This window comes from Stieleria bergensis, assembly GCA_007745635.1.
Classification (GTDB): domain Bacteria; phylum Planctomycetota; class Planctomycetia; order Pirellulales; family Pirellulaceae; genus Stieleria; species Stieleria bergensis.
Genome location: CP036272.1, coordinates 2,840,795 through 2,898,465, shown reverse-complemented (window position 1 = coordinate 2,898,465; position 57,671 = coordinate 2,840,795). Strand labels below are relative to the sequence as shown.

The following is a 57,671-nucleotide window of genomic DNA, read 5'->3' as shown; positions in this document are numbered from 1 at the left end:
CATGAAGCGATTGGCAGAGCCGCAGCGTCTCACTTGGCAGACAAAGGACTCGAACACTTCGCGTTTGCCGGCTTCAGCGATCACCATTGGTCCAGCCAACGCTTGCAAGGATTTGTGGCCGGACTGCGGGAGCGAGGCATTGGTGGGCCGAACTGCGACGACGCCGGGGTTCTGGTGCATCAGTCGGAGTGGACGATCGCTCGGCACCATGGCTGGCAGGTCCAGCAGGATCAGATCGTGGATTGGATCAAGGAGCTGCCACACCCTATTGGCGTCTTTGCTTGCAATGATTTTCGGGGACAGCACGTACTAGAAGCCTGCCAGAGTTGCAATGTCTCCGTCCCGGATCAAATCGCCGTGCTGGGTGTCGACAATGATCATGTCCTCTGCGACTTCTGTGACCCACCGCTTTCCAGCGTGATCCCGGCCGCAGAACGCATTGGCTACCATGCTGCCACGATGCTGGATCAGTTGATGCGCGGCGAGCAAGTGAAAAACCTCCATCCCAAGATTGCTCCCGTCGGAATCGCCGAACGCTTGTCAACAGATGTCATGGCAATCGAAGACGAAGACGTCGCCGAGGCCATCAAGCTGATTCGCTTTGGCGCCTGCGAAGGCTTAACCGTCAGCGATATCCTTAAGCAGGTGCCGATCGCGCGCAGCAGCTTAGAACGCCGCTTTCGACACTACTTGGATCGATCACCGCAAGCAGAAATCCGCCGCGTGCAAATCAAACGCGCCTGCCAGTTGCTTCGGGAAACCGACCTTAGCTTGAACAAGATTTCGCGACTGACCGGGTTCAAGCATCCCGAATACTTTAGCGTGGTGTTCAAACGCGAAGTCAAGCTGACGCCGGGAAAGTATCGCGACTCGATTCGCGCCAAAGCCAATCAATCTTTCGGTTCTTAACTCATCCGTTCCAAGAAAGTGAATCATGAACGTTCTTGTGCTGACCGGCGCTGGGATCTCCGCTGAATCTGGTATTCCGACCTTTCGCGGCAGCGATGGCTTGTGGGAAGGCCATCGCATTGAAGACGTGGCCTCACCGCAAGGCTTTGCTCGCAATCCAAAGCTCGTGCATGACTTCTACAACCTTCGCCGGCGACGACTGCAAGACGACACGATCCGGCCCAACGCAGCCCACCTGGCACTTGCCGAATTCGAACGCCAGCATCCAGGACAGTTCTTGCTGGTCACTCAGAACATCGACAACTTGCACCAACGCGCAGGCAGCCAGAACGTTCTGCCGATGCACGGCGAGCTATTGAAAGCACGCTGTGCATTGACCGGTGAAGTCATCCCTTGGCACGACGACTTGAACACGTCGACTGTCTTTCCTGACAATCCAGACCTCGTCGGTACCCTGCGGCCGCACGTGGTTTGGTTCGGTGAGATGCCGCTGGGCCTAGAGCAGATCGACGAGTTTGCCAGAAACTGTGATGTGTTCTTGGCAATCGGCACCTCAGGAAATGTCTACCCCGCAGCAGGTATTGTCCAGACGACGCCACCGCACTGCCAAAGAATCGAAATCAATCTCGATGCGACGCCGCAAAGCGGAAACTTTGCCCAAACCATCCGAGACAAAGCGAGCATCGCCGTGCCGCAAGTCCTAGCCCAACTGCGTGAACAAGCCAGTTAGCGTGTTGCTAAGAATCATGCGGTGCACAGGACGGGCAGGATAGACGAGTCGGTGAGTTTGCGAGTCGTCGAGTTTCCGAACAGACTGCATTGAAGACGCGGGATCGGCCTGCCGAAATTCGCTGCCTAACCTTCACAAGTAGCGTGAATGATGGTGAAGAAGGAAAACGGATTCGGCTTGTATTTCGCATCGATGCGCAGCGGTAACTTGCTCATCAATTCATCGAATTCAACATCCGTTCGCCATCCCAAGTGACGGGTGACATGACCGGCGGAATCGACCACGCGCGAGATCAGCGGGTTTCCGCTGCGAAAGTGATTGATGATGTAGACCTGACCGCCGGGGCGACACACACGAACAATCTCGCTCATCATCTTGTCAGCATTGGAAACGACGCTGACGGTGTGAAATGACGTCACGATGTCAAACGAGTTGTCTTCAAAAGTCAGCGACTCTGCATTCATCGGTTGGACGTTGATATGATCCCAACCCTGGCGATCGATCTTATCCTGTGCCTCGGACAACATGGATTCCGACAAATCGATGCCGGTCAGCTTGATGAAGTCTGGGTAGTGGTTCAAGGACAGCCCGGTACCGACTCCAACCTCAAGGACTTCTTCCGCAGGCTTCCAGGGAATGTCGTTCCGCACAACGCTGCGAATGTTTTTGCCAGCGACCGCAGGCCAAAGTGCTTTGTAAGCGGGCACCAAATTGTGGTAAAGCTTAGCAGCATGCGGAAAACGCGGTGAATCCCTGCCTTCGGATCCAGCAGCAACATCCGATGTGGATCCGATTTTTTCCTGCGTCGTTTTTGTCATATGACGAATGCTCTCAGTACAACCAACAAGTGCGACCCAACTGCGCGCCAATCTCGGCCGCCGTCGCTCTCAAACCCTGGCCAGACCTCTCCTGCTGTGCGATCGATCAGATCACTCGCAACGCAGCAACGTGACCTATTTCTAGCAACAGACGACCACAACCAAGTGGCCCGTGATGCCTAGGCAATTTGAACGGGCCATTTCATGGTGACCCGGAAGAGGTTGGCTTCTATTGACGATGTTTAGCCACGTATCTTAAACCACTCCAATTGAGACGGCAGGGTTTACGCGTCATGAGAGCGCTGTGAATACGCTATTAATTACGTTTCTGTGACAAAAAGAGCGAAAAGACGGGTGGCGCCATATCACCATTTGCCCCCCAAACATGCGGAAGACCAACCAGCAGAGGAACTTCGTCCGCCAAAAACAGCGCTGATCGAGATTCGAGGCACAGAACCTCTCCGCATGCTCACCGGCGGGCGGCCATTCGCTGGGCACCCAGACCTTCGAAACCGAAGGCTCTAAAAACAGCGTCCGCGCTGCAACGCAAGCGTCTTTCTAGAGAACGGTAGCCAGACACGGAATGTGCTTGGCAAGAAAGACCTCCGTTCCCACCACGGAACTGGGCCGAGCGGATGCCGCAATGGGTCAACCGTTTTTCTGCTTGCTGGTCGCAGCAACGTCCTGCTGCTTGCCCGCCGACGATGAACTGGCTCGTTGATCGGTGCTGCTGACTTGCAGCATCGGAACGACCCCGTCAGTGCCAACTCGAACGCGTTCAGTTAATCCATGAACTGAAGCAATGGTCAGCAAGGATTCGCCCGCTGTGTTTGTTGATTTCAACATAGTGCGTCTTCGTATTGGTTTGAAGCTAGATGTGATCTTGGTCGCACCCAAAAAGCGTTTGCCGCAAAAACTCTGCGAGACTTCCGCTGGATGTTTATCATAAACTTGGCACCAAAATCTTCATCGATTCCCTTCGAAAGTCTCTTCATTGCGGGATCTTCCTAATCCCTTGAAGCCTGAAACAACTAAACCATTATTCACCAGCAAGCTGACCAAGATCCACTCACCCAGACGTAGCAGCAAAACGATACCAATAAAAAGACATTCATTGCCCTCCGTAAAGCTGGTCTTAGCGATCAACAATCTGCCCCTATGGACATTGATTTTCTGATCACAGAGCTAAACGTTGGTGGTGCCGAAAAAGCCATCACGCACTTAGCAATTGGAATGCACGATGCAGGACACTTAGTTCGCGTGCTTTCGATTGATGCGCCACCGATCGGTGAGCAACGTGCCTTGGTGGATCAACTCCAGCAAGCCGGTGTCGACGTTCAATTCGGTGGCTTTCGTCGCCCCAGTCAATTTCTAGCCGCCCGGCGCTGGCTGCGCAAACGTATCAGTGAGCGGAACGTTGATGTTTTGCAAAGCTTTCTGTTCCACGCGCATGTGCTAGCGGCTGCCAGCATCGGCCGAGACCAAGTCAAACACTTTGTCGGCGGTCTGCGAGTCGCGACGCCAAGTCCCTTGCGGCGGCGCGTCCTGCGCTGGGCCATGCGACCGATGGATCATGTTGTCGCGGTCAGCCAAGCGATCGCCCAGCAAGCACAAGCCAAGCTGCACCTTGCCGACCAACGCTGCACCGTGATTCCCAATGGCGTTGACCTGGCTCGTTTTGAACAGGCGATCCCGTTTGATTGGCAGACGCTGGGTTGGCCAGCGGATTCCCAAGTCGCCCTTTTCGTCGGCAGGTTGCACCCGCAGAAAGGCCTGGAGCTTCTGCAAGCCCAGGCAGCGAGCTTGCTGGCTGCCGGAGACAAGCGTCGCCTGCTGCTGGTCGGTGACGGCCCGCTACGAGAATCACTGCAGCATTGGATCCAGCAAATCAACTCGGATGATCGGCTTCGCGCCCGCCAGTCAACAACAGGTGTCGAGGCCGTGAAACGACTGCCCTGGCAAGCTGATATCGCTCCGCTCATGAAGGCGGCGACAATGCTGATCCTTCCCAGCCGCTACGAAGGCATGCCCAACGTGGTGCTGGAAGCCATGGCGGCCGGCCTGCCCATCGTCTGTAGCAAGATCGAAGGCGCCGCAGAACTATTCACAGACGCCGAATCAGCCCCATCAACACAGCGCAGCAGCGATTCTCAGGTTTTTCCCATTGGCGACGGCCCCCAAATGCGACACCTGGCCGAGACTTTGTTCGCAGACCCGATCGCAGCCAAGGAACTTGGCCAGCGGAACCGCCAGCACGCCAGCCAATCGTTTTCCTACTCACTGATGATCCAGCGTTACCAACAACTGTATCAGCAGCTCTGTGGACGCTAGCGATTCGCGACATCGGGTCCAGCGTCGGTCGGGGTCCTGCGTCGGTCCCCAAGCCTCTCCGGCCGCGGCTACAGGGCTGGTCGAAGACCGCCGGCGGCGATAGGTTTACAGGAGCGGAGAATGTCTTGAGAGACGTTCAGCAATCTATCTTGGACTTCGTGATTAAATACTATGGCAATCAATCGGAATGCGACCCGCCCTGTGGCCATCGGCAGCATCATCATTGGTGACGGTCACCCCATCGCTGTGCAGAGCATGACGGCCACCAAGACGCAAAACATTGACGCCACCGTCGCCCAGGCCGAAGCGTACCGCGAAGCCGGCGCGGGGGTCGTGCGAATCGCTGTTGACAGCGAGAAAGATGCCGCGGCACTCGGCGAGATCCGCGCTCAAACAACCGCCAACCTCGCAGTCGACCTGCAGGAGAACTTTCGCCTGGCGCAACATGTTGCTCCCCACGTCAACAAAATTCGCTACAACCCCGGGCACTTGTACCACCACCAGCGAGACAAACCCTGGCAAGAAAAAGTTCGCTTCATTATCGACCAGGCTGCCGAACATGATTGCGCCATCCGCATCGGTGTGAACTGTGGTAGCGTCGATCCAGCCAAAAAAGAGAAGTACGATCCCAGCGATTCGATCACCCCGATGCTGGAAAGCGCCTTGGAGCACTGTGAATTTGTCGACTCACTGGGCTTTCATCGCTACGTCGTGTCTCTCAAAGACAGCGACCCCCAAAAAGTCATTGACGTCAACCAACGTTTCGCCGCCCATCGCAGCGATGTCCCGCTGCACCTGGGAGTCACCGAAGCCGGTATGCCACCGGACGGCATTATCAAAACTCGAATCGCATTCGAACAGCTGATCGGCAAAGGAATCGGAGACACCGTCCGCGTTTCTCTCACGCTGCCCAACGATCGCAAACCAGAAGAAGTCCAAGCCGGCCAGGAGATCATTGACGACATTTATGCGGGTCGCTTTCGGTCCGTCGTCAAGCTCAACGAAAAGTCGCTGAACATCATCAGCTGCCCCAGTTGCTCTCGAGTTGAGAACGAAGCCTTCATCGACCTGGCTCAACAAGTCAAAGCGATGACGGAGTTTGCCAAGGACTACGACATCACCATTGCCGTCATGGGATGCCGAGTCAACGGGCCAGGCGAAACCGATGACGCCGACTTAGGACTTTGGTGCGGCCCGGCAAAAGTGAATCTCAAGCGCGGCCCAGAACCGCTGGGAGCATTCGGATACGACGAAATCTTGCCTCGGCTCCGCCAAGAACTGGACACCATCATCGCCGAGAAGACGCCGTAACAGCCCCGTCGTGCAAGCCCGTAGAGTGCCCCAATGACCTCACCCTCCGCCGGGTACCGCGCTTGCACGCACCAATGACATCGTGGCAACCTACCCGGCTGTAACGCCGTGTCCTTGAAGGCCCCCGCGCTCACCAGCAATCTTCCAACTTGCCCCGAATGGTGCCTTGAGGTAGCCAGGGCATAGGCCACGGTGCAAGCAAATGAGGCTCTGGCTCAATTCGGGACCACCATCTAGCCAGCGAGCCCCGGCGCCAGTCCTCAGCGTGATCCACAAGCCTGGCTCTTAGCGCGTTACGTTCGACGTAGCGGCAACGAATAGGAAGTGATCATCGTCCTGGACGGCAAAGCTCTTGAAGCGGCCTTGATAGACGTGCCCTTCACCCGAGGTGTGGGAATAAGAGTGTAGCCGCATGGTGTGGGCCAAAGTGACCCAGTGCATAAAATCGCTCATCGCCCCGTCCTGATGAGAGCGAAGAACCAAATGCCAGTGATTGGGCACCCGTTGATAAGCAAGGATTTGGCATGGATACCGTTGAATCACTTCAGAGAGAATGCGTTCAAAAGCCGCGTTGTCCTCCCACTTGGAAAGATCATCGAACACGCATGACCACGATTCAACGCATGGTAAACCCCGCCAGCCTCGTCAGCTCGTTTTGGTCTGCCCATGACTTCATTCTACCAAAATCGATGGCACAACGGCTCTTTCCCATCATGCGACGTCAAAACCGTGTCCTGCCACCGTTTCTCAGCCAACAGCAACTCCATGCCATCAAGGACAAGATCCCCGCCGAAACATATCAAACGCTCAAAGGACTCAATTGGGGCAACTACATCGCATCCCAGCTAAGAAAAGCCAACTTCGACGATCACCTCCAACACATCGTCACCAAACTCCTGACGAACCCGGCAAGCTATTTCGAGGTTACAACCCAGACAAACACGGACCACTGGATGGCCGCTTTGGTGCATCAGTCAGAAATGAAATAGCCAAGTTGATTCAGAAAGCTCAAAACCGCCAAAAATGCTTGAGATCTGTCCCTCTCACCTCACATGATCGAGCGGTGGTCCAAGAGCCGAGCCAAGCTTTCCTACGGGACGAAATCATGGAGAAGTTCGGTGAGTTAGGGGTGGCGGTTTGGGATTGTCTTCGTTCGGGGATTTCGCCTTCTGTTTTGGTGGGTCGGGAAGAGTTAGGGAGTCCTGCGTTGCACCGGGTTAAGAAGGTGAGAAAGGAGGTAGGGGAAGTGATTGGAGCTATGGTGAAGTCAACAGCAGATCATTCTTTGCCAACCACTCAAAAAACTCGCTCATCTCTTGGTAGTCACGAGAAGACGGGTTTGTTGTAAGGACGAAGTTGTATTTTGATTCTTTCCTTCGCTTCAAACCGTTTTTCATTACCATTTTCGCAAAGCCGCTAAGTTCGTCGAAAGCACCAGACTCTTGAGCAATGTGCGACCTTCCGAAATCAACGCAAACTTGATTCAGAGTGTTGATCCTGACTGTTTCTCCAGGCACTCCACGGAGATCCAAATCGTCAAACTCTGCTTCCGAAATATCCAACGACCATTCGACGTCTGACCAGATTCCTTCATTGTCGTCAATAAACTGCTGGTTAAATTTATCGGTTCGTGGAGCCATCGGATCGGCTTTGTCAAATTGCAGCACCTCGCCAATCTTCCCCCGAAAGACGCAAGACCTAAATGCGCATCCTGGCAGCCACAAATGCTGCGTAGTCTTGAGATTTTCAACATGTAGATTTTCAAAAACCACTGGCCCCACTGTTACCGTGTCCACCGTGCAGTTCATAGCCGTTACGCTTCTCACCACCAGTCGGTCTGCGACATGGCGAACCTTCATTCCGATCCCTCCCCCAGTGAAAATGCAATCTTTGAATTCAATTGCGTTCCATTCAGCGGGCATTTCGTCGAGTACGTTGCCTTTGAACGTCTGTCCTAGTATTTCCATTTCTGTCTCCACCCTCTATCGCCGATACGTTGGCACGAGGACTTCTGAGCCATATTTTCTGAGCTTTGTCAAAAACTGCAACTCTGTAGTCAAGTCAAATTCCAATCCCTGAAAGAGTCCCCGTCCTTCAAAATCCACTCTCATTCCATTGGGGCCAGCCAGATCGCCAACGTGTTCGTAAAGCGAACTCAATGTCGGGCTCCGCTGAATCCTTCTTGCGACCATTTGCTTCTCAAGAACCGATCCGTAAAACATGTTCTTTAGCCAGTCCCCTTTGTCCTCAATAGCTCGTAGCTGGTTATCAGATAGCAAATCGTCAAGCAAGTCTGGATTCCTCTGTAGTATTCGGTTCTGTCGATTCGAAATTCGTTGCAAGATGGACAACGCTCTAATCCGAGTCGCATCGGTTTCGTTTGTGATGCCCCTCGATTGCAATCGCTGCAAATACGCCTTTCCACGTCTTTGATAAGCTGCTGTCGCCCTATGTGTCGCATCAAAACCAAGGCTTGCCCCACTTGGGGCATCAACATTGTAGCCTGCTGCATTATGAACCAGGGTCCCGAACTCGCCGACGTAGTAGACGTGTTCGGCGTGGACTTCTAGATTGTAAACTTCTTGCGGGCCGGGGCGTGCTCGCAGCGAGATGACTTGCTTGTGGTCACCTAAGTATGTCCTTACACGTTCGCCGCTCTTCAACGTGCCCGCTTGCACGAACGCTTGACGGTCCTCTGACCAGAATGGGTGATTGCTTGTCGTGCCAATGGTTTCACGTTCAACTGCATCGCCAATCGTCAAATCAATGACGTCCGCGTTCGTGTGCTGAAACGTTGCCGTGACCACTCGCCCTTGACCCACCTTGATCAACGGAGCCACCTGCATGTCTACCAGCAACGCCGACCCGGTGATCGCCAGTTCCGGCAAGTCCATTTCCACCGCCATGCCAATCAGTTCCCGATCTACCGCTTCGAGCATGACCTGCTGAAAAACAAGTTCGCGAAACACCAGACGAAGTGGCGAGAGCGGAACGCCAGGGACGTCTCCGGGATTTAGCGATGCATCTTCGGAAATAAGCTCGACTTGCTGTGGTGAGTCGTTGCTTGCAGTCTGGTCAGCAAAAGGTGCATGGATCGGAACCAACTGGCTGCGCACCCAGCCTTCGCTGCGCAGCAGTTCGATGTTCAGCTCACTGCCGTCCTCGTTGAGCATCACAAGCGAAAGCTGCAGCCACTGGCTCCAGTCGGGCTCGCGGTAATCAGTTTGCTGAGCCTGATGGAGCTCTGGATTTTCCGCCAATACACGCTCGCCAACCTGAATGTCTTTGATCGCTTTGGTGGCACTGCGTGGTTGTTGAGACGAATCGACCGGAGTCACGGCGGAAGGCGATAAGTCTGGCTGTGAATCACTGCGCATCGATTCGATCAGCAGCCATCCAGCACAAATGATCATCACAAGAGCAGCGCACAGCCGAAGCAAACGCCGCGGCGCAGGGGCTTCACTTGGCGCGTTCTCTGTATCGGGGTCAGAGGATTGATCGGTGCGCCGTATCACGCGAAGTTCTTGCATGGTGGTGGTCAACTTTGAGAGAGCTGATCGGGAGTCCATCGGGGCCAGTATCGTACAGCCCCGCAAACCGGTATGCAACAAGACGGCCAATAGAGCGGGCGAGCAGAGTCGACGACTGTGAGACAACGCGAGGGTGTTGTTTCGTTCATCGGCCAGGTCTTGAAGCCTTGCCTTAGTCCCGCCTGGCTTCGGGGAGCGCGTTTGCAGTTGCGTTGCGAAGAAGATCGAAACACAGAGGCGCCGAGAACACGGAGCTTTTCTTCGAATCTCAGCTCTGTGATCCGGGGCCGATCAGGGCTTCAACTCGGTTACTGCCACACTGGAACGCTCTCAGTCGCGCAGCGGCGGCAGTAAATGGGACGCAGTAAGACATCTCGCCCGCGAGGTCGTTCAATGACTTATCCCTTCGTGCTCATCGTGTCCTTCGTGGTTCCATTGCCGAGGCTTTGGCGAGTTTGGACAGAGTCGTCTGGAATTTAAACGACGATAGAGTGCCGCGTTTGCCTTGGTTCGCCCGGCAACGAGTGTAGAACACCTACGGCGTTCGGCAGGTTGAACGTCACGCTCACCCAGGGTGCGCTGCGCGACCCTGGGCTGTGAGTATGGAACACCTACGGCGTTCGGCACAGAAGTAGCGTGCCGGGCTTGCACGCACCAACGTTTTGAACGCACGTAGGGTGCCGGGCTTGTCTTGGTTCGCCCGGCGACGAGTGTAGAACACCTACGGCGTTCGGCAGATGGATCGCAACGCTCACCCAGGGTGCGCTGCGCGACCCTGGGCTGTGAGTATGGAACACCTACGGCGTTCGGCACAGACGTAGGGTGCCGGGCTTGCACGCACCCTACAAAGGAGGCGGTCTGGCGGGATCAGATTCCTTCCAAATTCGCTTTAAAGCCCGTTCGCTTATTGAGCTCGGTTGAGAACCCATTGAGGATTTCACCGACGTCATCAATCGGCAGTTGCGAGGCCTGGGATCGATTCTGAGCATTTTCGAACAAGTCCAACAACGTGGAGTCGCTGGGGTTCATGCTCTCACGCTCAATCGCGTAATAAGTGTTCTGACCCGAATCCGATCCAACGATTCCTTTCTGGTCAGCGGCCGAAAAGACGGCCTCCATGAAATCGTTGTCGACTTGAATCGAAGCGAACTTAGGAGGCGCCCCCGGACCTGTGGGCTGATCTTCGTCCCCGTTCTCGTTCTTGGCACCTAAGCCAGGCACATCGCTGATCCCATACTGTGGCTGACGGGTGAACTGATTCATCCCGACCTGGCCCTTCCAATTGAATCGCGCCCCCTTGCGAACGTCATCTTCTGGCGCCAGGTCTACAAGCGTTTTCCCATCGCCGAGTTGGTCAGCCAAATCTTGAGCTGCTTTCTCAGCAAGCTTCCGAGCTTCGGCAGTCCGAATCGCCAGGATCACATCTTCGCGGCACTCTTCGAGCTCAGGCACGTGGTCTTCCACTTGGCTAGTCTTCCAAGACAAAAACACCTTTCCATCAGCCGGCATGGACATCATGTTACGTGTCTCCACGGGGCGGAATAGGTTTGCCCCCTGGTTGCCATCACTTCCGAACAAGGCTTCGTTGTATCGCATGAAACCACGTGCGCTGACCAGCAACGTTTCCATCAGCTCGGTCGCGTCTTGAATGGTCACCACATCACGCTGGCCCACTTCAACGAACTGAAGGCCTAGCTTCGTCGCCATCTCTTGAATCTTTGGCTCAGCTGGTGGGTCACCTTCACTCTGGTCAATGTTGACCCAGACACCGTAATCACTGGCGTAGTCCTTGAGCACCTTTTCCACTGCGTCAAGCGCAGCCTGTTGTTCCGCTACGGCGTCAACCTCAACCATCGATCGAGCGACCTCATCGCGGACTTCTTCAAAGGTCTTGAACTCAGGCGTCTCTTCCGGCTTGTCAGCTTCATCGCCGAGTTCAGCACTGGGAGTCGCAGCCTCTTCCCCTTCGGGCTTAGCAGATTCAGCGGGCTTTTCTTCAGCTGGCTTTTCTTCAGCTGGCTTTTCTTCAGCTGGCTTTTCTTCAGCTGGCTTTTCTTCAGCTGGCTTTTCTTCAGCTGGCTTCGCTGATCCAGTGCCTTCCTCTTGAAAAGCGACCAAGCGAACGGCGGCCTCCATTGGACTCAGTAGGCTGGATTGCTCGCCACCATCCTCAACAGGCTTCTCTGGAGTGTCATCAACCGATGCTGGTTCTGGCTTAGCTGGCTCTGGCTTAGCTGGTTCTGGCTTAGCTGGCTCTGGCTTAGCTGGCTCTGGCTTAGCTGGCTCTGGCTTAGCTGGCTCTGGCTTAGCTGGCTCTGGCTTAGCTGGCTCTGGCTTAGCTGGCTCTGGCTTAGCTGGCTCTGGCTTAGCTGGTTCTGGCTTAGCTGGTTCTGGCTTAGCTGGCTCTGGCTTAGCTGGCTCTGGCTTAGCTGGCTCTGGCTTAGCTGGCTCTGGCTTAGCTGGCTCTGGCTTAGCTGGTTCTGGCTTAGCTGGTTCTGGCTTAGCCGGTTCTGGCTTAGCCGGTTCTGGCTTAGCCGGTTCTGGCTTAGCCGGTTCTGGCTTAGCCGGCTCTGGCTTCATTTCTGGCTTGTCAGCTTCACCTTCTGCAGCTTCCTCGGGCTTGGCTGCTTCGCCGTTCGCTGCTTCATCATCCAGAGTCGATTCTGGAGTCAGGGTCATTGGCGGCAAACCAGCGCCGCCACCGAATCCGGGGTCATTGAGAACCAGCGGATTACTTTTGGCGACCATTTCGTCGTACCGAGCGCGAATCTCTTCTTCGGTGAGCTTAGCAACTCGCTTGTCAACGTAAGTGTCCAGATCAGCGACGACATAACTGATTTCGGCGGAGGTGCGGCGACGGAATCCCGGTTGCGGTGAAAACGTGCTGGGATAGCGTTCCTTGCCTTCTTCATAAACCTTTTCAATGTCAGCCTCTGAAGGCTCAGTGGTCACCTTGCTTAAGAAATCTTCCACTTCGAACGGCACTGCGTTGATCGTTGCAGATTGACTGAGTTGTTTGAAGTTACTCCATTGATCAACAGGAGAGGCCAGTGGCATTGGGAAACCACGGCCCGAGCTGACCACGCCGGAATACGCGACCTGCTGGTACATGTTGGACAGCAGTTCAGCCCGCAGAACCTTGTACAGTTGCAACCGCCCCATGGCGTTGTTGGTTTGCTGCCGCAACATACTTTCCAGCTGAGATTGAGTCAGCTTGGAGTCGCAAAACATTTGCAACCAGTCGTCCACTCGAGCTTCATCGAGTTCAAAGCCAAGCTTTTCGGCTTCAGAGGCGTAACGCATCGTATTGATCGAGTTGCCAATACTTGGTTGGCTGCTGATCCCTAGCTGCCCCATGGAAGCACCAGGAATATTCGGTGTGCCGCCACGGGTGACGGTTTCTTGATAGAGGGCGCTAAGAAATTGAACCGCGCGGTGGTGATTTTGCGTGAAGAGTTCAACTTGACTGGCGTGCAGCTGGGTTTGATCAAATTCAGCAATCACGGGATCGCTGTTTGCAGGGCCATTGCCCAGCCAGCCGCCCAGTGAGGGAATGACGACAAACGCGAACATCGCCAGCAAAATCAAACCGGTCATCATGACCTTTTGGTTACGACGAAACAGTTCCAGTGGGTTCATTTCAGGGGACTTTGTACGAGAGGAATCGTTGAAATGGCAGTAAGGTAAGATGCAAAGCCTATCGTCGTGGGAATTGCAGGGTCAAGCGGGAATCAATCGAATTTCCCCCTCGACACCCCCTCCAAATAGGTGGCAAAGTATTGCCATTCCGACAAATTGGGTGAATTGCCGGATTGACGAGATCACATCGTGATCGCTAACACATAGGCATCTGGTGATTGTGAAAAATTGGCCACCGGTTACTCTTGTGGCCAATGTCGGATTTTCTAAACCAGTTTTCCACAGCGTTCCAACTTAGCAATCATTGATGGCCAAGAGCAGCGGTAAGAGCCTTGTAATTGTCGAATCCCCGGCAAAAGCTCGAACAATTTCGAAATTCCTAGGCGGTGGGTTCCAAGTGGAGGCCAGCATTGGTCACATCCGCGACTTGCCCGAACGCAAGAGCGAATTACCAGAAAAGCTTCGCACGGAATCATGGGCCTATCTGGGCGTGAACGTCGACGAAGGCTTCAAACCAGTTTACTTGGTTCCCAAGGATAAAAATAAACAGGTAAAAAAACTTCGCGACGCTCTCAAGCACGCTGACATGCTCTATCTGGCGACCGATGAAGACCGCGAGGGAGAAGCCATCAGCTGGCACTTGCTGGAAACATTGAAGCCAAAAGTTCCCGTCAAGCGACTGGTCTTTCACGAAATCACCAATGAAGCGATCACCGATGCGCTTGAACAGACCCGTGAGATCGATGAAGGCTTGGTCAAAGCCCAAGAGACACGGCGGATCCTCGATCGCCTGTACGGATACGATGTTTCGAATCTGCTCTGGCGGCGTGTTGGACATGGTACCTCCGCCGGTCGCGTTCAGAGTGTTGCCGTTCGTTTGATCGTTGAACGTGAACGCGAGCGGATGGCATTCGTGCGTGCCACTTACTGGGACATCGACGGACTCTTTCTGACCGGTGGCAACGAAAACCTGCCCGCGACGCTGACCAGCGTGGACGGCAAACGCGTCCCCAGTGGCAAAGACTTTGACTCTGCGACCGGAAAACCAACCAAGGAAGGCCTGTTGCTGCTTTCCGAAAAAGAGACACTGGATCTTGCCGATCGCCTGAAAGCCACTCAGTTTGCGGTCTCCAAGGTCGAAGTCAAACCGTTCAGTGAGCGGCCAAGAGCTCCGTTCACAACCAGCACGATGCAGCAGGAAGCCAACCGCAAACTAGGCTTCGGCGCCAAGCGAACCATGACCGCCGCGCAGCGACTGTACGAAAACGGTTACATCACTTACATGCGTACCGACAGTACGACGCTCAGCAAAGAAGCCATCGCTGCGGCACGTCACTTGGTCCGCTCGGAATACGGCGAAAAGTACTTGCATCCCGATGTGCGAGTCTACAAAGGCAAAGTCAAAAACGCTCAAGAAGCTCACGAAGCCATTCGACCGGCCGGCACCAGTTTTCGTTCACCCGAATCGTTGCGCGGTGAATTGGAATCTGATCAGTTTCGCCTGTACGACCTGATCTGGAAACGTACAGTGGCCTGCCAGATGGCGGACGCCAAAAAACAACGCATCAGCGTTTCCATCGAAGGCGGTGGCGCTGTCTTCACCGCCACCGGGACCAGCATTCTGTTTGAAGGTTTCCTGCGTGCCTACGTCGAAGGCAGCGATAACCCCGAAGCTGAACTGGCCAATAAAGAGCGACTGCTGCCCAACGTCAAAGAAAATGAAGCGTTGTCAGCCAAAGAGATGGACGCCAAGAACCACACCACTCAGCCGCCCGCTCGCTATACCGAAGCTTCGCTCACACGAACGCTAGAAGAAAAAGGCATCGGACGCCCCAGTACCTTCGCATCGATCATTGGAACGATCACTGACGAACGCCGCGGATATGTCTTTAAAAAAGGCAGCGCCATGATTCCCAGCTGGCGTGCGTTTAACGTCACGCGGGTCATGGAAGAACACTTTGACAAACTGGTGGATTACGAGTTCACCGCGGAAATGGAAGACTTCCTGGACTGCATTAGCCGAAATGAAGTCGGCGCCCAGGAGTACCTGCAGCACTTCTACTTTGGCAACAAAGACGGGGTCGCCGCCGCCGATGAAACCATTGCCAAACACAGCGTGGGGCTGAAAAAACGCGTCGAGGAAAAGCTTGACGAAATCGATGCCCGCGAGATGGCTACCTTTCCGCTGGGTTCACCCGAACAGGGCGAGTTCCGTGAACTGATCTCCGTCCGCGTCGGCAAGTATGGCCCCTACCTGGAACAAGGCGAGCGACGAGCCAGTATCCCCGATGGCATGCCACCGGATGAGCTGAACCTGGAGAAAGCTGTCGAACTACTGGAAGCCGGCCAGGTTGCCGAAGAACCCATTGGCGTTCATCCGGAAACCGAAAAGCCCATCTACCTGAAAGTCGGTCGCTTCGGGCCCTACATCCAATTGGGTGAAACCGACGATCCAGAGAAACGCAATCAGTCACTGCTTCGCAACATGAATGCGGACGACTTGACCGTGGAAATGGCCTGCAAGTTGTTGGAATTGCCCCGCACACTGGGCAACTTCCCCGACAACGATCAGCCCATCCAAGCCTTTGACGGGCGCTATGGCCCCTACGTCAAATGCGAAAAGGAAACGCGTTCCTTGCCAGCCGATGTCTCGCCGCTAGACGTCTCCTTGGAACAAGCCATCACGTTGCTGCGTGAACCCAAACGCCGTGGCCGCGCAGCCCCCAAAGAGCCGATCAAGCTGTTCGAAAAGAAGTCACCGGTGACCGAAGGTGAAGTCAAAATCCTGGACGGACGCTATGGTCCCTATGTGACCGATGGCGAAACCAATGCCAGCCTTCCCAAGGGGACAGACCCCAAGGAAATGAGTTTCGAGTCCGCAATCGACTTGCTGGCCGAACGATTTGCCAAAGGCGGTGGTCGCAAAAAGAAGAAAAAGAAAAAGTCGGCCAAGAAGAAAGCCACCAAAAAGAAGTCGGCAAAGAAAAAGAAGGCCACCAAGAAGAAAGCCACTAAAAAGAAAGCGACCAAGAAGAAGGCCACCAAGAAGAAAGCGACCAAGAAAAAGACCGCCGAATAGCCCCACCTGCCGTCTTCGCGTTTGCCACGGTTTTGTGAACACTGAATAAGCCGAGCCTAACGGCCTGCGGCTCATCCGGGACAGACCAGCGACGGTGTCAAGACGCCACCGATCGCCAAAGCCGCAGGGAATTCGGGTATCATTTTTCCTGCTTACTCATTCGCGGACTTTCTCTCAGGTTCTCACACACGATGCGACTCCTTTGCTTTAGCGACTTGCACTGCAACCAAGACGCTGCGCGTTCTCTGGTCAAGCAGGCCGATGGTGTTGACGTCGTGATCGGCGCCGGCGACTTTGCCAACCAACACCGAGGCCTCGAATTAACGCTCGACATTCTGTCTGAGATCACCACGCCAACGGTTTTGGTTCCTGGTAACGGAGAAACCGTGGACGCGCTTCGCGCGGCAACCAAGCACTGGCAGTCAGCAACGGTGCTACATGGCGACGGTTGCCAGATCGATGGAATTGATTTCTGGGGAGTGGGCGGAGGCATTCCAGTGACGCCGTTTGGCGCATGGTCTTACGACTTCACCGATCAAGAGGCGACATCGATGCTTGCCGATTGCCCGGCGAACGGGGTCCTGGTCGTCCATTCGCCGCCACTGGATACCGTGGATAAAGATTCCAGCAACCGCGTTCGTGGCAGCCAAGCGATTCGCGACTGCGTCCTCGCGAAGCAGCCCAAACTTGTCGTCTGCGGACACATCCATAGCGACTGGGAGAAACAAATGGATTTAGAATCCAGTCGTATTCTCAACGCCGGCCCCAAAGGCGTGATCATGGAAATCGATTTCGAATCAAACATCCAAGCGCACTAGGGTGCAGTGCTTGCACGCACCAATACCACAGAAACGATGCGATTGCCCGCGCCCCGACGAACGAACCAATTTGGCGTTGGCCACGGTTTTGTCGGGGCGGAAAAAACGGGATCCTACGAAACCAACAGCTTCGAAAACTCCACCCGCTGGTACTCTTCATCTGGAGACTGCAACAGCGCTTGCACGGACGGATCGATCAAGTGTTCCAGCCAATTTCCTGGAGGCACATTATGCGGCCGTTTTTCGAAGTCGTCGAAAGCATTCAGAAAGACTTCTTCCAAAAGATCTTCCACCGTCATCGCTGGCTGCACACCTTCGAGCATGTCTGGATAGCGATCCAACCAGTGGGCAATGCGTGACGTCAGCGAGGGAGCAAAGACATCGATCAAATTGCGAAAGGTGGGATAGTCATCGTCGCTCACCGACTGGATCAAGCCAGCCAAGTCAACTTCGGCATTGGGAGTGACTTGATGCCGAGTGCCGGCACTTTGCTTTTCAGCGTCTTCACCGACGCGCATCTGTCGCTTGTACGCGCGCACCTTTTTAACCAGCTTACGCATGCAGGCTTCGAACGCTGGCTGAACCAGACCGTCTCGCTCGCCAGTGAACAAGGATGTCCCCGAGAGCACCAGATTGGTTTTGACATGATAGTCATCGGGTTTGTGATGATAGACGACGGTCACGTGCAAATCAGAAACGGGAAAATCATCCACCAAGCTTGCCAGCGTGTCCACGTCCATCTCCATCGCAGCAACTTCGCGTGGCGATAGCTCGCAGCCTTGGCAATCCAATTCGATTCGCAGATTGTAAGACTCGTCTGAAAACGTCATCGTTGTGACTCCTGTAATAGGACGCGTGATTCAGGCTGCCGGCGAGCCTCCGCTGGCTCGGCGACGTCCAATAGCATTCGTCAATGCAATTGCTGTGCCGAGGCAAACCCTGCGAGAGCGTTTTGTCCAATCAGTTGCTCAACACGCGGATTTCATAACGGACGTTCAGAAAAACAGGCCACCGGACCCGTGACGTGATGACCCTCAAACGCACGATTGAAGAGACGATAGCGTGCCATGCAAGCACCACTGCTTTGAAGATTTTCCAGTCCGGTGGTGCATGCAGCAAATCCACGTCTTTGCGGCCCAACAGTGCGCTGCGATTTCATTGGTGCGCTGCGATTTCATTGGTGCGCTGCGATTTCATTGGTGCGCTGCGATTTCATTGGTGCGCTGCAAGCACGGCACCCTACGAACCCAGCCCCGGTTCGATGATATCGCGATTGCCCGGGGAAAACCCGGGGAAACGCAACATCAACCAGAATGAAAACAGGTTCAAAGTAGTGGTGCAAGCACGCTCCCTACGAATCTGTGACACAGTCGTCCAACGCCGCATGAAACGCTGTGCGTTGAGGCACACCGGCCCGATACCGCCCGCCCCGCCTGAACGGCCTCTCCAAAGCCGGCGGCTGATCCTGTAAGATCGGTTCCTTCTACTTCGAGTCCCTCCACCGGCTGAAATGATCCATGCCCGCTGTTGCAGAACTGCCTGCTGAATTTGAGATTCGACCTGCGACGATCCATGATGCGGCAGCGGTGTCGTCGATCTACAACCACTATGTGGTGCATACCAGTAGCACCTTTCAAACAATGACGGAGAGCCTTGCGGATCGACAGCAATGGCTTTCCCAGCGCGGCGACAGTCACCCGGTGATTGTTTGCCAGCATCACGATCAAATTGTCGGTTGGGCGGCACTGTCGGTTTTCAGTCCCAGGCAGGCGTTTGCCCGCACCGCGGAAGTCGCAATTTACCTGGACGATCAATGGCTTGGCCGAGGGCTCGGCAAGTGCCTCTTGAGCCGGATCATTGAACTGGGACGGCAAGCCAACCACCACGTGTTAGTTTCTGCGATTTGCACCGAACAGGCGGCCAGTTTAAAACTCCATCAGCGGTTTGGATTCACGGAAACAGGCCGACTGCATCAGGTCGGTTGGAAGTTCGATCGCTGGTTGGACTTGGCGTATTTGCAGTTGACCTTAGATTGATTGCTAAGGCTTGGCCGACCGTCGCGATTTGATGCGTCGGGTTGCGGCCAGGCGTCAATTCAAGCTTACCGCCGCGCTGCAAGTTTTATGAATCCAGACAAGATCAGTTCACTCACTGAAACCTATCACAACGGCTTGTTCAACGACGTTGTCCCCTTTTGGTTACAACACGGGATCGATCCGCAGCATGGCGGTCTCTGGAGCAGCTTGGATCGCGACGGGAGCCTGCTAGACAGTGACAAATCCGTCTGGGCACAAGGCCGATGCGCGTGGATGCTGGCTTTCTTGTACAACCAGACTGAGGGCAATGACGACTATCTTGCCGCAGCTGAAAACATCGCCGACTTTTTGCTCAAGCATGGGAGCGATCCAACTGACGGTCGGATGTGGTTCCACTTGACGACTGACGGGCAACCGATCCGCAAACGTCGCTATGCGTTTTCGGAAAGCTTCGCCGCCATCGCCTTCGGTGAACTCTACAAAGCAACAGGAAAGGAATCGTATCGCCATCAAGCGGAAGCGGCGTTCAACGCGTTTGTCACTCATGATCAGCGCACCGACTTAGGGCCAGCAAAGTTCACCGAGGTCCGTCCGTCCATTGGCTTGGGTGTCCCAATGATCACGATTGTGACCGCCCAAGAGTTACGTCAATCGATCGGATTAGAGTCGGCCGACACCTGGATCGATCGCAGCATTCAAGTGATCGAAAGTCGCCATCTGAATCACGAGTATCAATGCGTGATGGAGACCGTGACTCCCGATGGCAAACTCATTGACCACTTTGACGGACGAACATTGAACCCGGGTCACGCCATTGAAGGGGCTTGGTTCATCATGCGGGAAGGCCAATACCGCAAGGATGACAAGCTGATTCAACTTGGTTGCCAAATGCTGGACTACAGCTGGCAGCGTGGCTGGGACACCACGCACGGAGGCATTTTGTACTTTGTGGATGTGAAGGGACTGCCCGTCCAAGAGTACTGGCATGACATGAAATTTTGGTGGCCACAAAACGAAACCGTGATTGCCACTCTGCTGGCCTATCAGTTGACCTCAGACAAAAAGTATGAATCATGGTTCGACCAAATCCACCAATGGTCCTGGGACCATTTCCCTGATCAGGATTACGGTGAGTGGTTCGGATACCTTCGACGCGACGGTTCCCCCACCAGCCACATGAAGGGCAACATGTGGAAGAGCCTGTTCCATTTACCACGCATGATGTGGGTTTGCTACGACATGCTTCGGTCAATGTAACAACGGTCTTGATCAATCCTTGATCCGCTTCATCGGCCACAGACTGATCGATTGCTCACGATTTTGCTGAAGCACGTCGGCGCTCGTGATTGTGAAGCCAGTCTTGGGAAGATTTATCCGCAGGTGGATCAGCGTTTCATCGCCGTCAAAGTCAACCTGCAACGTCTGTGGCGTTGAATCGGTGAGAGTGAAGACCTTGCGACACTCCGCCTGAAAATCCTTCTGTCCTTTCAAGCGCCAAGCAACCGTGACTTTTCCGGGCTGGTCTGTCGAACACTGAAGCTTCAATGCACGCGCCTGTGCGACTTCAAACCCTGACTTGATCAGCGCGACATTGGCATTGCCAGCCTTTTCGAGCGGCGTGACATTCAGTGTCTGCTGCCGCTGACTGAGTTTGGCGTAGCGTGCAAACCAGCCTTGGATGCTCGGTGAACTGACTCCGATACCGCCGCGTCCCGCCCCGCCAGCATCCTTTCGAGCAGCTGATCGCGGCCCGACCCCTGGCTGAGACGCTGGTTTGCCATCAAGGTAATAATCATAGTACTGCTCCCATGTTCCAGACATCGGTTTGGTTGCTAACCCGCGAACCTTTAGCGTCTCCGCCCAATTCTCGAGTTGCGTTCTCAGTCGCGTGGCAATTTCAGGATGCTGGTCAAGCAGGTTATGCTTTTCCTCAATGTCCTCCTGAAGATCAAACAAGTACTCTCGCTGCCCACCACGGAGGTACTTGTAGCGAGCATCACGCACGGCTGATTGCGCAATCCAGCGCCACATCAAGTAGTCATGCGGTGCCGTCTTCGCTTCACCGGTCAAATGCGGCAGCAAATTCACGCCGTCCAGATCGTTCCCCTTCACGTTCAGCTTGGCAACAGCCGCAGCGGTCGCAGCAACATCCAAAGCCGAGACGGGATGCGACAACACTTGGCCGCTCTGAATCTTCCCCGGCCATGAAATGACGAACGGCACGTGCATTCCTCCCTCCGAAAGCATCCCTTTTTCGCCGTTCAGTGGATCGTTCAATGATCCGTCCCAGCCGGGCCCTCCGCCGGGCGCATCCAACTTGTGAATCTTCAGCGGTGCACCATTGTCCCCGATAAAAAAGACCAACGTTTGCTCACTCAGTCCACACTCCTGTAACGTTTTACGGACCAACCCCACACCATCATCGACCGCCGAGAGCATGGCCAGCGCTTGACGACGCCGCTCAGGCATTTCACCGGGAAAGCGATCGAGGTATTTCTGGGGTGCATCCAGCGGTACGTGCGGCGCCCGATAGGCAACATACAGAAACAATGGCTGATCGGAGAATCGGCGAATCAGCGCTGCCGCCGCTTCGCTGCAACCATCGATATGGTAGCGTTGGTTCTTCAGCGTCCCCATGGGCCGATCTTCGGCGTCCAAGTCAATGTTGGCCGCAAAGGGTCGATTGGCGTTCTGTGCAAATACATATTGAAAGCCATGGTCGGTGATCTGGGGCGTTGGGCCCAAATGCCATTTGCCAAACTGCGCCGTCACATACCCAGCCTGCTGTAGGCGCTCTGCGATCGTGGTTTCTTGATTGAAACCATCCAGCGCATCACCGTTGGACTCCAAACCAAACTTGCTTTGAAACTTGCCGACCAGCAATCCTGCTCGCGACGGAACACACTGTGGCGCGGTGCTGTATCCGTGCGCGGCCAGGACTCCCTGAGCCGCCATCGCATCAATATGGGGCGTGCGAATGTCATCGACAACCTGTTGGCAAGACAGATCGGCGTGCCCATGATCATCACTGTAAAAGACGATGATGTTCGGAGGCCGCTGAGCGACAGCAACAGACGACAGGCAAATCAACCAGCAGAAAACAATTCTCATCAGACGTAACTCCATCAAGTCTTCCAATCCCAAGATACGGGGTTCCAACTGCCAGCGACTCACAAGATCGACGCCGATGGTCAATCTTACGGGCCATGAACCATCACCCCGAGCATCAAAGTCACCCGGGCGTCAAAGTAAACACTACGGCCACGCGAGCAGCACGTTGCCTTGTCGATCGGTGAGTTGCAACGCCCGGATCTGCGCCGCCCCCTCTCCGGCACAAACGTCCAACCGCAACTTTCGCAGTGATAGCTTGGTCGTCAATTCGATGCGATGCTCCTCCCAGCTTCCATCGTGCTTCGGTTGAAAGCCAATCTGTTCACCGCGTGGCAAACTGGTCTCCATGTCAGTCGTAAAGAAAACGTCACCCGCGCCAGACGCTTTGCTGTTGAGTTCAAAACGCAGCACATAGGGTCCGGCCGCCAAACCAGCAGGCAAACGATCCCACGCCAACCCTGGGTCATCACCGCTACAGACCAGTTCCATGACTCCATCAGCAACCGTTAGTTTGGTATTCTTGCGACCGCGAATACTGGACGGACGGTTCGACTTGGCTTGCTTGGTTGAGTTTCGTTTCCCGCGTTTCGCGGCTCCACTGCCACGCACACCATCGGCTGGGTCGCGGTCAAAGTTCGTCCACTCCGGGTGCAGCTTAGGCTCGACAGCTGGCGAGACGGCAGCGGCTTGCTTGTCGCTGACGTGCACCACATCTTTGGCCATCGCCGTCCAGGTTTCCACCATGTCCTTCAATCGCTCAGGGTACTTTTGGGACAGGTCATTTAATTCGGTTCGATCCGCGTTCAGGTCGTACAATTCCCAGCCTTGTGAGCGAAAACTCACGGCCTTCCAGTTCTGAACCCGTAGCGCTCGGTCGGCGGAAAACAAAAAGTGCAGGGGCTGCTCTCGTTCCAGCGATTCATTCTGCAGCAAACTCACTAGCGGAACCCCACTGACCGGTCGCAGTTGGCGTCCGGGATACGTGCCAGGAATCTTGGCTTCCGCCAGCGCTGCAAAGGTGGGCATCAGATCGATCAAGTGCACAGGTTCACGTACGATCGCTCCCGACGGCCGGGAAATCCCCGCCGGCCAATGCGCGATGGCCGAAGTGCAGATTCCGCCTTCAAACTGATTCTGTTTGTAAAAGCGAAAAGGTGTATTGCGAGCCCAAGCCCAACCGGTGGAATCGCCAAATGAAACGTCGCCGTTAGTTGGCTGATGTTCAACGCCGCGACTGCTACGGTCATAGGGACAGGCACCGTTATCAGAAACAAACCAGATCAAGGTGTTGTCAAGTTCGTCGTTGCGTCTCAGGTCGTCAACCAGCCGTCCGACCTCTTGATCAACGCGATCGATCATTGCCGCCAAAGTCGCCATTCGTTTCGCTTCGAAGCGCTGCCTTGGCTCGGACAACGAATCCCAGGCGGGAATGTGATCCGGTCGAGGACTGGGGCGGACACCGTCGGGCAACAGCTTCAGACGCTGCTGTTTCTCGATGCGACGTTCCCGAGCAAGATCCCAGCCAGAATCAAATTTGCCCTCATATTTGGCGTAGTCCTGGGGCAACGCGTGCAGCGGCGCGTGAGGCGCGTTGAAGGCGACATACAAGAACCACGGCTTGTCCGTCTGCCTTGCTTCGTTCAAGAACTGCAACCCAAAGTCGACGTTGGCCACAGTGGTGTAGAAGTCATTTGCGGGCACTTGCCAGGGCTGACCATTGAGTCGAAAGCTGTCGTCACCTTTGAAGTAATTACAAGCACCACTCAGGTGGCCAAAGAAGCGTTGAAAACCAAAGTCCGTCGGTTGCTTCTTGAGGTGCCACTTGCCTGTCATTGCGGTAAAGTAGCCAGCGTCCTTGAGAACCTCAGCAGAGGTCACTGCGTGCGAAAGCGAAGTGTCTCCAGCCGCAATGCAATACTGCCCCGTCAACAGCGCGACACGTGAGGAATGGCACTTGGCGGTATTGTAAAACTGTGAAAATCGCACACCACCATTCGCCAAAGCGTCCAGATTGGGCGTCTGGATCTGACTGCCGTAGCAGCCCAGATCGCTGAACCCAAGATCATCGACCATGATCATCACGATATTGGGACGCTTCTCAGCCGCACAGCGGTGCGGCGAGACAACGAACGCCAGAAATGCCAGCGTCAGGGAACCAATCAGTTTGGGGAATCGCATTTTGAATCCTTCATCTTAAATGCTCAAGGTTGTGTCACTGCGATCCCACCCTTGGTCCGATGCAGGTGATGCTTGCCATATTCAGGGCCAACGAACGCGGAGACCACAACCGACTTTGTTTTAAGATTCGCGGGGACATCGAATTCAATCTCTAGCACGCCGTCGCCACTCGCGGTCTTGACGATTCGCTCGACCCTGCCACCGTCACCGTTCTTCAGGGTGACATGGAATTGCTGCTCCGCCATGGCCTTGGGAAGAGTGTGCCGAATCTTGACCAGCACGGCCTGACCGGCCTGAACCTGTTTGGGGACGACCAAACGAAACAGGCTGTCGTCTTGCTGAGGCGATTTGTTGGTGCGTTTCCTGGCGCGACGCGCATCCGATTCGGCTTGGACTTGATCAACATACGCACTGACCGCGGCCAGATCATGTCGCTTATCAAAGGCAGCTAGGATCGGATCATTTGTTTCGACCATGAAGCGACGCATCTCTGCTCGCAATTCTTCGATTTCTTTCTGATACTGTGGATCATCGATCAAGTTGTGAAGCGCGTCAGGATCCGCTTGGTAATCGTAGAACTCCTCCAAAACATTGTGATTGAAGTGTTGCAATCGAGCCGCGACCACGGGATCGGATGACGCGACGGTTCGCATCGCTCGGTACGACATCGTGCCTTGCGTGGCCGTTTTGAAAATCCGCTTGCCGTCCGACCAAGGATTGAAGATGTATCCAAACCGTTTGGTTTCGACGCTGCGCATGGGACTGCGATTCCCACCGGAGTTTTCATTGTAGACCTTGTAAACGACGTCGCGTCCCGGTTGCGCACCGCCTTCTAGCAGTGGCTTAAACGAACTGCCATCGAATGCGTTTGGCGCGGGAAGGTCCAAAATGTCCAACAGAGTTGGCATCAAATCCACGGCACTGATCATGTGCTGCCTATCGACGCTGCCAGCCGTCGTCACCCCCGGCCAACGAACGATCCACGGTGTCCGCGTGCTGTGATGCCACAAAGCGGTTTTGGCGAACGGCAACGGCATGCCATGATCGGACAAGAAGAACACGACCGTGTCTTTTTCATTGCCAGCTTCATGCAAAGCTTTCAAAACAGCGGCAACGCAATCATCTGCACGACGCACCGACGAATAATAATGCGCCAACTCTTTGCGGACATCGGGATGATCAAACAGGAAGCCCGGAATGGGTACCTCGTCTGCCGTGAAGATTTTTGACGGCACGTTGTCATCCTTGACGACTTGGCCTTTTGACGACATCGCGTAGAACGGCTTGTGCGGATCAGAAACATTGACGTTGATACAGAACGGCTTGTTAGCTTCGGCGGCAGACTGGATGCCCAACTTGGTGGACCGATAGTAGGAATCCGCGTTCTTGATGTGTTGTTTCTGGCCATCGATGATGGTCAGATCTTGATCCCAAGCGTAAGGCTGATAAGGCGTGCTATGGGTGACTTTGCCACGAATCGCAACGTAGTATCCAGCGTCTTTCATCGCGTCGACCAAGTGCGCGTATTGAGTGTCTCGCACCTGATAGAAACCTTCCACACCGGTGTTATGAGGATACCGGCCGCTAAACATGACGTTGCGTGATGGAAAGCAGTTGCCCACCTGGACGTGAGCATAATGAAACCGCATGCCTGACGCTGCCAGTGCATCAATCGTCGGTGTTGTTTCAGCGAGCTCGCACCCGAAGGCACCGACGGAGTCACAGCTCATGTCGTCCACGGTGATGATCAAAACGTTCGGTTTCTGATCCGCAGTGACCGTGGAGATCCAAGCCAGCGTCAAACCGCAGAGCAGGGCAGTTGCAAAGTGTTTCATGTTGTTGGCAGTAGAGATAAAGTTGAAAAGTCTCGCCACTCACTCGCTGAGGTGGCGTCCGCTGGAAACACCAGCGGCGTTGGCAATCAATGAACCGTCCTAGCGATGCAGGTCAGTCAAGCGGTTTGTCCTCGAAGTCCGTTGGACGAACCCAACCGGTGCGTCGTTTATTGCCAGACATGTAACTTTCATAGTAATTGAATTCCTTGTCCGAAACATTCTGGTACTGATCAAAGATGTCGCCGTTGCCATTGATTCTTGGATCACCCTGAGCCTTGAGTTGTGATTCCATTTGCTGCTGCAATGCCGCCAGGGTCTCGGCGTGCTTGGGATCCTGGGCCAAGTTGACGACGCAATCAGGATCTTTGCCCACATGGTACAGTTCAACCTGGGGACGTTTTCCGAAGCATTGTTGCCAGTAGGTTGACGCCACACCATCGCGGCGCATTTGCAAGATTTCTGTTTTCGTCGCCCCACCGTCACAGTTTAGGTAGCCTGTTTCGGGATTGCCAATCGGCCAACGATCGGTTTGGAAGTTTCGCAAGTACAACCAATCACCACGACGAATCCCTCGAATCGGATACCCCGTCGTCATCGGCCGGCCAACATCATGGCGTTCTTTGCCAACCAACACGTATTCGCGGTTCGCGACAGGACCATCGGCAGCGAACACGTCAAACAAGTCCTTGCCTGAGGTCGGCTGCATGATCGGTGCTAACGTTTTGACACCCGCTGCTTTCAAGAACGTTGGTGCGATCCCAGCGAAATCAACAAAGTCCTCTACGACCCGCCCCGGGTGTGCAATCCCCTGGGGCCACCGAATCGCCAAGGGAATGTGATTGGATTCGTCGTAAGCTTGACCTTTGGCGCGTGGGAACGGCATGCCATGATCACTGGTGGCGACGATCAAGGTGTTCTCAAGCTGCCCGCTGGCCTCCAAGTGTTTCAGAATCCGGCCAAGATGATTGTCAAAGTGTTCCACCTCGATGGCATAATCCAACATGTCACTGCGGATCGTGTCGTTATCCGGCCAATAGCTGGGAACATGATCGATGTCCGAAAGCTTCTTGCCGGCCGCTAAACCAGAGCCTTCTTCGTAGCCACGATGCGGTTCCGTTGTTCCGTACCAGAACACCCAGGGCTGATCTTTGGGAGCCTGATCCAGAAAGTCGCTGAAGTTGGCAGCGTAATCATTGTTGGAAATCGCCTTGGTCGGTGGCTTGGCTTTTCGTTTGGAATAGGACACGCCGGTGATCAAACGACGCTTCCCGCTGCGATCATTCGCTGTTCCCGGTCCCCAACCTTTTCCAGTGTATCCAGCGTTGTATCCATCGGCCGCTAGCCGTTCCATGAAACCACCAAATTTGGCAGGGAACACACATTGATGGTTTGCTGCTTCTTCCAATTGCCAGGAGTAACGCCCTGTCAGAATGATCGCACGCGACGGGGCACACTTAGCATTGGGCGTGTAGGCATTGCGAAACAGCAAGCCTTCTTTGGCCAGCCGATCGAAGCTTGGTGTATTCACCCAAGGACAACCGTAGGCACTGGCATGTCCGTAAGACCAATCATCAGCGATGGCAAACAAAATATTCGGTCGCCCCGAAGTTTCGTCAACATCAGCGGCAACGTTCCCAAAAGAACTGAACACCAACAACAAGCAAACGCCAACGACGGCGGGAAAGCGGTCAAAACACTGGGCCATCGATTTGGCTCCATCGAAAAAGGGGAAAGGAAACATCATTGCCGAGGAAGAGAAGGTATGAACGAACGCGGTTGCCAAGCTTCGTCAAAAAAGTCAGCTTTCAGAACTCCGCTGGGACCACGCGAAGTGATCGGCTGAGTCGTGTCAATCACCGCCCAATCAGGAAGCTTGGGAGTCTGTCGCGCGTTGTTCAAATAATCGTATTCGCGAAAAGTGAATCCACTGTTGAAGACCACATAACGCTCTGGATTGGCAGGGTTCGGTGAAATCAAAACCAACGCGTTGTCTGCTCCAGCAAACGCTTGCTTGCCAACCTGCACGCCATCGGCATCCCACCGAACGGGCAACTTTCCAATGACATCTTTGATCACAGTGTTGGTTTCGGGAGTTCCAAATAAGATCAAGTGATGATCGGCAACGTGCTGCGGAGTGAGCTCTGATGCCTTGATCGCGCGAACATCACCGCGATAATGTTTGCGCCAGTGGACCTGTGCATGCTCGGCCTCGTGCTGAACCCACTTGCCAACCGCACTGCTGGTATCGGCTTCATCGGGCAAGACAAACACGAACGAGCTCATGAATGCATCGTCAATGGGCCCCTGTAAACCGGGACGTTTGCGAATTGCGTCGGAGGCCTCCGCGATGGCCCAACCCCGGCTGGATTTGACCAACTGAATTTCGTACGAGCGATCAGAGTGGACCGTCGGTCCGGCCACTTGATCACCATCGATCTCAATGATCGGCTGGCTGGGATAATTCCCTAGCCACTGCCCCGCCTCAAAACGCAAATTCAGATGGTTCACGTTGCCGGTGCGAACGGCAATGCGTGGTTGAGCTTGATCCCAGTTCAACTGTCCCACAACACTGGCGGTTTCCCAGTGCTGATCAAGCCCCTGGACGTCCAACCAGTGCATGCGATGATAACGCAACATCTGTGTCGTCAACTCCACACGCAAGGGAACCTGAGCGGCGGCATTTGCGGCCAGAGCAGCCATCCTGGCTTCGATTTCAACCTTCGAATCCGCATGGATCTTATGCCCTGTTTGCGGGCCAATCACATGTCTCAAGGCAATGCCTTCGTCGGCCAAGACTGATTGCATCACATCGGCGGCCTGTTTCTGTCGATCGATTTCCCCGCTGTATGCGACGGTCGGGCAATTGATCAGATTGCGTGCCCAAAAGGGATTGTCATACCAGCGCCAGAGTTTGACTTGATAGTCCGGCGTTCCGCTCAAATCTTCGCCCTGAAACGATTTTAGAAACAGCGGTGTTTCGCTGAAGCCAGCGCCGGGATTGGCGGCAAAGAAGCGATCAGAATAGTGCGTCGCAATCTGCCAGCAGGCGGCACCGCCCATGGAGAAGCCACGTGCGCTGATCCTAGAATCATCGACGGGAAGCCTAGACGACACGTACTCCAAGGCCTCCATCACATCGATCTCACCAGCAAACTTAAACGCATTGCTGTAACGACCATACGGGTGCAGCACCAACGTATCGGCCGGAGTGTACTGACCCGCCGAGCGCTGGCCATTGGTTAAAAATGCCAACTCACTAAGCTTTTCACCGCGACCATGAAACCACAGGTCCAGACGTCGCGGCCGCGCATCATGCGCCGCATAGCCTGCCGGAATCACCACCGCATAAGGTTGGTAAGAACCATCCAGTTCGGATCGAAAACCACCGACCAGAAGTTGCTGCGGCCCCGTTTCAGTGGACAAACCGACCACCGTCTGCCAGGAAGCCTCGTCGACCGCTCGATCGATGCGCTGTTGGGCAAGTGTCAACAGTTCACGAGCAGACTGAGCGTCTTGTTCCCGATAAAACTGGTTCAGCTCAATCGCCATCTCGACGGCACGCGGGAACACCAAGATCTCGCACTCTAAAGAACGCAGATCCGCCAGTCGCTGCTGGCTTTGCTGTTGCTGCCATTTGTTGCCTTGTTTAGCGGCCTTTGCCGCCTGCGCTAAAACATCCGTCCAGCGGTCGCGCAGCTGCTGGCAAGCGTCGGTCAGCGACTGTAACTCACTGGATTCGATCTCAATGCCTGGCGGCGGAATGGGACGCACGCTCTCCGTTTGATTGTCGGCCGGACCATCAGCCACAACGGGTGCAGTCAGAATCGTCCACGAAACAAGCAGCCCAAGACAGAGCCGCCAAGGAAGCAAACAGAACGCCGCGAATGGGCGTCGAGATACAATCGTCACAAGAAGCCTCTGGGTGGGGAGCGAGCCAAGGCAAACGGCAGGGGGAGCGCAGCGGCTATTGTAATCTGCAATCAGCGCATGTGGGGCTGACACGCGAAACAGACGAGCTGGCAAGTCGAAGAGCCCCTGCCCGGCGAATCGCAGGCACTACACGATCAGATTCGCTTCCGACCACAGTGCGGGATCGGAATCCACCGGATAGTCATCGGCTAGCCCCAGAGTCTGCAAGCCGAACTCACGATCGTTCACTTGATAGTGCAGTGAAACACGTGGTTGCTGCGTTGGATCATAACCGGTTAGCGCTTGAGCGGCGATAAAACCGGACAGCTCATATCCATCCTGCTTGGCCGTCGCTCGAATGCTAAGCCGGTCCGGCGGTGCCGGCTTAGGTGTCGATAGTGCGCGAGGAATATTGACCATGGTTGCCACCGGTCGCTGCCGTCCGGGCCCCGTGCCGCTGGGCAGAAAGGCAAACTGTTGGCAATACTTGGTTGCCCGGTGGATGCTAGGACTGCAACGGGTGTCAATCCAAAGCCTCAGTCCGTCACTTTCCTCCAGTCGCGTTTCGCGACACCAGGGCAGTTGTTTCTTGCCACGGACGCTTAAAAAGAACGCCAATCCTTTTTCACTCCACCCCAATCGCAGGTCGGCAAACACTTGTCGATCGGCTAGCGAACCGAAGGTTGGAATCCGATAGGACTCATCCAGACAAATCCCTTTCGTGGACCAAACAGCATCGCAGGATCGGATGTCGATCTCGAAACGAAACAACATCGTTGGATCGATCAACCGATCGAGTTTATCCGGATCGTCCAAAGCGTCCTCCATGAGTGTCTCGCAAGGTCCCGTCGGTGAGGTTGACTTTAAGAGGCCGCGTTGGCTGGTTTGATGATCTGAGAGATGGCATTGAGCGCCAAACGCAATGATTTAGCCGCCATCACAAAGTTCGTGTGCCCGCTGACCTCTGGCTGAATCTCTTCGTACAGCTCAGTGGCTTTACGCAGCTTGGTCAATTTCTTCTTGGCCATCTTCATGTAGACCGCCGGATTGTCAACATCGTCCACCGGTCCAACCGCGAGGATGAAATCGTAGATGTCCCTGACGACGCTGCGCAATTCTTCGTCATCCTCAGATTCGTCGGCATGCTTTAGAAACGTCCTGACCATCCACAAATGCGCCACCTGCTGATCGATGGCGCGCACCTGATCAAGCGGGGAAGGGAGGTTCGAAGCAGTTTCAGCACTGGCCATTGAATTCTCAGGCATTTGCGTGACTAAACGTCTAGAGTCGTTTCGCCGTCATCAATCGCGGTTTTCTGATCAGACAGATCCGTGGCGGGTGCAGTCACGCTGGACGTGACACTAGCCTCCGCATCCGCTTTGGGCTTTGCCGCCCCATGACCGTGGGGCGTGTACATGGCCACCAAGACCACTCCGGCCACGGTCAGTGCCATGCCGACCCACAACACCGGGTGAATCTCGACCGATCCATGCGAACGCAATTTGAGAATCGAGACGATGGCGGTCACCGAGACCGCTCCGCCAAACACAATCGGCATGACCAACAGCGCATTGCCGCGACTGGTCATCATGGCCGTGGTCAAACAAAGGGCTCCCAAAGCGCCGAGCGATCCGGCCAGAAAACCCCATTTGGCGGGCGAGAAGTGCGTTATTCCCTCGACGCCGGGAACCGGTGCCGAGTAGGACATGTTGTCCCCTTTTAATTTCATCATCAGCAAACCACCGCCCACGGCGATGACCAGATAGGCGATGCCGATGAAGACATAGGGTTTAAACGGCGACCATCCATCGGGTGACATCAAGGGCTTGCCATCAACGCGAGGCGACTGAGCATTACCGATTGTTGGCCCATAACAGCCCCAAAACAGAGCTGTACCGAGAGCAAAAAGGACTGGAATCCACATTTTATTCATGAGCTTGGATGTAAAAGGAAGACTGCCTAAGCACAGCGGGGCGTGACAAAATCACGTCACCAAGAGATCAAATCTTGTGTAGGAAATGGCAAATATCACCGTCTTGGACGATGTAGTCTTTGCCCTCTACACGAAGTTTACCAGCTTGGCGAATTTCTTTCTCGTTGCCGAAGGCTTCCAGGTCTTCCAAAGTGTAAACTTCGCAGCGAATGAAGCCTTTTTCAAAGTCCGTGTGAATCACCCCGGCGGCCTGCGGTGCGGTTGCCTCCAGCGGAATGGTCCATGCTCGGACCTCTTTCTCGCCAGCTGTGAAATAGCTTTGCAGCCCCAGCGTTTTGTAGGCCCCTTGTGCGATCGTGCTTAGCGCTGGCGCTTCCAATCCAACATCGGCGAGCATTTCTTCTCGATCGGCTTCATCGAGTTCGGCCAATTCGGCTTCCAGTTTTGCGCTCACACAAACCACGTTGGCACCGACTTTATCAGCGTGCTCACGCACCTTATCGACCAACGGATCCTTGCCATCGAGATCGTTTTCGTCCACGTTGGCGACGTACAAAATCGGTTTGGCGGTCATCAAGCCAAAACTGTGAATCGCCTTGGCCTCGGCTTCGGCCAATTGCAGCGTTCGCAGCGGCTGCTCGGACTCCAAGTGCGCATTGCATTTCTCGATCGCTACCAACCGAAGCTTGGCCTCTTTGTCGCCACTGCGAGCGGAGCGTTCGGCTTTGGAGATGGCGTTTTCCAGCGTCTGCAGATCCGCCAGAACCAGCTCGGTTTCGATGGTGTCAATGTCGGCCAATGGATCAACGTTTCCCGAGACGTGAATCACGTCAGGGTCCTCGAAGCAACGCACCACTTGGACAATCGCGTCTACCTGGCGAATGTGGCTGAGAAACTTGTTGCCCAAGCCTTCGCCATCGCTGGCTCCTTTGACAATGCCAGCAATGTCAACAAGTTTCAACGCCGCAGGAATCACTTTCTGAGGCGGAATGTACTTGCAGATCCGATCCAAACGTTCGTCCGGAACGTTGACGATGCCTTCATTGGGTTCGATAGTACAAAACGGGTAGTTCTCGCTTTGCGCCGATTGTGATTGAGTCAACGCGTTAAACAGCGTGCTCTTGCCGACATTCGGCAATCCGACGATCCCAGCTTCCATAACGATTCAATTTTCAGAGAGGAAACAATCAGTTTGAAACGGCCATAGGTTATCGTGCCAATGCCGATCGTCGAAGGGGCCTACCGCCGGGGAGCACAAATCGCCGCAAAAACGCCGCTAACGCTCCACCGCAACGCTCATGCGCCCGATTCTGATGCTCCCACTATCGCTCAGCCAGCCAGCACTCCCGCTGGGCTGAGCAGCACTTCCGCTGGGCTGAGCAGCACTTCCGCTGGGCTGAGCGCGGCCTCTTGCGCTGGCCTGTTGCGCTGAGTTTGGCGTTGGCCACTGTGACCGCAGCTCCAAAGCCCCAAACCTGTCGCCCACTGCTCACCCTCTAGGGTGCCAACGCGGTTGCTGAACTGACACAGTAGGGCGAGAGTTGCTCGATGGTCTTGGGTCCGATCCCCGGCACGCGTTGCAAGTCATCCAATGCGTTGAAAGGGCCATTGGCCTTTCGATCGGCGACGATCTTTTTGGCCGTCATGGGGCCGATCCCTGGCATCAACACCCAGTCTTGCAGCTCCGCCCGATTGATATCCAACCGCGTCACCGGGAGTGACGTCGGAGCCGTCGGCAGGTTAGATTGGCCGATCAGCGTGAGAGAGCCGCCCCACAGCAATAAAAAAATCATGGTCAAAGCCACGCTTCGGATCGCCGTTTGAACGATGGGGTGCAACAATGCCGGCTGAAAGGGCTCGACAGATTGATTCGACAAACCGATCTGCTGTGGCAATGGTTCTGAAGTGCCGTCCGAGAGACGGTCATCGAGAACGTCACCGGGGCAAGTTGCAGTCTCGGCTGAATCGATCAATAAATGCACTGTGTCAGATCGCTTAGGTTCGTTGTCGCAATAAAATAAAAAAATGGCGTTTGGAAAGAAGGAAGAGGAAATGCTTGATTATTCAACCGTCACTGCGGACGCAGACTTGGAAAATGACTTACGAGCCTTGGTGCGGTTATCGATTGCAGAGGATTTGGCGGACCAAGTCGACTGGACCAGCGTCTGCCTGATTGATGCCACCACCACCGGCAGTTGTGATGTTGTACCACGCCAAGCAGGCATTTGCGCGGGCCTGGTCACCCTGCCATGGATCATTGAAGAATTTGACGCAGACATTCGCGTCCAGTGCTTTGGCAACGACGGCGCGATGATGCCAGCCGGTCAACCACTTGCACGGCTGACCGGCAACGCGCGTGATCTGCTGACTTGCGAGCGCACGGTGCTAAATATTATCAGTCGGCTATGTGGCGTCGCGACTGGTGTCCGGCGATACGTCGAAAAGGTGGCAGAGTATAAAGCAAACGTCTACGACACACGCAAAACCACACCGGGGTGGCGTCTGCTGGAAAAGTACGCGGTGCAGTGCGGGGGCGCCAAAAACCATCGCCGCGGCTTGTACGATGGCTTTTTGATCAAGGACAACCACTTACAACTTGGTGGTACATCAGGCCAGGCACGATTGGCCAGTGAGGCGGCCCGGCAAGCGCTGGCATGGAGCGACTGTGAGATTGAACGCATGCACGCGCCAACCCTTGTCGAAATCGAAGTCGACACATTGGCTCAGCTTCGCGATGTTCTGCCAACGGGTCCGCACATTGTCTTGATCGACAATTTTTCTCTCGAGGAAATGCGGCAAGCGGTGGCGCTGCGCGACGAACTGAACCCCCGTGTCGAACTGGAGGCCTCTGGCACTGTTACGATCGACACAATCGCTGACATTGCTGCGACCGGGGTAGACCGCATTAGTAGCGGGGCCTTGACACACCAAGCGACATGGTTGGACCTGGGACTCGACTGGGCCGACCAAACGGCAAGCTAGGGTTTGCGGACACACGCCTTCAAACAGCAGTTCTGCTGTTCACGCTCCCGCTCCGCTTGCCCCATGTCCACCCTGTCCAAGCCCACCCACTCCAAACAAGCTCCGTCTATCTGGACCGAACGCCGCCTGCTGGACTTGCTTCAGCCCGCCATCGACAGCTTGACGATCTTTGCATCGCTCTGGTTGGTTCGATGGTGCGTTGTTGGCGTCTTTGACCAACAGACCGCGATCCTGGGCTTGGCAACCATCTGTGGTTATCTCTTTTCGTCACAGATCACCGGCCTGCGTCACGCCAACACGCTGCATAGCGCGGATCGCGAGATCACGACGATTGCCTGGTCTTGGTCACTGACGGTGGTGATCCTGTGCGTGCTGGCTTTCTTGACTCGCTATGCGGAACCGTTCGCACGCCGCAACTTACTGCTATGGCTCTTGCTGGCCCCGTCCATGATGGCGTTCGGCCGCATGCTGTTTCGAATCGTCATGGCCTCGCGTTACAAACGTAATTTTGGCGTCCGCCGGGTGGCAATCGCGGGAATGAATGTGCTGGGCAAGCAAACCGCACTGAACCTGCAGAACAACCCCACGTTGGGCATGCAACTGGTGGGAGCGTTTGATGATCGCAACCCTCTGCGCACGATCAAAGAATCCGATCAGACGCCGTCCGACACCAACGACCGTTCCCCCACGGGTTTGGCTCAGTCACAGGCTCCCGACCAGTATCACCTTGTTGGCACATTAGAAGAAATGGTGTCGCGATGCAAAGCGGGCCAAATTGACACCGTGCTGGTCACCCTGCCGATGCGCGCTGAAGAACGCATTCGATATGTCTTGGATCAACTCAGCGACACAACCGCGTCGGTCTATATCGTCCCTGATTTTTACGTCTTCGAATTGCAACACTCGCAGTGGACCAATCTGGGTGGCATTCCCGCTGTCAGCGTCTTTGAGAATCCATTCTTTGGCATGGATGGAGCCTCCAAGCGGATTTGCGACCTCTTGTTGGGCTCGTTTGCATTGATTCTGGCCGCCCTGCCCATGACCTTGATTGCCATCGCCATCAAGCTGACCAGCAAAGGCCCCATTATCTTTCGCCAAAAACGATACGGTCTAGACGGCAAAGAAATCGACGTTTGGAAATTTCGCTCCATGTCGACCTGTGACAATGGCCCCGTCATCAAACAAGCGACCAAGCACGATGCACGCATCACACCACTGGGTAACATCTTACGAAAGACAAGCTTGGACGAACTTCCACAACTGTTTAACGTCGTGCAGGGAACCATGTCGTTGGTCGGGCCGCGGCCTCATGCGACGGCACACAACGAAGCCTATCGTTCGCTGATCCAAGGCTACATGCTACGACACAAAGTCAAACCGGGAATCACTGGGCTTGCCCAAGTCAACGGTTGCCGAGGTGAAACAGATACGTTGGATAAGATGGAAGCCCGCGTTCACTGGGATCACCAATACATCCGCAACTGGACCCTGTTGATGGACATTCGAATCCTAGTAAAAACCTTGCGCGTCGCCTGGAAACAGGAAACGGCTTATTGAGGCAAACGGGCTGCGAATGCTTGTTGTTGCAGACACCAACATCGCTCAAAAATTGACTCTGCCCCCAGCCCCTGCCCCCAGCCTCTGACCTAGCCCTCACCCAAGCCCCCAGGCGCTTACTCTGAACATCAACGTCCCAAACGCCTAAGACAGTTCAGCCAGCGCGTCCAGGAGAGCATCCAAGTCGCTAGCGGAGGTCTCTTCGCCGCAACTGATGCGCAACGTTCCATCGATTGGTGAACCAATCGCCTCGTGCACCAAAGCCGCACAGTGCAACCCTGACCGCACTTCGATACCAAACTCACCGTCCAGAATCATTGCGGCTTCCGCTGCCGGCAGCCCATCCACCGCGATGCTGGCCACCGGTAACAGCGGTGTAGCTGGACGTCCAATCACGCGCAGGTTGGGTTGCTCACTCAGCCGAGCATACAACTGCTGGGCAAGTTGGCCCAGAATCGCCGCGTGCTGCTCGACAGCCTGCTGCGGGGATGGCTGCCCTTGCCAAGCGTGCTGTAATCCCGCCAGCCAACCCGCAGCGGCGGGAACATTGCGATTGCCGGGCTCTAGCTTCGCTGGATACTCGTTCGGTGGATGCAAGGACTCGCTCTGGCCCCCCGTACCGCCAAAACGCGTGGGTTGAATGTCGTCATGCAGCGACTGACGCAGGTACAAAAATCCAGTCCCCAGTGGACCTTGTCCCCCTTTGTGGCCCGGGGAAGCCAACACGTCGATACCAAACTCACGAACCGACAGTGGCAGATGCCCAAATGACTGGGCGGCATCACAGAACAGAATCGGTTTACTGGCTTCGGCGTATCGCTGGGCAAGTGATTGGCCAATCGTTTTCACGGGCTGCACCGCCCCGTTTACGTTCACTGCATGAACGATGGCGATCAAGCGTGTCGTTTCATTGGTCGCTGCCAGCACGGCATCCGGATCGACCACCGCGTCATCGCCCACCGGGACAACCGTCCAGCGAATCACTTGCTGGTCGACCAAATGCTTCAACGGACGCAGAACACTGTTGTGCTCAGCCGCCGTCGTGACCACGTGGTCCCCGGGCCGCAGCAGCCCGAGCAAGCCGACATTGATCGCCTCCGTTCCGCCGGACTGCAATGAGATTTCATCACTCGTGGCCGCATCAATCCACAGCCTGATCTCGCGACGCAATGAGTCCAGGATCTGTGATGCCTGCTGTGACGCTTGATAGGCTCCGCGCCCCACAGCAGCCTCCTGGCTATGGGCATGCTCGTACATGGTCTGCAGGACGATCTCTGGTTTGGGAAACCGAGTCGCGGCATGATCCAGATAAATCCGTCGCCTCATGGATGAATCCATTCGGTTTGCTGATCTTCGTAAGTCTCGCGTTTCCAGATGGGAACGTCTTCTTTCAGACGATCCATGATCCATGGCAAGGCCAGGAAGGCATCCTTGCGATGCGCACTGCAGCACCCTACCAGCACACTCGCCTGCCCCAATGGAACTTCGCCCAAACGATGCACAATGACGACTTTTAGCAAGCCAAATTTATCCTTGGCTTGGTCTGCCAATTGCTGCAGTTCCTTGACTGCCATCGTCGGATGTGCTTCATAGTGCAGCGTTGCCGTGATTCGAATCTGGCCATCGGAGGCTTTGGTTTTCCGCCGCGTCACGCCGGCGAACCAAGCATGCGCACCACTATCGACGTCTTGGAGGGACTTCTCCCACTGGCTTAATTCGATCGGGCTCTCAACGAGCTGGACTGGGTTCATGAGTTCATCCGCCACTGACAGGAGGGATCACAGCAAACTGTGCATTCAGGTCATCAATCACATGATCGGCGGCTACATAGGCGTCGTCAATCGCCAATCGACACTGTGGAATCAGCAAAGCCACCTCTGGAAGTTGCGCTGCCAATTGCTTCAACACTTGATCGGCAGTGCAGGGCAGTCCGTTTGGCAACACAACCTGCAACTGATCGCAACCAGCGACTTCGCGGAATTTTGCAAACAACTGAACGTTGATCGCAGCATGGGTCTCACTCACGACGAAACAGGCTCCTCAATTTCGGTCAACGGTGGCAATCCCAGTTGCTCCGCCAGTTGTGGCATTCGCCCATAGGCATAGGCCAACAACTTGATGGGATGGACTGCCGTTTTAAACGAACCATGATCGATTTGCATCTTGCAAGCACTGCACTCAGTACTGGCAAAGGACGCTTTTTGCCGTCGCATTTCTTGAATCATCGGCCAACCGATCCGCACGCTACTGCGATAGTTTTTCCGTTCCAAGCCCCAGACACCCGCCATCCCGCTACAGCCTTTATCCACAAACTGAACGTCCAGTCCGGGAATCAGTTTCAAGACATGCAGCGAAGCCGGATCGGGATCCAAGACCCTTAAATGGCAAGGGCGATGATACGCAAACTCGGCCTCCAGGTTTTTGAACGATCGGTCCAGCTTGCTTTGCCGATCCAAGGAACGCAAGTACTCGCAGGCCTCTGAACTATTCTTGGCGACCAAGAGCGAATCTTCATCATCAAGCAAACTGGGGTATTCATGCCTCAAGCACAACACCGCAGCGGGTTCAGTCGCGATCACGTGGTATCCACTGCGCACCGCGTCGGCCAACATCCGGACGTTCCAGCGAGCGACGCGCCGCGCTCCTTTTAAATCTCCCGCCGCGATCCGCGCCATGCCCGAACCAGACTGAGTGGTGGGCACGTAAACGGCGATTCCGTTCTGTTGCAAGATTTCCACCAATGCCAAGCCCAAGGTGGGATCGTGGTAATTGGCAAAGTAATCCACAAAGTACACGACCTTGGGGCCGTCACTTTCGATGCGTTTTGTCAAACGTCGTCGCGACGCATGACGCATGAAACTTACCGACGCAACCGTTGGCAATTCTCGCGAACTGCTTAAACCGAACGTCGCCTCCATCAGCCACCGGAAAAATCGATTGCGAATCAGAAAATTTGACAGCAACGGTGTTTGCGCTGCGACGGCTGCGGCAAAGTCCAGCCGGGTCAGCAATCGCTGGGTCAGCTTAAGCCCGTTGGTTTGAACGTACTGGGCCTTCAGCTCACTCACGATCTTGGGAATATCAACTGACGCGGGACATTCCAAGCGACACTGATGACAATGGAAGCACAGGTCGGCCACCGACTTGGCCTTTTCACCGGCCAAGGAATCAATGTCCACCGCGCCGCTCAGCACGGCCCGTAACAGGTTCGCCTTGGCGCGCGGCGTCGACTCCTCGTCGCGCAGGGTGCGAAACACCGGACACTGTCGCTCGCCGGAAGCCGTTGTGCGACACCGCGCGCAGCCGTTGCAACTCTGGGCGACCTCATCGATTCGATGATTCGCAGTCCAATGCTGAAGCACCGGCAAATCCGGGACAGGATGTCCACCCAATCGAGCTGCCTGCACGATGTGATCCGCAGCTGGCAACAAGGTGCGCGTGCCGGTCGACACCTGGATGGTCTGACCAATGGGACGCAGGTTTTCATTGGGCTGCTGCAGCACCGCGCCGAACAATTTGCCAGGATTGAGCCGATGATGTGGATCAAATAAGCGTTTGATTTGCCCCATCGCGGGCCAAAATGGACCAAACTGCTTGGGCAGCAAAAAGCTGCGACTGAGTCCCGCAGCATGTTCGACGCTGACCTGTCCATCGTATCGCCACACGACCTCTGCAACCTGTTCGGAGAGATCACGGATTTTCTCGCGATCTGCCGGCTTGGCCAAATCAATGAACGGCCGCACATGCAGTTGCCCGTGACCGGCATGGGCAAAAATAGTCGCCGTGCACTGGGCATCGCGCAGCGTTCGCTGGATGGCCGACAAAGCATCCGGCAGACGCTCCGGGGGGACCGCAATGTCTTCGATAAAAGGAATCGGCATCCCCGGCCCTTTTAGTCGACTCAATCGCGGAGTCGCGCGGCGCACCAATGTCCAAAACTGATCTCGCTCGTGCTGACTCGAAGACTTGCTGACGAAAAACGCGGCGTCGCTGCCAACCGACAATTCCTCAGCCACCATCTCCAGACGCTGCTGAAGCTCAGCAATCTCCTCGGCTTGAAACTCCAGCAAGAGCATCGCTTCGGCTTCGCGCGGAAGCACCGCCTCGAACTGCCGTTCGATCTCGCGGGCGATGCCTAACAGCCTGCGTCCCATCAAATCACAGGCGACCGGACCATACTTGAGCGACTTCAGGGCCGTCCGCGATGCGGATTCCAAACGATGAAAAAACAGCACCACAATCCCACGGTGACGCGGGATCCACTCGGTTTTTAACGTGCCTTCAACAAACAAGGCCAAAGTGCCTTGCGTGCCAACCAGGAACTTCGCCAAATCCACTCGGCCGTCATCACCGATCACACCGTCAAATCGGAACCCGCTGCGAGCTGGCGGTTTGTTGTTCAGTTCTTCGATCGCGGGTTGATACTGCTGGGCAATCTCTGTCAGCCCCCGCGCCAACCTTCCAGCGGTGCCCTCTTCACGAGGCGAATGCTTGCCAACCAACAACCGCTCACCCTCAGCGGTCACGATGCCGATCGACTCGATGTTGTCACGCACCGAACCACTGCGCAAGTAATGGCTGCCCGATGAATTGGTCGCCAGCACACCACCGATCGTGGTGATGCTGCGAGTCGCTGGGTCCGGACCAAACCAACGCCCCTCGGGTTTAATCAAATGGTTCAATTCCGCCAGAGGTAAACCACACTGCGCGGTGACTTGCCCATCGTCAGGATTGCTTCGCATGCTGCGCATGAACCGCGAGAAGTCAACCACGATCCCTGGTCCAACGGATTCGCCCGCCACCCCGCTGCCACTGCCACGAGCGTGAATCGGCAGGTCGTGATCGTTGGCGTACTGCACCAACGCGACCACATCGGCATCCATCCTGGGACGTACCACAGCAATGGGCCGGATCTCATAGATACTGGCATCTGTGCTATACAAAGCCGTCGAGATTTCATCGCACAACACATCTCCGCGGACGATGCCAAGCAGGTCGTCTTGAATTCGTTGGCGATCGATTTCCATCGTTGTTTCTAACGTTCCGTGTTGTGAAAGGCCGTGTTGTCACAGACCGTGTAAGGACAGACCGGCGATCAGTCGGCAGCAGCGTTTGCGCCCAATGCGTTCCATCCCCGCGCGGCGGCGGCGAAGATCTGCTGATGACGAATCACCAAGGGTGACAGCCTCATTGTGCACCACTATAACGGCTGCATGATTCCGGCGGCAGGGTTCTGACCCTCAACAGGTGGGATCGCGCCGGCGGGCACTCGTGCCGGGGCTGCGGCAGACGCGAACGATCCTCTGCACCCAAATGAACCGCCAGTTGCCCTAGTTAGACCGCCAGTTGCCCTGGGTAAACCGCCAGTTTTGGCCTCCGGCGACTGCGGATTCCCAGCCACTGAAAACATCGATAGCGTGCCGGGGCATCACCCAAGAGCGAACGGAGGACTGTGGAAAACGGGAACCAGGTGGTCCCCACCCGACCGATGACCGCACAGAAGGCTGGCGAGGTAGGCGGCTGCCGCTAGAAAGTTTTTCGGACCATCCCTACGAATGGTGGCGGAAAGATGTTAAACTGTGGTCGTTAGCCAACCCTTCGCGGGCGGCTTGCGGAGCCGAAGACACCACTGCCGACCAACTGCAAATGCAACCCGCTTGCAACTGCCGGCCTGCCGTCGACGATGGCGGAGTGCGTCTCATGAATGCAACTCAGAGACTGCCCGCCCTACAGTTGCTGCTTCAGGCTTCCCCTTACCCCAACGCCCCACCACTGAATCACAGGTGTCACCTAGCCATGTGGAGATCCCCGGTCGCTCCCCCTCACGCGAGAACATTTGTTGTCGCCCTTTTGTTCGTTGTCGCGAATGGTCTGCTCGCTGGACTGGCGTCTCAGGCAACCGCAGAAGACGCCGACGGTAACAAGCAAGTCTTGCTGGTTGCTGGCAACCCGTCACACGGTTTCGGTTCGCATGAACACTACGCGGGCGTGCGATTGCTCGCCGACGCGATCACCAGCAGCACCGACAAGGCTGCCGTGACAGTCGTCAAGCGCTGGCCAACGGACGAACAGGTCGACGCTGCGGATACGATCGTCATTTACTGTGACGGAGGTGGCCGCCATGTCGCGATGGCACATCGTGATCAACTGCGCAAGAAGCTCGCAAAGGGCTGTGGCTTGGTGTGCATTCACTACGCGGTGGAGATGGTCCCTGGCGAGCCTGGTGACGACTGGGTGGAAATGCTGGGCGGTCACTTCGAAGTGCACTACAGCGTCAATCCGCACTGGGTTGCAGATTTCAAATCGCTGCCTAATCACCCGATCGCCGCGGGCGTAGAACCATTCAAGACCGACGATGAATGGTACTTTTACATGCGTTTTTCGGATCAGGGAAAGGTCACGCCAATCCTTGCCGCCGTTGCTCCTGAAGACACCATGCGTCGCCCCGATGGAGCACACAGCGGCAATCCTCATGTGCGCAAAAGCGTTGCAGCTGGCGAAAAACAGACCGTCGCCTGGGCCTACGATCGACCCGACGGCGGCCGTTCATTCGGCTTCACCGGCGGACACTATCACTGGAACTGGGGCAATGACAATCAGCGCCGCCTGATGGCCAACGCCATTCTGTGGACAGCTGGCATGGACGTCCCCAAGAACGGTTTCTCTCTCGGTCAAGAGAAGGTTGGCGTTGAACGCCTGCTAGAAAACCAGGACTACAACCCGCCCAAGAACTTCGATCAGCAACAGGTTGCCGAGAAGTTTGAATTGACCAGCACTGGCCCAAAAAAAAAAGGCCAATAACTAAACAGGGTTCAGCATCGTCTAGTAAAGATGCTGGTAAGAAACTCTATCAGTCAAAGGTGATCAACGGTCAAACGGCTGGTCACCGAGTTGCGATCGAAGCCAAACTCGACGGCGTCAAAGACCTTTTTTTGGTCGTCGATGATGGCGGCAACGGTTACGCCTGTGACTGGGCAGACTGGATCGATCCCACCTTTCATGGTCCAGCGGGATCAAAATCGCTGCTCGATTTGAAATGGCAATCGGCCAGCAGCGGATGGGGCCAGGTTCGCAAGAATGCGAATTGCGAAGGGCAGCCTTGGTCCGTGGGAGGTGAGCCCGTCGGCAAAGCCGCGATCGGGGTGCACGCCAACAGTGTGATCCATTTTCGCGTCCCCGATGGTTTCAATCGATTCACCGCAATCGGTGCACTGGACACCGGTGGCACGTCACAACAAAACGGTCAATCGACAAGCGTTCGCTTTGCACTTTACGCAGGCAGTGCTCCCGGATTTGAGGGTGCAACTGCCAGCCAAGCAGGCCAACAAAGCCGCGATCCAGAAGACGCGCTGGAAGGCATCGAAATCGGCGCCGGGCTGGAAGCGACTCTCAGCGCCAGCGAACCGATGCTGCGCAGCCTGACCAATCTGGCGATTGACTCGCGTGGTCGCATTTGGGTTTGCGACGTGATGAACTATCGAGGCAACAACGGTTCGCGCCCCGAAGGCGACCGAATCTTGATTCTTGAAGACAGCAATCAGGATGGCGTGATCGACCAATCGACGGTGTTCTACCAAGGTCGCGACATTGACTCGGCGATGGGATTGTGCGTGCTGGAGAATGAACAAGGCTGTGAAGTCATTGTGACCGCGTCACCCAACGTGTGGCGTTTTGTCGATTCCAACGGAGACGACAAGCCGGACGAAAAGAAGCTCATGTTTTCCGGTGTCGGGCAGGCTCAGCACGACCACAGTGGCCACAGTTTCTTGTTCGGCCCTGACGGCAAACTCTACTGGAACGTCGGCAATACGGGACGGACCGTCAACACACCCGATGGCGAGACGGTGATTGACATTCATGGGCGTCCGGTAGTCGATAATGGGGCGCCGTTTTATGGCGGCATGCCGTTCCGCTGTGACTTGGACGGATCGAACTTCGAAGTCCTAGCGCACAACTTCCGTAACAATTGGGAAACCACCGTCGACTCCTTTGGCACGCTGTGGCAAAGCGACAACGACGATGATGGCAACCGTGGTACTCGCATCAACTTCGTCATGGAGCACGGCAATTACGGCTATCGCGATGAACTGACTGGCGGAGGCTGGCGTTCACCTCGCATGAATTTGGAGGACGAAATTCCGTTGCAACACTGGCACTTAAACGATCCCGGCGTCGTGCCCAACCTGATCCAAACCGGTGCAGGATCGCCCAGTGGGATTTGTTTCTACGAAGGACGATTGCTGCCAAAGCGTTTCTGGGACACGATGATTCACTGTGACCCCGGCCCGAACCAAGTCCGTGCCTTTCCAACCTCCGTCGACGGAGCAGGCTACAAAGCGAAACTGGATCCGCTGATGACCGGCTCGGTCGATCGCTGGTTCCGACCTGCCGATGTTTGTGTTGCTCCGGATGGCTCGGTCTTTGTTACCGACTGGTACGATCCCGGTGTCGGCGGCCACCGCCAGGGCGATACCGATCGGGGCCGACTGTTCCGTCTGGCACCACCTGCGACGCCGTACAAGGTTCCGACCTTTGATTTTGCATCCGCCAAGGGAGCTGTCGAGGCGCTGCGAAACCCGAACTTGTCAGTTCGTTCAAGAGCTTGGCGATCGCTGCATGCGATGGGCTCAGAAGCTGAACCGGCGTTGTTGGAGCTTTGGCAAGACGAGAACCCTCGCCTACGCGCTCGCGCACTCTGGCTGTTAGGCAAGATCGACGGCAAAGGCCAGCACTTTGTCCAGCAAGGCTTGCAGGACAAAGATCCGAACGTGCGCATCACGGCCATTCGCTTGGCCAAACAACTGACCGCAGCTCCATCCGCGATGTTGGCCGACGCGATCGCTGACCCATCGGCCGGCGTGCGTCGTGAAATCGCTGTCGCGCTGCGGTTCGACAAGAGCGACGCCATGCCAAAGCTGTGGGCCAAGCTGGCGGCGGCTCACGAGGGTGAAGATCGCTGGTACTTGGAAGCCCTGGGAATCGGCAGCGACCTAAGACCAGACGAGTGTTTTGCAGCTTATTTACAGGAAGTCAAAGGGCACTGGGACAGCGTTGCTGGCCGAGACATTGTCTGGCGAGTTCGTGCAGCGGACGCTGCGGAGGCCATGGTCTCCATCATCGCTGATCCAGCGTTGCCGCTGGAACAGACCGATCGCTATTTCCGCAGCCTGGAATTCCACCCTGCAGCGGTTCGCAATCAGGCGCTCAAGCGACTGATCCCTTGATCCGCGATCAGCACGCTCCGTTCAATCACCGCTGGCTGTTCGCAGCCAGCGGACACTCAACATTCGCACACTTGCCTCTCGAATCATTCATGAAGACTCACCGAAAACGCTGGATCACAGCAGGTATTTTGCTATTCGCCTACGCCGCGTCCCCGATTCAAATTCACGCCGCTGACCCCGACACACAGGCGCGACAGGACGCCGTCATCGTGCGTGCCTTGGAACGCCTAGAAGGGTTTGATTACCGCACTTCACCGGGCGCGGTTGCTGCGGTGCTGCGTGAAATTGATCGCGCCGCGGGTACACCTCGGTTCGTTGAATTAGTCAAACGATTTCAGCCCGATGGGATCGAGAAACGCTTGCTGGCGTCGCTCGATTCAAAAAACCAAAGTGCCGCTGTCGAATCGGCACAGCTGCTGCTGGACAGCGACAATGGTCGCAAATTGATTCGCCAGCGATTGGCCAATGCGGACACCGCGATCAGCACCATCAATGTCCTTGGATTGCTGGGCAATGGTCGCGCGGTTTCATTGCTGAGCACGGTTGCCGAGAACGCAGAACTTCCCTTTGATCAGCGTCGAGGGAGTGTTGCTGCGCTGGCTCGCAACAAACCGGGGCAACAGAAACTGGTGGAGCTTGCCACCAAGAAAACGTTGGTCGGCGATACGCTGCTGGTTGCCGGTGCGTTGCTCTCACGAAGCAATCATCAAGACGTCAAGCAAGCTGCTGCGAAAGTCCTACCACAACCGGCCCTGGATGATCGTCCGCTGCCGCCGGTTGACCAATTGGCCAAGCTAAGTGGCGACGTAAAAGCGGGGCAAGTCATGTTCCGTGGCAAAGGCACGTGTGCAAACTGCCATATCGTTTCGGGATTCGGAAAAGACGTCGGGCCGAATCTGTCGGAAATCGGCAACAAGCTTTCTCGCGAAGCAATGATCACGGCAGTGCTTCTGCCCAGTGCGGGCATCAGCCACAACTACGAGAACTTCAGTGTGTTGACTGATGATGGCCAGGTGGTCACAGGTTTGAAGATCAGTGAAACAGATCGTGAGGTGGTGATTCGGACTGTCGATGCGATTGATCGCAAGATTTCCAAGGATCAGGTCGAACTGATCCGCAAGAGTGAAAAATCGATCATGCCAGAGAACCTGCACCATCTGACCGGCCAGCAAGGATTGATCGACGTTGTCGAGTACATGACGACGTTGAAGAAAAAGCCTTAGGTTGAACGCTGGGCAATGCTGGCGCGTCCATGCACGCGCCAACGCATTGGCCACCAGGTCGATGTTCTGTTCGGATCGAGGACTGCTGTGTGTGCGCCGAATGCGTCCGCGTTTGGCTTGCACACCCCCAAACAGACTCGGGCTTGCGGAAACCAGGGCAAGCTGTCAAAGTTTGCGCACCGCAGCGGATGAAAAGTTTTCGTCAAATTTGAGACCTCCTGCGAACTTCGCTGCCACGTGTTTCGTAGCACGACAAAAGTCTACTCAGGCCCCCTCGAAGACGAACGAAAATGACACAGCCAAACGACCGTCGTCCGATGATTGAAGCGGACGGACTGAGCAAGTTTTATGGTCCTTTTGCGGCATCTCGTGACATTAACTTTTCGGTGATGCAAGGTGAATTAGTCGCCTTTCTCGGTCCCAACGGGGCTGGTAAAAGCACCACCATGAAAATGCTGACCGGGTACATTGCCCCCAGTGAGGGCGAGGCTCGGATCGCCGGTTTTAACATGATGGAAGACCGCATCGAGGGCAGCAAGCACTTGGGTTATCTCCCCGAAAGCGGCCCGCTGTACATGGAAATGACTCCCGCCGGGATGCTTGATTTCTTTGCCGAGGCGCGTGGCCTAACGGGCGCCAAGAAACGTGATCGCATTGAAGCAGTGGTCGACATTTGCGACCTTTCGTCGGTGATGTTTAAAGCCATCAGCAAGCTGTCCAAAGGATTCAAGCAGCGTGTTGGAATGAGTCAAGCACTGCTCCATGACCCGGACGTGCTGATTCTGGACGAACCGACAGCCGGCTTGGACCCAAACCAGATCCGAGGTGTTCGCGCGACCATGCGTCGCTTGGCAGAAACCAAAACGATCCTGTTATCGACTCACATCTTGCAAGAAGTCGAAGCCATGGCCGACCGCGTGGTGATGATTAACGAAGGCCGAATGGTCTTCTCGGGCGACGTCCAGAGCCTAAGCACTGCGGGCGATGGTGACCTCAACGAAGCCTTCCATCGACTGACAGCATCCAAGAAGAAGACTGGTGACGACGATCAAGATTCGGCGGAACCAACCCCTTCACAAGAATCCAAAGCGGAAGCATCCTGAGTCACCTTTCCCGATGATCAGCAGCAATGCACTGAACATTGCTCTGCTGTTATTTGGTGACAACGGACAAGAGCTTCCAGCACCTGCTTGGCGTTCAACTAGCCAACGCCTGAGCAGTTCATTCCCCACTCGTTCAATCAACGTACTGATTTACACGCGATGAATGCGACCAATTTAGCCTTGTTGAACTTGGCCTTCCTCGATGCAATCTTCATTTGCATTTTGCTTGCCAGCTTTGGCGCCGTGGCCAGCGTAAAGCGAGCCGCCTATGCGGTGATGAAGCGCAACTTCGTTGGTTACTTTAGCAACCCCACCGGGTATGTGTTCCTGTGTATCTTTGTCTTTCTCACGTCAGTGGCTGCGTTTTGGCCGGATGAGTTCTTCAACCAGAACCTCGCCACGCTCGATCAACTGAACCAATGGTTCCCCCTGATCATGCTGGTCTTCATTCCAGCGATCACAATGAGCATCTGGGCGGAGGAGCGCCGGGCCGGAACCGATGAGCTCTTGCTGACGCTACCGGCTGATGACTTTGACATTGTGATCGGCAAGTACATGTCGGCACTTCTGATCTTCACGGCATCGCTGCTGTTTTCCCAGATCAGTACGTTCATCACGCTCACGATTCTGACCGAAGGTGGGTTGGACACGGGATTGCTGTTTGCAACCTACCTCGGATATTGGTTCGTCGGAGCAACGATGATTGCGATCGGCATGGTCGCATCGTTCCTGACCGGGAACCTGACCGTAGGCTTTGTGCTCGGTGCCTTGTTCAACGCTCCACTGGCCTTTGCATCATTGGTCGGTTCACTGCTTCCCAATGAAGAAGTCTCGCTGCTGGGCTGGGACGTCAACTTGGCCAAGCTGATCCAGTCCAGCGGCATCGCCAGCCCGTTTGATGACTTTGGCCGCGGTGTGGTCAGTCTGTCGTCGATTGTTTACTTCACGCTCGTTGCGGCGTTAGCACTTTATACGTGCATGGTCTTGATCGGCCGTCGGCACTGGACGGGCGGCAAAGATGGCAACACGATGGCGTACCATTACCTGCTCCGCATTATGGCTCTGTTTGCCGTCGCGGTCAGTTCGATCGTGCTGTTTCGCACCAAGGATTTGGTTCGCCAAGACTTGACCGAACAAAAAGTCAGCTCGCTTTCCCCGGCAACTTTGGACCTGATTCGCAACCTTGACGATCGGCGGACAATCAAAATCGACGCCTTTGTCGGCAAAGACATTCCAGAGCTCTACGCCAAGACACGCTATGAACTGATCAACCTGCTCAAGGAATTTCAGGCCGAAGCGGCAGCCAATGGACGGCGCATTGAAGTCAACTTGTATGAGGACATCGATCTCTTCAGCGACGACGCCGCACTGGCAGAGACCAGCTTCAAGATCACGCCCGTCGAGCGTTCCCTTCGCGAGAATGGCACCACCGAAAATCGCAAGATCTTGCTGGGTGCCGCCTTCCGCGCAGGCCTGCAAACCGTCGTCGTGCCGATCTTTGAATACGGTATCCCCGTTGAGTACGAATTGGTTCGATCAATCAGCACGGTCGCCCAGGCGAAACGAAAGCGGATTGGGATCGTCAAAACAGACGCTCAATTGATGGGCGGCGTGACCATGATGGGTCCACAGCCAACTCGGTTGCCCAAAGATCCGATCGTCACCGAACTGGAGAAGCAGTACGAAGTCGAAGAAGTTCTCCTCGATGCTCCGGTGACTCCTGGAATCTACGATGCGTTGATCGCCGTGCAGCCATCGACATTGGCTCCCGAACAATTCCAGCGTTTGATCGATGCCGTTGAAGCGGGCATCCCCACGGCTATTTTCGAAGACCCCTTGCCGTACGGCCGCAGCTACATCACGCCCTCCGCGGCCCCCAAAGTCCAGCGCAGCATGTTCGGTCAAGGTCAACCCATGCCGAAGGGAGACATCCGCAATCTCTGGGTTGCCCTAGGCATGACAAGCAAAGGCCGGGCAGGGCAGAACTACTACGAAAACGACATCGTCTGGCAAGATTACAACCCCTACGAAGACCTGAAAACAAACGCCGATGCGTTCTGGTCATTCATCGACGAAGCCGAACCCGGAGCTGAACCAGGAAAGGCCTTGTCCGATCAGAGCATGATCACATCAGGGATGCGTCAGGTCCTGGCACTGTATGCCGGTTCTGTGTCTGCTGATGACGAAAGCGATCTGATCCACACCCCCTTGCTGACCACCGGTCAGGCCAGTGGAACGGTCACGTTTCAGAAATTTGTCCAGGCACAGAGTGCTCGCAACCCACAGGAAGCGCTCCGATCACTGATGGTTGAAAGCTATGACCCTGAGCAAACCATCGCGATGACGATCGAAGGAGACGACTCGGATGCGAACACGGAACCCTCCGGTGAAGACGCCCCCTCTGATCCATCCAATCCGATCAAAGCGGTTTATGTTGCCGACATTGACTTCATGCTGCCTGTGTTCCTGCAAATTCGCGCCGGACCGGAAGATGCGATCCGCATGCAGGTTCAAAATGTCACCTTTCTGCTCAACTCAATCGACTGGCTGACCGGCGAAACGGACTTTATCGAAGTTCGTAAACACGTGCCGACATTCGCGAGCCTCAAACTGATTGACGAGGTCAAAGTGGAAGCCAACAAGCGATCTCGTGAAGGTCGCGATGAATTTGAAAAGAGCAAGCAAGAGGCCATTCGCGATGCCGAAGAAGCTCGGGATGTCGAACTGACTGAGCTTCGCAAACGCGTTGACGAATTGGAACAGAAAGGCCGCGAGGGCGTGATTGATCAACAAGAGTATCAAGCCGTCGTCCAAGAATTTAGCATGAAGCAATCCAAACTCGCCAACGACTTGAAAAACAAACGCGAAGCACTGGAGCAGGATGCTGCGAAAAACATTAAGGACGTTGAGCGCGAGGCAGAGCGAAAGGTCAAAGAGATTCAAACCTGGGTGAAGGTCTATGCGACCACGCTCCCCTGTTTCCCTCCGATCTTGATTGGAATCGCGGTGTTTGCCTCCAGACGTTTGCGTGAACGCGAGAACATCTCCTCTTCGCGTTTGAAGTAACGATGTGACCTCGTTTGTCCTGTCAAGCATTTCAACCACTTACCATTTCAACTTGAAACGAACATGTCGGTTAACGATACAACCAAGACCGGTATCTTTTTAGCAGCGGGTCTGCTGATGGCGACTGCTTCCTTCCTGATCGTCCGACCATCCACCACGGATGTCGAGCAAGACGGACTGGAGGCGTTGCGGAATCAACCGCTATTCAAAGATTTCACTGATCCGCTGGCTGCAACGGAGCTAAAGATCGTCAGTTTCGATGCTGACACCGGCAAGCCCGTGACGTTTGAAGTTCGCAAGAACCCGTCGTCGAAGGTCTGGACGATTCCGTCGCGAGCGGACTATCCAGCCGATGCCGTGAATCAAATGAAGACGGCTGCTAATGGCTTGATTGACCTTACCGTTCTGGATATCCCCACCGACAACGCCGGTGATCACAAGGAAATGGGAGTCATCGATCCAACCGAAGACTCGGTGAAAACCGCCGACAGTAGCGTTGGCAAACTGGTGACCTTCAAAGACGAAAAACGTGACACCATCGCGTCGCTGATCATCGGTAAACCCGTTAAGGATCAGCCCGGGCAACTTTACGTGCGCAAGCCAGGACAATCGCCTGTGTACGTCGTTGCCCTGGACGAAGCCACCATCACCAGTAACTTTCAAGCGTGGATCGAAGCCGACTTGTTGCAGCTTTCCAGCATCGATGTCCAACAAATCCGATCGGACAATTACAGCTTTTCCGTTACCGTCAACGGCAATCGCTACGCAAAGAACCAGACCGCTGTGCTGGAGAAGGATGGCGCGGACTGGAAACTCCTGTCCCTGAAACGCTACGACCCCGCCAACCCCAATCAACCACCGACACAGCCTAAGTTCGATCCGGAAAAAGTGAACGCGACGACCATCACTGAACTGGTCGACGCACTGGATGACCTGAAGTTTGTCGATGTGAAACGCAAGCCCGAAGGGTTGAGCGCTGATTTGAAAGCCGATTCAGATCTGGCGAATAACAAAGAAGCGCAAGCCAGCTTGTTCACAAGAGGCTTCTTTCCCACCAAAAACGCCGATGGTGAGTTTAAGATTGTTTCGGCCAATGGCGAACTCTCTGCAAGCACCGTCGATGGCGTCAAGTACACCCTGTACTTTGGCAACATCAGTGGCCTGACCACACAGCCCGAAGAAGGTGACGAGGCAGCTGCCAGCGAAGCCGCCCAAGAAGGCGTCAACCGTTACCTGATGGTCACCACGTCCGTTGACGACTCCTTCTTCCCCGCCCCCGCGCTGCAACCGATTCCACAAACCTTGGAAGAGTGGGAGAAAGCTCAGGCCGCAGCGGCTGCTGCGGCAGCGGGCCCTTCGCTACCACCTGGCATGATCATTGAGTCCCAGGAAGCCGAAGGCACCGAAGTACCAGCCACTGAGAAGCCAGCCACTGAGAAGCCAGCCACTGAGAAGCCAGCCGAAGAAAACACTTCCGAAAGCAAACCGCAGCCTCCAGCGGCCGACGACAAAGACAAGCCAGCGGACCCGAAAGTGGACGCCGATCAACCAGCAGCTGAAGGCGAGGCACCAGCCACCGAATCGGCTGAAGAGACGGCCGCCGACGCGGACAACAAATCCGATGCAGCTGCAGTGGAAACCAGCGGTAGCGGTCAGGAAACCGTGGTCGGGCAAGCCTTTCAAGAGGACGAAGCGCCCGTCGAACTGACGGACGAAGAAAAGGCAGAGAAGCTGGCTGTGATCCAAGAGCAAATTCAGAAAGCCAACGCGCGTTTGCTGGAAGAACGCAAGGATCGAATGGCCACGGCTCAGCTAAAGAGCCAGCAACTCAATCAACGCTTCGCTGACTGGTACTACGAGATTCCCGAAAGCACCTATTCCAAGTTGCGTCTGACTCGGGACAATCTGTTCGAAGGAGCCAACGCAGTGCAACCGCCACTGGGGCCGGTTCGCCCTGGTTTCCAGCCACCTGGTGGATTTGGCCCACTGCCAGGCTTGGGCAACTGATCCACCGACTGAGCGAACGTCGTTGTCGCAGATTCCCGGTCGACAGCGACGCCTATCAGTGTTCTGCTAGAGAGCAACTGCCGCGTGTGGCGTTCCCGCGCGGCCTCGTTTTGCTTGCCGCATCAATGGGCACGAATCGTCGGTCGTTCGGCCGGCGCGGATTCGAGCTCCCCTCCTTGCTGGATTGCATCGCGCGTTCAGCTAACCGCCCCGCCTGGACTGATCATGTCACTGAATCTCTTTCCGGCCCCTGAAGACCCACAGCAATTGCTGACCCACGCCCCAGGACCACAGGGTGCCTTGCCGTTGTCCGATGAAATCCTTCGCGACTGGTCTTCGGGTGACTTGTTTGGTCTGACGCAAAGCGTTGGCATGGGCTTCGATCCCAGACGAGTGCTTGGTGACCAGTACTTGATTCTTAGCACGCAAGGCGGCTTACGAGACGAAGATGGTACCGCCGTTGCACTGGGTTACCATACCGGGCACTGGGAAATTGGTTTGCTGGTCCGAGCCGTGGCAGATCAGCTGAACACGCAAAAGAAAGTTCCCTTCGCCGCCTATTGCAGTGACCCCTGCGACGGGCGCAGCCAAGGGACGCGAGGGATGTTTGATTCACTGCCGTATCGAAACGACGCTGCGATTGTGTTTCGTCGGCTGATTCGTTCGCTACCGCAGCGCAAAGCGATCATTGGTATCGCCACCTGCGACAAAGGCTTGCCAGCGATGATGATGGCCCTGGCTGGTTCAAGCTCACTGGCAAGTGTATTGATCCCCGGTGGAGTCACCTTGCCGGCCACCGTTGGCGAAGACACCGGCAAAGTCCAATCAATCGGCGTTCGCTACAGTCGTGGTGAGATGTCGTTAGAACAGGCCTCCTTGGAAGGTTGCCGCGCCTGTGGCTCCCCCGGTGGTGGGTGTCAGTTTTTAGGCACCGCAGCGACCAGTCAAGTCGTTGCCGAAGCCCTGGGCATGACCGTGCCACATGCGGCGTTATCACCCAGCGGAAGCCCGATCTGGACAAGCATGGCCCGCAGCAGCGCCGACGCAGCGATGGACATGGTCGCCAACCGGCTGACCCTATCCGATATTCTGACTGAAGATTCCTTTTACAATGCGATGTTGATTCATGCGGCCGTCGGTGGCAGCACAAACTTATTGCTGCATATCCCTGCGATTGCCGCCGCGGCTGGTTTGCCGCGTCCCGATGCAGCGGCGTTCAATGAGATCAATTTGTCGGTGCCCCGGTTTGTTGACTGCCTGCCCAACGGTCCGGTGGGGCATCCAACGGTCCAATTTTTCTTTGCCGGCGGTGTCCCTGAAGTCGCCTGGCACCTGCGAGAACTGGGGCTCCTAAAAAGCCAAGCCAAAACCGTCTCGGGGCAAACCTGGGACCAGTTGCTTGATCAGTGGCATGCCAGCGATCGCAGACAGATCTGCAGGCAACGATTACTGGACGCTGACGGCATTGATCCCGATGACGTGATCGTGCCTCCCGCCCAGGCCACTAGCAAAGGGCTGACACCAACGGTTTGTTTCCCCACTGGCAACCTTTGCCCCGAAGGTTCGGTCATCAAAGCCACTTCGATTGATCCCGCTGTGATTGACGATGATGACGTGTACCGCAAACGCGGACCGGCGCGCGTCTTCGTCAGCGAGCGTGACGCGATCGCGGCCGTCAAGGGACAAGCCGACCAGCCAATCAAAGCCGGCGATGTCATTGTCTTGATCGGGCGTGGTCCGCTTGGCTGCGGCATGGAAGAGACGTATCAAATCACGTCAGCGCTAAAGTACTTGAGCTTTGGAAAAGAGGTCGCTCTGATCACCGACGCGCGATTTTCCGGAGTCAGCACCGGTGCATGCATCGGCCACGTCGGCCCGGAAGCCTTGGCTGGCGGCCCCATCGCCAAAGTGCGGGACGGAGACATCATCGAGATTGAAGTCGATCGCAACCAATTAATTGGGACAGTAAACCTGGTTGAGTGCATCGATGGCCAAACCGTCGAGACCGCATTGACCCAACGCAAGGATCATCCCCAGTTAAAAGAAGAGCAGGACTTGCCCGATGACACTCGCTTATGGGCGGCCCTTCAGCAGGTTGGCGGCGGCGCGTGGGGCGGCAGCGTGTACGATGTCGACGAGATCATTGCGACCCTAAAGGCCGGCATGGAAGCTCGCAAAAAGACTTCCTAACCAACGACTGGCAACTTAAGACTGGCAACTCACCGCCAGAAACTCACGGGCCGTCCGTTAGGTGGGCTGCAGACAGTGGCGATTGGCCATGCTGATCCCACTGACGATCGCGCCCACGATACCGACAAAGCCTTGATCGGTGCCACACAAGAAGACGTTCGGCAAATGAGTGGTCCCGTCGAGCTGCTTATCAGGCGCTCCATAAACGGCGCCATTGTCGTGCCAGGTAAAGCGACGAATGGTCTTGGGAGTGAACACGTCAGTATCAATGACGTACTGCCTGAAATCAGGCATAAAGCGCACCGATGATGCGACGGCATCGTCATACTGCCGCACCTTTTCCCCACGGTAACGATCATCCGAAAGGTCGCACCAATGATCGTGATTGGCCAACGTTGTGATCCGAATCACGCCATCGGGCAGCTCACCTTCGTCTTCGTCATAGATGTAATTATTGGGCGAACAAATCACACCGGTTCGGGAATCACAGAGCTGATCTTCGGGGCGTTTCCAGTGGAAGGTTTCACTATCGTTATAGAAGACGATGGTGCGATCAAAACCGAACTTCTGTGGCATCCGATCCAAGATCGAAATGGATTCGATGAAGGATAGCTTCCCGGCCGCAGCGACATCGACTTCAGTGATATCGTCGCACATCCGTAAGGTTTCAATATTTCCCGCGGACGACAAAATCCGATCAGCGGTTAATTCGGTGCCATTGTCCAGCACCACACCGACGGCGCGATCATTGTCGACGTGAATCGATGACACACCACTGCGAAGCTTCAGTTCACCACCAAGTCCGCGAAACTTGCGAACTAAGTTTTTCAGGATCATCCGCACGCCTTTGTAAGGCCGGCCAAAGCCTTCTAGATAGCAAGCGCGAAACATGATGCAGAACTGACCAAAGTCCATATCATTTTCGCGAGCATTGCCGTACCACATCAGCGGACAAAGCAGCATTTCGATCAGCAATGGCTCGGTGATGTGTTCTGCCATCACCTCTCGTGCCGAACGCATGAAGCGTGGATCGTCGCCGTCCATGTCGGAATAATCCAACAGGGAATCACACAACATGCGGAACCCGTCCGCTTGACCGGGGAACTCAGCTGCGATCTGTGATTCGAGCAGTTCAATGTCGTTGGTGAAGTCCAACGAGACGCCTGGAAAGCGAATGGAGGAGCCGATTTGTTCGGCAAGCTTAAAATCTTCCCAGCGAAATCGCAGCTGGCGAATCAATTTGGCCAGCGGCCCTTTTTTCTGGCCGCGGCGAGCGAAATTGGTCATCGCATGCAGGCCAACGTCGTAGTCACGACCGCCCATGCGATAGAACGAATTCAAACCACCGATGGTGTAGTGGCGTTCAAGAACGCAAACACGCTGATCGAAGTGCGCCAAGCGGATGCCTGCGGCCAGACCGCTCATCCCGGCCCCGATAATGATGGTATCGTAATGATTGCCGTCGGTCGAAGCTGACACAATTGATCCCGCCGAATGAAACTGTCGGAAACCAAGGGAAGTCAATCTGGGCGCTGGCGAACTTGAATGATCACGTCACGGTGTCACCAAAACGCCCATCCCAACGCCGCCTTGGCAAAGTCAGGATGCGTCCCAGATTGATGCAATGATTAAGACTTTACAATGTCTTTCATTTTTGGCTCAAGGTATTCCACCGTTGTTGCCATGCTGGCCAACGCCCCGTATTCCTCTTCAGGAATCTGAACGCGGTGGCGTTTACGAAGCTCCATCACGATGTCCAAGAAGTCCATGCTGTCCAATTCCAATTGATCACGGAAGGCAACATCGTCCTTCAGACCATCGAGGTCCTCATCGGGTGAGATGTCTTCCAAAATGTCCAAGATTTCGTCGCGGATTTCAGCAGGTGTCATCGCTATTGGGCTTTCAGTTCTACAATGCGGTTAGTTGATCATCTGGATGTGAGCGAGCGCTTAGCAGCTGGCAGACGGTGTCTGCAGCACAGCAGCCAGTTGGCACGATCGACCGAGCATCAATCAAATGACTGACGGTTCGGACCGGTCGCAGAGACTGGTTGCCAACACGGCACGCCGCTCAAGTCCCGACGCTCTCTCAGCGTCAGGAGGTGGGTAAGAGTGTACCGGAGCGGCCAGCGGTTTCGTAGGGCCTGCAACGG

At 55.4% G+C, this 57,671-nt stretch carries 41 protein-coding genes (1 of these 41 cut by a window edge); 18 read left to right on the top strand and 23 right to left on the bottom strand.

The window, feature by feature from the left end; all coding sequences use genetic code 11:
- Positions 1–909, top strand: the 3' portion of a protein-coding gene (locus tag SV7mr_RS10000) for a XylR family transcriptional regulator (protein WP_145271578.1). 303 nt of this gene lie to the left of the window's left edge; the window shows 909 of its 1,212 coding nt (coding positions 304–1,212); its start codon lies off the left edge, out of view; its stop codon occupies positions 907–909.
- 25 nt (positions 910–934) lie between these two features.
- Entirely contained in the window at positions 935–1,639 is a 705-nt protein-coding gene (locus SV7mr_RS09995) for an NAD-dependent deacylase (RefSeq protein WP_145271575.1), read from the top strand.
- Between the two features lie 125 nt (positions 1,640–1,764).
- Here SV7mr_RS09995 and SV7mr_RS09990 read toward each other — a convergent pair whose 3' ends face one another.
- Together SV7mr_RS09990 and SV7mr_RS09985 are read right to left on the bottom strand one after the other, a co-directional pair.
- Positions 1,765–2,457, bottom strand: coding sequence for a class I SAM-dependent methyltransferase (locus tag SV7mr_RS09990; protein WP_145271573.1), 693 nt, complete (start codon positions 2,455–2,457; stop codon positions 1,765–1,767).
- A 648-nt stretch (positions 2,458–3,105) separates the two neighbouring features.
- The gene (locus tag SV7mr_RS09985; protein ID WP_145271570.1) at positions 3,106–3,303 is read right to left on the bottom strand and encodes a hypothetical protein; all 198 of its coding nucleotides are present in this window, start codon (positions 3,301–3,303) and stop codon (positions 3,106–3,108) included.
- A gap of 312 nt (positions 3,304–3,615) precedes the next feature.
- On the opposite strand from SV7mr_RS09985, the gene SV7mr_RS09980 reads away from it, so the two are divergent.
- Positions 3,616–4,788: a glycosyltransferase gene (locus SV7mr_RS09980; protein ID WP_145271568.1), complete on the top strand. Its 1,173-nt coding sequence runs from the start codon at positions 3,616–3,618 to the stop codon at positions 4,786–4,788.
- 171 nt (positions 4,789–4,959) lie between these two features.
- The gene (gene ispG / locus SV7mr_RS09975; RefSeq protein ID WP_145271566.1) at positions 4,960–6,099 is read left to right on the top strand and encodes a (E)-4-hydroxy-3-methylbut-2-enyl-diphosphate synthase; all 1,140 of its coding nucleotides are present in this window, start codon (positions 4,960–4,962) and stop codon (positions 6,097–6,099) included.
- 285 nt (positions 6,100–6,384) lie between these two features.
- On the opposite strand, the gene SV7mr_RS25270 is transcribed toward ispG, so the two are convergent.
- Positions 6,385–6,702: a transposase gene (locus SV7mr_RS25270; protein WP_473163684.1), complete on the bottom strand. Its 318-nt coding sequence runs from the start codon at positions 6,700–6,702 to the stop codon at positions 6,385–6,387.
- Between the two features lie 2 nt (positions 6,703–6,704).
- Here SV7mr_RS25270 and SV7mr_RS09965 point away from each other — a divergent pair, with 2 nt between their 5' ends.
- A complete protein-coding gene (locus tag SV7mr_RS09965) occupies positions 6,705–7,088 on the top strand; it encodes a hypothetical protein (protein ID WP_419188344.1) in 384 nt (127 codons plus the stop codon).
- 267 nt (positions 7,089–7,355) lie between these two features.
- Here SV7mr_RS09965 and SV7mr_RS09960 read toward each other — a convergent pair whose 3' ends face one another.
- From SV7mr_RS09960 to SV7mr_RS25890, 3 genes are all read right to left on the bottom strand, one after another.
- Entirely contained in the window at positions 7,356–8,066 is a 711-nt protein-coding gene (locus tag SV7mr_RS09960) for a hypothetical protein (RefSeq protein WP_145271562.1), read from the bottom strand.
- A 15-nt stretch (positions 8,067–8,081) separates the two neighbouring features.
- A complete protein-coding gene (locus SV7mr_RS09955; RefSeq protein ID WP_145271560.1) occupies positions 8,082–9,668 on the bottom strand; it encodes a polymorphic toxin-type HINT domain-containing protein in 1,587 nt (528 codons plus the stop codon).
- Between the two features lie 828 nt (positions 9,669–10,496).
- Positions 10,497–13,268, bottom strand: coding sequence for a hypothetical protein (locus tag SV7mr_RS25890; protein WP_473163683.1), 2,772 nt, complete (start codon positions 13,266–13,268; stop codon positions 10,497–10,499).
- A gap of 307 nt (positions 13,269–13,575) precedes the next feature.
- On the opposite strand from SV7mr_RS25890, the gene topA reads away from it, so the two are divergent.
- Positions 13,576–16,347, top strand: coding sequence for a type I DNA topoisomerase (gene topA, locus SV7mr_RS09945; RefSeq protein ID WP_145271558.1), 2,772 nt, complete (start codon positions 13,576–13,578; stop codon positions 16,345–16,347).
- A 191-nt stretch (positions 16,348–16,538) separates the two neighbouring features.
- Positions 16,539–17,165 carry a metallophosphoesterase family protein gene (locus SV7mr_RS09940; RefSeq protein ID WP_145271556.1) on the top strand — a complete coding sequence of 209 codons (627 nt, stop codon included), beginning with the start codon at positions 16,539–16,541 and terminating at the stop codon, positions 17,163–17,165.
- Positions 17,166–17,278: 113 nt separating this feature from the next.
- Here the strand turns inward: SV7mr_RS09940 and SV7mr_RS09935 are convergent, their stop codons facing one another.
- Entirely contained in the window at positions 17,279–17,995 is a 717-nt protein-coding gene (locus SV7mr_RS09935; RefSeq protein ID WP_145271554.1) for a hypothetical protein, read from the bottom strand.
- Positions 17,996–18,682: 687 nt separating this feature from the next.
- Between SV7mr_RS09935 and SV7mr_RS09930 the strand changes: the two genes are divergently transcribed.
- Together SV7mr_RS09930 and SV7mr_RS09925 are read left to right on the top strand one after the other, a co-directional pair.
- Entirely contained in the window at positions 18,683–19,201 is a 519-nt protein-coding gene (locus SV7mr_RS09930) for a GNAT family N-acetyltransferase (protein WP_145271552.1), read from the top strand.
- A gap of 87 nt (positions 19,202–19,288) precedes the next feature.
- Positions 19,289–20,458, top strand: a complete 1,170-nt coding sequence (locus tag SV7mr_RS09925) for an AGE family epimerase/isomerase (protein WP_145271550.1) — start codon at positions 19,289–19,291, stop codon at positions 20,456–20,458.
- A 12-nt stretch (positions 20,459–20,470) separates the two neighbouring features.
- On the opposite strand, the gene SV7mr_RS09920 is transcribed toward SV7mr_RS09925, so the two are convergent.
- The 10 genes from SV7mr_RS09920 to SV7mr_RS09875 form a co-directional block, all read right to left on the bottom strand.
- Positions 20,471–22,312, bottom strand: coding sequence for a sulfatase family protein (locus tag SV7mr_RS09920; protein WP_419188343.1), 1,842 nt, complete (start codon positions 22,310–22,312; stop codon positions 20,471–20,473).
- Between the two features lie 144 nt (positions 22,313–22,456).
- Entirely contained in the window at positions 22,457–24,490 is a 2,034-nt protein-coding gene (locus tag SV7mr_RS09915) for an arylsulfatase (RefSeq protein WP_145271546.1), read from the bottom strand.
- 23 nt (positions 24,491–24,513) lie between these two features.
- Positions 24,514–26,325 (bottom strand): sulfatase family protein, encoded by a 1,812-nt coding sequence (locus SV7mr_RS09910; RefSeq protein ID WP_145271544.1) that lies wholly within the window; start codon positions 26,323–26,325, stop codon positions 24,514–24,516.
- A 112-nt stretch (positions 26,326–26,437) separates the two neighbouring features.
- Entirely contained in the window at positions 26,438–28,030 is a 1,593-nt protein-coding gene (locus tag SV7mr_RS09905) for a sulfatase family protein (RefSeq protein ID WP_145271542.1), read from the bottom strand.
- 35 nt (positions 28,031–28,065) lie between these two features.
- Positions 28,066–30,132, bottom strand: a complete 2,067-nt coding sequence (locus SV7mr_RS09900; protein WP_419188342.1) for a prolyl oligopeptidase family serine peptidase — start codon at positions 30,130–30,132, stop codon at positions 28,066–28,068.
- Between the two features lie 249 nt (positions 30,133–30,381).
- The gene (locus SV7mr_RS09895; RefSeq protein ID WP_419188341.1) at positions 30,382–31,062 is read right to left on the bottom strand and encodes a DOMON domain-containing protein; all 681 of its coding nucleotides are present in this window, start codon (positions 31,060–31,062) and stop codon (positions 30,382–30,384) included.
- Between the two features lie 35 nt (positions 31,063–31,097).
- The gene (locus SV7mr_RS09890; protein WP_419188340.1) at positions 31,098–31,499 is read right to left on the bottom strand and encodes an amidohydrolase; all 402 of its coding nucleotides are present in this window, start codon (positions 31,497–31,499) and stop codon (positions 31,098–31,100) included.
- An 8-nt stretch (positions 31,500–31,507) separates the two neighbouring features.
- Positions 31,508–32,167, bottom strand: coding sequence for a hypothetical protein (locus SV7mr_RS09885; protein WP_419188339.1), 660 nt, complete (start codon positions 32,165–32,167; stop codon positions 31,508–31,510).
- 67 nt (positions 32,168–32,234) lie between these two features.
- On the bottom strand, positions 32,235–33,326 hold the full coding sequence (ychF, locus tag SV7mr_RS09880) for a redox-regulated ATPase YchF (RefSeq protein ID WP_145271540.1): 1,092 nt from the start codon (positions 33,324–33,326) through the stop codon (positions 32,235–32,237).
- Between the two features lie 337 nt (positions 33,327–33,663).
- Complete coding sequence (locus SV7mr_RS09875) at positions 33,664–34,149, bottom strand: ComEA family DNA-binding protein (RefSeq protein WP_145271538.1); 486 nt, start codon at positions 34,147–34,149, stop codon at positions 33,664–33,666.
- 70 nt (positions 34,150–34,219) lie between these two features.
- On the opposite strand from SV7mr_RS09875, the gene nadC reads away from it, so the two are divergent.
- Both nadC and SV7mr_RS09865 read left to right on the top strand, forming a co-directional pair.
- A complete protein-coding gene (gene nadC / locus SV7mr_RS09870; protein WP_145271536.1) occupies positions 34,220–35,149 on the top strand; it encodes a carboxylating nicotinate-nucleotide diphosphorylase in 930 nt (309 codons plus the stop codon).
- 63 nt (positions 35,150–35,212) lie between these two features.
- Positions 35,213–36,706: an undecaprenyl-phosphate glucose phosphotransferase gene (locus SV7mr_RS09865; protein WP_145271535.1), complete on the top strand. Its 1,494-nt coding sequence runs from the start codon at positions 35,213–35,215 to the stop codon at positions 36,704–36,706.
- Between the two features lie 144 nt (positions 36,707–36,850).
- Here SV7mr_RS09865 and SV7mr_RS09860 read toward each other — a convergent pair whose 3' ends face one another.
- From SV7mr_RS09860 to SV7mr_RS09845, 4 genes are read right to left on the bottom strand one after another with little or no spacing between them, the layout of a single operon-like run.
- Positions 36,851–38,044, bottom strand: coding sequence for an aminotransferase class V-fold PLP-dependent enzyme (locus tag SV7mr_RS09860; RefSeq protein ID WP_419188338.1), 1,194 nt, complete (start codon positions 38,042–38,044; stop codon positions 36,851–36,853).
- Entirely contained in the window at positions 38,029–38,457 is a 429-nt protein-coding gene (locus tag SV7mr_RS09855; protein ID WP_145271530.1) for a molybdenum cofactor biosynthesis protein MoaE, read from the bottom strand. Before SV7mr_RS09855 ends, SV7mr_RS09860 begins: the two co-directional genes overlap by 16 nt.
- A gap of 4 nt (positions 38,458–38,461) precedes the next feature.
- Positions 38,462–38,731, bottom strand: coding sequence for a MoaD/ThiS family protein (locus SV7mr_RS09850; RefSeq protein WP_145271528.1), 270 nt, complete (start codon positions 38,729–38,731; stop codon positions 38,462–38,464).
- Positions 38,728–41,733: an anaerobic glycerol-3-phosphate dehydrogenase subunit C gene (locus SV7mr_RS09845; protein WP_145271526.1), complete on the bottom strand. Its 3,006-nt coding sequence runs from the start codon at positions 41,731–41,733 to the stop codon at positions 38,728–38,730. The genes SV7mr_RS09850 and SV7mr_RS09845 overlap by 4 nt, the downstream gene beginning before the upstream one ends.
- Before the next feature lie 769 nt (positions 41,734–42,502).
- Here SV7mr_RS09845 and SV7mr_RS25265 point away from each other — a divergent pair.
- The 7 genes from SV7mr_RS25265 to SV7mr_RS09815 all read left to right on the top strand — a co-directional run bounded on the left by SV7mr_RS25265 (position 42,503) and on the right by SV7mr_RS09815 (position 55,519).
- Positions 42,503–43,507: a ThuA domain-containing protein gene (locus tag SV7mr_RS25265; protein WP_419188337.1), complete on the top strand. Its 1,005-nt coding sequence runs from the start codon at positions 42,503–42,505 to the stop codon at positions 43,505–43,507.
- Between the two features lie 59 nt (positions 43,508–43,566).
- A complete protein-coding gene (locus tag SV7mr_RS09840; protein WP_419188336.1) occupies positions 43,567–45,930 on the top strand; it encodes a PVC-type heme-binding CxxCH protein in 2,364 nt (787 codons plus the stop codon).
- An 89-nt stretch (positions 45,931–46,019) separates the two neighbouring features.
- Complete coding sequence (locus tag SV7mr_RS09835) at positions 46,020–47,153, top strand: hypothetical protein (protein ID WP_145271524.1); 1,134 nt, start codon at positions 46,020–46,022, stop codon at positions 47,151–47,153.
- 290 nt (positions 47,154–47,443) lie between these two features.
- Entirely contained in the window at positions 47,444–48,256 is an 813-nt protein-coding gene (locus tag SV7mr_RS09830) for an ABC transporter ATP-binding protein (RefSeq protein ID WP_145271522.1), read from the top strand.
- 159 nt (positions 48,257–48,415) lie between these two features.
- Entirely contained in the window at positions 48,416–51,322 is a 2,907-nt protein-coding gene (locus tag SV7mr_RS09825; protein WP_145271520.1) for a Gldg family protein, read from the top strand.
- A gap of 63 nt (positions 51,323–51,385) precedes the next feature.
- The gene (locus tag SV7mr_RS09820; RefSeq protein ID WP_145271518.1) at positions 51,386–53,329 is read left to right on the top strand and encodes a DUF4340 domain-containing protein; all 1,944 of its coding nucleotides are present in this window, start codon (positions 51,386–51,388) and stop codon (positions 53,327–53,329) included.
- 225 nt (positions 53,330–53,554) lie between these two features.
- Entirely contained in the window at positions 53,555–55,519 is a 1,965-nt protein-coding gene (locus tag SV7mr_RS09815) for a YjhG/YagF family D-xylonate dehydratase (protein ID WP_145271516.1), read from the top strand.
- Positions 55,520–55,576: 57 nt separating this feature from the next.
- Here SV7mr_RS09815 and SV7mr_RS09810 read toward each other — a convergent pair whose 3' ends face one another.
- Complete coding sequence (locus SV7mr_RS09810) at positions 55,577–56,944, bottom strand: phytoene desaturase family protein (RefSeq protein ID WP_145278271.1); 1,368 nt, start codon at positions 56,942–56,944, stop codon at positions 55,577–55,579.
- A 203-nt stretch (positions 56,945–57,147) separates the two neighbouring features.
- The gene (locus tag SV7mr_RS09805) at positions 57,148–57,408 is read right to left on the bottom strand and encodes an acyl carrier protein (protein ID WP_145271514.1); all 261 of its coding nucleotides are present in this window, start codon (positions 57,406–57,408) and stop codon (positions 57,148–57,150) included.
- Positions 57,409–57,671: the final 263 nt, after the last annotated feature.

Bases quoted from the DNA above. Each gene is read 5' to 3' on its own strand.
- SV7mr_RS09995 (WP_145271575.1), top strand. From the start codon at position 935: ATGAACGTTCTTGTGCTGACCGGCGCTGGGATCTCCGCTGAATCTGGT.
- SV7mr_RS09855 (WP_145271530.1), bottom strand. From the start codon at position 38,457: ATGAACCCAGTCCAGCTCGTTGAGAGCCCGATCGAATTAAGCCAGTGG.
- SV7mr_RS09830 (WP_145271522.1), top strand. From the start codon at position 47,444: ATGACACAGCCAAACGACCGTCGTCCGATGATTGAAGCGGACGGACTG.
- SV7mr_RS25890 (WP_473163683.1), bottom strand. From the start codon at position 13,268: ATGAACCCACTGGAACTGTTTCGTCGTAACCAAAAGGTCATGATGACC.
- SV7mr_RS09980 (WP_145271568.1), top strand. From the start codon at position 3,616: ATGGACATTGATTTTCTGATCACAGAGCTAAACGTTGGTGGTGCCGAA.
- SV7mr_RS09860 (WP_419188338.1), bottom strand. From the start codon at position 38,044: ATGGATTCATCCATGAGGCGACGGATTTATCTGGATCATGCCGCGACT.
- SV7mr_RS09935 (WP_145271554.1), bottom strand. From the start codon at position 17,995: ATGACGTTTTCAGACGAGTCTTACAATCTGCGAATCGAATTGGATTGC.
- SV7mr_RS09885 (WP_419188339.1), bottom strand. From the start codon at position 32,167: ATGAATAAAATGTGGATTCCAGTCCTTTTTGCTCTCGGTACAGCTCTG.
- nadC (WP_145271536.1), top strand. From the start codon at position 34,220: ATGCTTGATTATTCAACCGTCACTGCGGACGCAGACTTGGAAAATGAC.
- SV7mr_RS09960 (WP_145271562.1), bottom strand. From the start codon at position 8,066: ATGGAAATACTAGGACAGACGTTCAAAGGCAACGTACTCGACGAAATG.
- SV7mr_RS25265 (WP_419188337.1), top strand. From the start codon at position 42,503: ATGTGGAGATCCCCGGTCGCTCCCCCTCACGCGAGAACATTTGTTGTC.
- SV7mr_RS09920 (WP_419188343.1), bottom strand. From the start codon at position 22,312: ATGAGAATTGTTTTCTGCTGGTTGATTTGCCTGTCGTCTGTTGCTGTC.
- SV7mr_RS09825 (WP_145271520.1), top strand. From the start codon at position 48,416: ATGAATGCGACCAATTTAGCCTTGTTGAACTTGGCCTTCCTCGATGCA.
- SV7mr_RS09835 (WP_145271524.1), top strand. From the start codon at position 46,020: ATGAAGACTCACCGAAAACGCTGGATCACAGCAGGTATTTTGCTATTC.
- SV7mr_RS09890 (WP_419188340.1), bottom strand. From the start codon at position 31,499: ATGCCTGAGAATTCAATGGCCAGTGCTGAAACTGCTTCGAACCTCCCT.
- SV7mr_RS09930 (WP_145271552.1), top strand. From the start codon at position 18,683: ATGCCCGCTGTTGCAGAACTGCCTGCTGAATTTGAGATTCGACCTGCG.
- SV7mr_RS09910 (WP_145271544.1), bottom strand. From the start codon at position 26,325: ATGAAACACTTTGCAACTGCCCTGCTCTGCGGTTTGACGCTGGCTTGG.
- topA (WP_145271558.1), top strand. From the start codon at position 13,576: ATGGCCAAGAGCAGCGGTAAGAGCCTTGTAATTGTCGAATCCCCGGCA.
- SV7mr_RS09810 (WP_145278271.1), bottom strand. From the start codon at position 56,944: ATGAGCGGTCTGGCCGCAGGCATCCGCTTGGCGCACTTCGATCAGCGT.
- SV7mr_RS09815 (WP_145271516.1), top strand. From the start codon at position 53,555: ATGTCACTGAATCTCTTTCCGGCCCCTGAAGACCCACAGCAATTGCTG.
- ispG (WP_145271566.1), top strand. From the start codon at position 4,960: ATGGCAATCAATCGGAATGCGACCCGCCCTGTGGCCATCGGCAGCATC.
- SV7mr_RS09985 (WP_145271570.1), bottom strand. From the start codon at position 3,303: ATGTTGAAATCAACAAACACAGCGGGCGAATCCTTGCTGACCATTGCT.
- SV7mr_RS09865 (WP_145271535.1), top strand. From the start codon at position 35,213: ATGTCCACCCTGTCCAAGCCCACCCACTCCAAACAAGCTCCGTCTATC.
- SV7mr_RS09845 (WP_145271526.1), bottom strand. From the start codon at position 41,733: ATGGAAATCGATCGCCAACGAATTCAAGACGACCTGCTTGGCATCGTC.
- SV7mr_RS09820 (WP_145271518.1), top strand. From the start codon at position 51,386: ATGTCGGTTAACGATACAACCAAGACCGGTATCTTTTTAGCAGCGGGT.
- SV7mr_RS09915 (WP_145271546.1), bottom strand. From the start codon at position 24,490: ATGCGATTCCCCAAACTGATTGGTTCCCTGACGCTGGCATTTCTGGCG.
- SV7mr_RS09905 (WP_145271542.1), bottom strand. From the start codon at position 28,030: ATGGCCCAGTGTTTTGACCGCTTTCCCGCCGTCGTTGGCGTTTGCTTG.
- SV7mr_RS09990 (WP_145271573.1), bottom strand. From the start codon at position 2,457: ATGACAAAAACGACGCAGGAAAAAATCGGATCCACATCGGATGTTGCT.
- SV7mr_RS09955 (WP_145271560.1), bottom strand. From the start codon at position 9,668: ATGGACTCCCGATCAGCTCTCTCAAAGTTGACCACCACCATGCAAGAA.
- SV7mr_RS09805 (WP_145271514.1), bottom strand. From the start codon at position 57,408: ATGACACCTGCTGAAATCCGCGACGAAATCTTGGACATTTTGGAAGAC.
- SV7mr_RS09965 (WP_419188344.1), top strand. From the start codon at position 6,705: ATGACCACGATTCAACGCATGGTAAACCCCGCCAGCCTCGTCAGCTCG.
- SV7mr_RS09925 (WP_145271550.1), top strand. From the start codon at position 19,289: ATGAATCCAGACAAGATCAGTTCACTCACTGAAACCTATCACAACGGC.
- ychF (WP_145271540.1), bottom strand. From the start codon at position 33,326: ATGGAAGCTGGGATCGTCGGATTGCCGAATGTCGGCAAGAGCACGCTG.
- SV7mr_RS09895 (WP_419188341.1), bottom strand. From the start codon at position 31,062: ATGGAGGACGCTTTGGACGATCCGGATAAACTCGATCGGTTGATCGAT.
- SV7mr_RS09940 (WP_145271556.1), top strand. From the start codon at position 16,539: ATGCGACTCCTTTGCTTTAGCGACTTGCACTGCAACCAAGACGCTGCG.